At 64.7% G+C, this 57,501-nt stretch carries 53 protein-coding genes and 3 pseudogenes (2 of these 56 only partly in view); 16 read left to right on the forward strand and 40 right to left on the reverse strand.

Annotation, left to right across the window (positions count from 1 at the left end; all coding sequences use genetic code 11):
- From serA to QM797_RS11110, 4 genes are all read right to left on the reverse strand, one after another.
- A protein-coding gene (gene serA / locus QM797_RS11095; RefSeq protein WP_283275603.1) for a phosphoglycerate dehydrogenase crosses the window boundary here: on the reverse strand, nt 1-236 show its 5' portion. It extends 1,360 nt beyond the left edge of the window; only the first 236 of its 1,596 coding nucleotides appear in the window; it begins with the start codon at nt 234-236; its stop codon lies beyond the left edge, outside the window.
- Between the two features lie 186 nt (nt 237-422).
- Nucleotides 423-1,424, reverse strand: a complete 1,002-nt coding sequence (gene ilvC, locus QM797_RS11100) for a ketol-acid reductoisomerase (RefSeq protein ID WP_283275813.1) — start codon at nt 1,422-1,424, stop codon at nt 423-425.
- 62 nt (nt 1,425-1,486) lie between these two features.
- The gene (gene ilvN, locus QM797_RS11105; RefSeq protein ID WP_283275604.1) at nt 1,487-1,990 is read right to left on the reverse strand and encodes an acetolactate synthase small subunit; all 504 of its coding nucleotides are present in this window, start codon (nt 1,988-1,990) and stop codon (nt 1,487-1,489) included.
- Nucleotides 1,987-3,945: an acetolactate synthase large subunit gene (locus tag QM797_RS11110; RefSeq protein ID WP_283275605.1), complete on the reverse strand. Its 1,959-nt coding sequence runs from the start codon at nt 3,943-3,945 to the stop codon at nt 1,987-1,989. Before QM797_RS11110 ends, ilvN begins: the two co-directional genes overlap by 4 nt.
- A 365-nt stretch (nt 3,946-4,310) precedes the next feature.
- On the opposite strand from QM797_RS11110, the gene QM797_RS11115 reads away from it, so the two are divergent.
- Both QM797_RS11115 and ilvD read left to right on the forward strand, forming a co-directional pair.
- Nucleotides 4,311-4,736, forward strand: coding sequence for a PH domain-containing protein (locus QM797_RS11115; RefSeq protein WP_283275607.1), 426 nt, complete (start codon nt 4,311-4,313; stop codon nt 4,734-4,736).
- 59 nt (nt 4,737-4,795) lie between these two features.
- Nucleotides 4,796-6,637: a dihydroxy-acid dehydratase gene (ilvD, locus tag QM797_RS11120; RefSeq protein ID WP_283275608.1), complete on the forward strand. Its 1,842-nt coding sequence runs from the start codon at nt 4,796-4,798 to the stop codon at nt 6,635-6,637.
- Between the two features lie 74 nt (nt 6,638-6,711).
- On the opposite strand, the gene QM797_RS11125 is transcribed toward ilvD, so the two are convergent.
- Nucleotides 6,712-7,668, reverse strand: a complete 957-nt coding sequence (locus QM797_RS11125) for a DoxX family protein (protein WP_283275610.1) — start codon at nt 7,666-7,668, stop codon at nt 6,712-6,714.
- A gap of 84 nt (nt 7,669-7,752) precedes the next feature.
- On the opposite strand from QM797_RS11125, the gene QM797_RS11130 reads away from it, so the two are divergent.
- Entirely contained in the window at nt 7,753-8,901 is a 1,149-nt protein-coding gene (locus tag QM797_RS11130; RefSeq protein WP_283275612.1) for a PQQ-dependent sugar dehydrogenase, read from the forward strand.
- A 57-nt stretch (nt 8,902-8,958) separates the two neighbouring features.
- Here QM797_RS11130 and gatB read toward each other — a convergent pair whose 3' ends face one another.
- Nucleotides 8,959-10,470 (reverse strand): Asp-tRNA(Asn)/Glu-tRNA(Gln) amidotransferase subunit GatB, encoded by a 1,512-nt coding sequence (gene gatB / locus QM797_RS11135; RefSeq protein ID WP_283275613.1) that lies wholly within the window; start codon nt 10,468-10,470, stop codon nt 8,959-8,961.
- Between the two features lie 94 nt (nt 10,471-10,564).
- On the opposite strand from gatB, the gene QM797_RS11140 reads away from it, so the two are divergent.
- Nucleotides 10,565-11,029 carry an acyl-CoA thioesterase gene (locus QM797_RS11140; protein ID WP_283275814.1) on the forward strand — a complete coding sequence of 155 codons (465 nt, stop codon included), beginning with the start codon at nt 10,565-10,567 and terminating at the stop codon, nt 11,027-11,029.
- 19 nt (nt 11,030-11,048) lie between these two features.
- On the opposite strand, the gene QM797_RS11145 is transcribed toward QM797_RS11140, so the two are convergent.
- The 3 genes from QM797_RS11145 to QM797_RS11155 all read right to left on the reverse strand — a co-directional run bounded on the left by QM797_RS11145 (nt 11,049) and on the right by QM797_RS11155 (nt 14,091).
- Complete coding sequence (locus QM797_RS11145) at nt 11,049-12,080, reverse strand: ATP-dependent 6-phosphofructokinase (RefSeq protein WP_032376991.1); 1,032 nt, start codon at nt 12,078-12,080, stop codon at nt 11,049-11,051.
- A gap of 100 nt (nt 12,081-12,180) precedes the next feature.
- Nucleotides 12,181-12,843, reverse strand: coding sequence for a response regulator (locus tag QM797_RS11150; RefSeq protein ID WP_283275615.1), 663 nt, complete (start codon nt 12,841-12,843; stop codon nt 12,181-12,183).
- A 9-nt stretch (nt 12,844-12,852) separates the two neighbouring features.
- Nucleotides 12,853-14,091 (reverse strand): sensor histidine kinase, encoded by a 1,239-nt coding sequence (locus QM797_RS11155; protein ID WP_502942314.1) that lies wholly within the window; start codon nt 14,089-14,091, stop codon nt 12,853-12,855.
- A 165-nt stretch (nt 14,092-14,256) separates the two neighbouring features.
- Between QM797_RS11155 and QM797_RS11160 the strand changes: the two genes are divergently transcribed.
- The 3 genes and pseudogenes from QM797_RS11160 (at nt 14,257) to QM797_RS11165 (ending at nt 16,300) form a co-directional block, all read left to right on the forward strand.
- A complete protein-coding gene (locus tag QM797_RS11160) occupies nt 14,257-14,904 on the forward strand; it encodes a hypothetical protein (protein WP_283275616.1) in 648 nt (215 codons plus the stop codon).
- 191 nt (nt 14,905-15,095) lie between these two features.
- Nucleotides 15,096-15,533, forward strand: a pseudogene (locus QM797_RS26335) (alpha/beta-hydrolase N-terminal domain-containing protein); the annotation flags it as partial.
- A gap of 80 nt (nt 15,534-15,613) precedes the next feature.
- Nucleotides 15,614-16,300 (forward strand): alpha/beta-hydrolase family protein, encoded by a 687-nt coding sequence (locus tag QM797_RS11165; protein WP_283275617.1) that lies wholly within the window; start codon nt 15,614-15,616, stop codon nt 16,298-16,300.
- Nucleotide 16,301: 1 nt separating this feature from the next.
- Here the strand turns inward: QM797_RS11165 and QM797_RS11170 are convergent, their stop codons facing one another.
- The 3 genes from QM797_RS11170 to gatC are packed head-to-tail and all read right to left on the reverse strand — an operon-like array spanning nt 16,302 to nt 19,159.
- Nucleotides 16,302-17,384 carry an alpha/beta hydrolase gene (locus tag QM797_RS11170; protein WP_283275618.1) on the reverse strand — a complete coding sequence of 361 codons (1,083 nt, stop codon included), beginning with the start codon at nt 17,382-17,384 and terminating at the stop codon, nt 16,302-16,304.
- A gap of 6 nt (nt 17,385-17,390) precedes the next feature.
- Complete coding sequence (gene gatA / locus QM797_RS11175; RefSeq protein WP_283275619.1) at nt 17,391-18,863, reverse strand: Asp-tRNA(Asn)/Glu-tRNA(Gln) amidotransferase subunit GatA; 1,473 nt, start codon at nt 18,861-18,863, stop codon at nt 17,391-17,393.
- Nucleotides 18,860-19,159 carry an Asp-tRNA(Asn)/Glu-tRNA(Gln) amidotransferase subunit GatC gene (gatC, locus tag QM797_RS11180; protein WP_032378172.1) on the reverse strand — a complete coding sequence of 100 codons (300 nt, stop codon included), beginning with the start codon at nt 19,157-19,159 and terminating at the stop codon, nt 18,860-18,862. Before gatC ends, gatA begins: the two co-directional genes overlap by 4 nt.
- 303 nt (nt 19,160-19,462) lie before the next feature.
- On the opposite strand from gatC, the gene QM797_RS11185 reads away from it, so the two are divergent.
- A complete protein-coding gene (locus QM797_RS11185) occupies nt 19,463-20,113 on the forward strand; it encodes an ACT domain-containing protein (RefSeq protein ID WP_283275621.1) in 651 nt (216 codons plus the stop codon).
- Nucleotides 20,114-20,128: 15 nt separating this feature from the next.
- Here the strand turns inward: QM797_RS11185 and ligA are convergent, their stop codons facing one another.
- From ligA to QM797_RS11235, 10 genes are all read right to left on the reverse strand, one after another.
- Complete coding sequence (gene ligA / locus QM797_RS11190) at nt 20,129-22,222, reverse strand: NAD-dependent DNA ligase LigA (protein WP_283275816.1); 2,094 nt, start codon at nt 22,220-22,222, stop codon at nt 20,129-20,131.
- A 112-nt stretch (nt 22,223-22,334) separates the two neighbouring features.
- Nucleotides 22,335-22,517, reverse strand: a complete 183-nt coding sequence (locus tag QM797_RS11195) for a hypothetical protein (RefSeq protein WP_032378171.1) — start codon at nt 22,515-22,517, stop codon at nt 22,335-22,337.
- Between the two features lie 66 nt (nt 22,518-22,583).
- Nucleotides 22,584-23,246, reverse strand: coding sequence for a GGDEF domain-containing protein (locus QM797_RS11200; RefSeq protein ID WP_283275818.1), 663 nt, complete (start codon nt 23,244-23,246; stop codon nt 22,584-22,586).
- A 678-nt stretch (nt 23,247-23,924) separates the two neighbouring features.
- Nucleotides 23,925-24,944, reverse strand: coding sequence for a methionine synthase (locus QM797_RS11205; protein WP_283275623.1), 1,020 nt, complete (start codon nt 24,942-24,944; stop codon nt 23,925-23,927).
- Nucleotides 24,941-26,029 carry a tRNA 2-thiouridine(34) synthase MnmA gene (mnmA, locus tag QM797_RS11210; RefSeq protein WP_283275625.1) on the reverse strand — a complete coding sequence of 363 codons (1,089 nt, stop codon included), beginning with the start codon at nt 26,027-26,029 and terminating at the stop codon, nt 24,941-24,943. Before mnmA ends, QM797_RS11205 begins: the two co-directional genes overlap by 4 nt.
- Nucleotides 26,029-27,267, reverse strand: coding sequence for a cysteine desulfurase family protein (locus QM797_RS11215; protein ID WP_502942315.1), 1,239 nt, complete (start codon nt 27,265-27,267; stop codon nt 26,029-26,031). The genes mnmA and QM797_RS11215 overlap by 1 nt, the downstream gene beginning before the upstream one ends.
- A gap of 71 nt (nt 27,268-27,338) precedes the next feature.
- Nucleotides 27,339-28,151: a lysophospholipid acyltransferase family protein gene (locus QM797_RS11220; RefSeq protein ID WP_283275627.1), complete on the reverse strand. Its 813-nt coding sequence runs from the start codon at nt 28,149-28,151 to the stop codon at nt 27,339-27,341.
- A gap of 80 nt (nt 28,152-28,231) precedes the next feature.
- Complete coding sequence (locus QM797_RS11225) at nt 28,232-29,050, reverse strand: GNAT family N-acetyltransferase (protein WP_283275629.1); 819 nt, start codon at nt 29,048-29,050, stop codon at nt 28,232-28,234.
- Between the two features lie 148 nt (nt 29,051-29,198).
- Nucleotides 29,199-30,155: an electron transfer flavoprotein subunit alpha/FixB family protein gene (locus QM797_RS11230; protein ID WP_283275630.1), complete on the reverse strand. Its 957-nt coding sequence runs from the start codon at nt 30,153-30,155 to the stop codon at nt 29,199-29,201.
- A 42-nt stretch (nt 30,156-30,197) separates the two neighbouring features.
- Nucleotides 30,198-30,998 (reverse strand): electron transfer flavoprotein subunit beta/FixA family protein, encoded by an 801-nt coding sequence (locus QM797_RS11235; RefSeq protein ID WP_283275632.1) that lies wholly within the window; start codon nt 30,996-30,998, stop codon nt 30,198-30,200.
- A 220-nt stretch (nt 30,999-31,218) separates the two neighbouring features.
- On the opposite strand from QM797_RS11235, the gene QM797_RS11240 reads away from it, so the two are divergent.
- The 3 genes from QM797_RS11240 to QM797_RS11250 are packed head-to-tail and all read left to right on the forward strand — an operon-like array spanning nt 31,219 to nt 34,807.
- Entirely contained in the window at nt 31,219-32,007 is a 789-nt protein-coding gene (locus QM797_RS11240) for a class I SAM-dependent methyltransferase (protein WP_283275633.1), read from the forward strand.
- 23 nt (nt 32,008-32,030) lie between these two features.
- Complete coding sequence (locus QM797_RS11245; protein WP_283275820.1) at nt 32,031-33,563, forward strand: 1,4-alpha-glucan branching protein domain-containing protein; 1,533 nt, start codon at nt 32,031-32,033, stop codon at nt 33,561-33,563.
- The gene (locus QM797_RS11250) at nt 33,560-34,807 is read left to right on the forward strand and encodes a glycosyltransferase family 4 protein (protein WP_283275634.1); all 1,248 of its coding nucleotides are present in this window, start codon (nt 33,560-33,562) and stop codon (nt 34,805-34,807) included. Before QM797_RS11245 ends, QM797_RS11250 begins: the two co-directional genes overlap by 4 nt.
- 57 nt (nt 34,808-34,864) lie before the next feature.
- On the opposite strand, the gene QM797_RS11255 is transcribed toward QM797_RS11250, so the two are convergent.
- Nucleotides 34,865-35,626, reverse strand: a complete 762-nt coding sequence (locus tag QM797_RS11255) for an acyltransferase (protein ID WP_283275636.1) — start codon at nt 35,624-35,626, stop codon at nt 34,865-34,867.
- Between the two features lie 148 nt (nt 35,627-35,774).
- On the opposite strand from QM797_RS11255, the gene QM797_RS11260 reads away from it, so the two are divergent.
- A complete protein-coding gene (locus QM797_RS11260; RefSeq protein WP_283275637.1) occupies nt 35,775-37,097 on the forward strand; it encodes an outer membrane protein assembly factor BamB family protein in 1,323 nt (440 codons plus the stop codon).
- Here the strand turns inward: QM797_RS11260 and QM797_RS11265 are convergent.
- The 5 genes from QM797_RS11265 to QM797_RS11285 all read right to left on the reverse strand — a co-directional run bounded on the left by QM797_RS11265 (nt 37,085) and on the right by QM797_RS11285 (nt 41,923).
- The gene (locus QM797_RS11265) at nt 37,085-38,257 is read right to left on the reverse strand and encodes a THUMP-like domain-containing protein (RefSeq protein ID WP_283275640.1); all 1,173 of its coding nucleotides are present in this window, start codon (nt 38,255-38,257) and stop codon (nt 37,085-37,087) included. The genes QM797_RS11260 and QM797_RS11265 overlap by 13 nt on opposite strands.
- A 40-nt stretch (nt 38,258-38,297) precedes the next feature.
- The gene (locus QM797_RS11270) at nt 38,298-39,275 is read right to left on the reverse strand and encodes a class I SAM-dependent methyltransferase (protein ID WP_283275821.1); all 978 of its coding nucleotides are present in this window, start codon (nt 39,273-39,275) and stop codon (nt 38,298-38,300) included.
- Between the two features lie 133 nt (nt 39,276-39,408).
- Nucleotides 39,409-40,188 (reverse strand): enoyl-CoA hydratase/isomerase family protein, encoded by a 780-nt coding sequence (locus QM797_RS11275; RefSeq protein ID WP_283275641.1) that lies wholly within the window; start codon nt 40,186-40,188, stop codon nt 39,409-39,411.
- A gap of 27 nt (nt 40,189-40,215) precedes the next feature.
- Complete coding sequence (locus QM797_RS11280) at nt 40,216-41,031, reverse strand: NUDIX hydrolase (RefSeq protein WP_283275643.1); 816 nt, start codon at nt 41,029-41,031, stop codon at nt 40,216-40,218.
- Between the two features lie 49 nt (nt 41,032-41,080).
- Nucleotides 41,081-41,923 (reverse strand): ABC transporter ATP-binding protein, encoded by an 843-nt coding sequence (locus QM797_RS11285; RefSeq protein WP_094618822.1) that lies wholly within the window; start codon nt 41,921-41,923, stop codon nt 41,081-41,083.
- A 49-nt stretch (nt 41,924-41,972) separates the two neighbouring features.
- Between QM797_RS11285 and glgX the strand changes: the two genes are divergently transcribed.
- Complete coding sequence (gene glgX / locus QM797_RS11290) at nt 41,973-44,120, forward strand: glycogen debranching protein GlgX (RefSeq protein WP_283275822.1); 2,148 nt, start codon at nt 41,973-41,975, stop codon at nt 44,118-44,120.
- On the opposite strand, the pseudogene yczE reads toward glgX, so the two are convergent.
- The 4 genes and pseudogenes from yczE to ctaD all read right to left on the reverse strand — a co-directional run.
- Nucleotides 44,111-44,713: pseudogene (yczE, locus tag QM797_RS26340) on the reverse strand (membrane protein YczE); the annotation flags it as partial. The gene glgX and the pseudogene yczE overlap by 10 nt on opposite strands.
- A gap of 80 nt (nt 44,714-44,793) precedes the next feature.
- Nucleotides 44,794-45,630 (reverse strand): peptidyl-tRNA hydrolase, encoded by an 837-nt coding sequence (locus QM797_RS11295; RefSeq protein ID WP_283275646.1) that lies wholly within the window; start codon nt 45,628-45,630, stop codon nt 44,794-44,796.
- Nucleotides 45,627-46,853 carry a phosphoserine phosphatase SerB gene (gene serB, locus QM797_RS11300; RefSeq protein ID WP_283275648.1) on the reverse strand — a complete coding sequence of 409 codons (1,227 nt, stop codon included), beginning with the start codon at nt 46,851-46,853 and terminating at the stop codon, nt 45,627-45,629. Before serB ends, QM797_RS11295 begins: the two co-directional genes overlap by 4 nt.
- 143 nt (nt 46,854-46,996) lie before the next feature.
- On the reverse strand, nt 46,997-48,787 hold the full coding sequence (ctaD, locus tag QM797_RS11305) for an aa3-type cytochrome oxidase subunit I (RefSeq protein WP_283275650.1): 1,791 nt from the start codon (nt 48,785-48,787) through the stop codon (nt 46,997-46,999).
- A gap of 301 nt (nt 48,788-49,088) precedes the next feature.
- Between ctaD and QM797_RS11310 the strand changes: the two genes are divergently transcribed.
- The gene (locus QM797_RS11310; RefSeq protein ID WP_283275653.1) at nt 49,089-50,174 is read left to right on the forward strand and encodes an ABC transporter substrate-binding protein; all 1,086 of its coding nucleotides are present in this window, start codon (nt 49,089-49,091) and stop codon (nt 50,172-50,174) included.
- Nucleotides 50,175-50,178: 4 nt separating this feature from the next.
- Complete coding sequence (locus tag QM797_RS11315) at nt 50,179-50,652, forward strand: NUDIX hydrolase (RefSeq protein WP_283275656.1); 474 nt, start codon at nt 50,179-50,181, stop codon at nt 50,650-50,652.
- 215 nt (nt 50,653-50,867) lie between these two features.
- On the opposite strand, the gene nrdF is transcribed toward QM797_RS11315, so the two are convergent.
- The 7 genes and pseudogenes from nrdF to QM797_RS11350 all read right to left on the reverse strand — a co-directional run bounded on the left by nrdF (nt 50,868) and on the right by QM797_RS11350 (nt 56,709).
- On the reverse strand, nt 50,868-51,833 hold the full coding sequence (gene nrdF, locus QM797_RS11320; RefSeq protein ID WP_027496604.1) for a class 1b ribonucleoside-diphosphate reductase subunit beta: 966 nt from the start codon (nt 51,831-51,833) through the stop codon (nt 50,868-50,870).
- Nucleotides 51,834-52,133: 300 nt separating this feature from the next.
- Nucleotides 52,134-52,529: pseudogene (locus QM797_RS11325) on the reverse strand (DUF2252 family protein); the annotation flags it as partial.
- A 114-nt stretch (nt 52,530-52,643) separates the two neighbouring features.
- Nucleotides 52,644-54,809 (reverse strand): class 1b ribonucleoside-diphosphate reductase subunit alpha, encoded by a 2,166-nt coding sequence (gene nrdE / locus QM797_RS11330; protein WP_371833838.1) that lies wholly within the window; start codon nt 54,807-54,809, stop codon nt 52,644-52,646.
- A 35-nt stretch (nt 54,810-54,844) separates the two neighbouring features.
- On the reverse strand, nt 54,845-55,306 hold the full coding sequence (nrdI, locus tag QM797_RS11335) for a class Ib ribonucleoside-diphosphate reductase assembly flavoprotein NrdI (protein WP_032376963.1): 462 nt from the start codon (nt 55,304-55,306) through the stop codon (nt 54,845-54,847).
- A gap of 24 nt (nt 55,307-55,330) precedes the next feature.
- The gene (locus QM797_RS11340) at nt 55,331-55,564 is read right to left on the reverse strand and encodes a redoxin NrdH (RefSeq protein WP_032376962.1); all 234 of its coding nucleotides are present in this window, start codon (nt 55,562-55,564) and stop codon (nt 55,331-55,333) included.
- Between the two features lie 412 nt (nt 55,565-55,976).
- Complete coding sequence (ykgO, locus tag QM797_RS11345) at nt 55,977-56,099, reverse strand: type B 50S ribosomal protein L36 (RefSeq protein WP_283275657.1); 123 nt, start codon at nt 56,097-56,099, stop codon at nt 55,977-55,979.
- 43 nt (nt 56,100-56,142) lie between these two features.
- Nucleotides 56,143-56,709 carry an NAD(P)H-dependent oxidoreductase gene (locus QM797_RS11350; protein ID WP_283275658.1) on the reverse strand — a complete coding sequence of 189 codons (567 nt, stop codon included), beginning with the start codon at nt 56,707-56,709 and terminating at the stop codon, nt 56,143-56,145.
- 105 nt (nt 56,710-56,814) lie between these two features.
- On the opposite strand from QM797_RS11350, the gene QM797_RS11355 reads away from it, so the two are divergent.
- Nucleotides 56,815-57,414 carry a TetR/AcrR family transcriptional regulator gene (locus QM797_RS11355; RefSeq protein ID WP_502942316.1) on the forward strand — a complete coding sequence of 200 codons (600 nt, stop codon included), beginning with the start codon at nt 56,815-56,817 and terminating at the stop codon, nt 57,412-57,414.
- A gap of 10 nt (nt 57,415-57,424) precedes the next feature.
- Here the strand turns inward: QM797_RS11355 and QM797_RS11360 are convergent, their stop codons facing one another.
- Nucleotides 57,425-57,501, reverse strand: partial view of a fructosamine kinase family protein gene (locus QM797_RS11360; RefSeq protein WP_283275826.1) — the 3' end only. 712 nt of this gene lie beyond the right edge of the window; 77 of the gene's 789 nt are visible here — the last part of the coding sequence; its start codon lies beyond the right edge, outside the window; its stop codon occupies nt 57,425-57,427.

Raw genomic sequence — 57,501 nt, forward strand, 5'->3', positions numbered from 1 at the left:
AGGCCGACGCCGGCGCGGGCGACGATCTTGAGATTGGTCCCGGCAGCGAGTACCTCGGCGTCGACCGTGGTCGCGGAGCGCACGAGGATTGCGTCGGCCTCAGGAACCGCAGCGAGCAGCGCGGGACGATCCGGGCCGTCGACCCAACGGACCTCGACGCCGTCACCCAGTGCCTCGACGGTGGACTGCGCAAGTTTGTCGGCGATCAGAACGACAGGACGGCCTGGCTGGCTCACGTGAAGAACTCCCTAAGTCGGTTCGAGACTGTTGACGGTAAAAATTCGGAGCTGGTGCAGCAGAAACAGTTTAGTGGCCGGCAACGTCGAGCTGCGACGCCACCGTCGGGCACGCACCGAAGGGCACCGCCACCTACGTAGCGGTGCCCTTCGATCAGTGTTCGTGCAAACGCGATTCGACGAGAATCATGCCGTTTCGGTGATCGGACGATCGACCCAGCTCATCAGGTCGCGCAGCTTCTTGCCGGTGACCTCGATGGGGTGCTCGGCGTTCGCCTTGCGCAGGCCCTCGAGCTCGGTGTTGCCGTTCTCGACGTTGGCCACCAGGCGACGAGTGAACTCACCCGACTGGATGTCGGCCAGAATTGCCTTCATGCGCTCCTTGGTGCCTGCGTCGATGACGCGAGGTCCCGAGAGGTAGCCGCCGAACTCCGCGGTGTCGGACACCGAGTAGTTCATGCGAGCGATGCCGCCCTCGTACATGAGGTCGACGATGAGCTTGAGCTCGTGCAGAACCTCGAAGTACGCCATCTCGGGCGCGTAGCCGGCCTCGACCATGACCTCGAAGCCGATCTTGACGAGCTCCTCGGTGCCACCGCACAGAACGGCTTGCTCGCCGAAGAGGTCGGTCTCGGTCTCTTCCTTGAACGTGGTCTTGATGACGCCTGCGCGGGTTCCGCCGATGCCCTTGGCCCACGACAGTGCCAATGCCTGGCCCTCGCCCTTCGGGTCCTGGTCGATGGCGATGAGCGCGGGAACGCCCTTGCCGTCGACGAACTGGCGACGCACGAGGTGGCCGGGACCCTTGGGGGCGACCATGCCGACGGTGACGAACTCCGGAGCCTTGATCAGGTCGAAGTGGATGTTGAGGCCGTGGCCGAAGAACAGCGCGTCGCCGTCCTTCAGGTTGGGCTCGATCTCTTCGGAGAAGATCTTGGCCTGAGCGGTATCGGGTGCGAGCACCATGATCACGTCGGCCCACTCGGACACCTCGGCGGGCGTGCCGACCTTCAGGCCCTGCTCCTCCGCCTTGGCGCGGGACTTCGAGCCCGCTGCCAGGCCGATGCGAACATCGACGCCGGAATCGCGCAGGCTCAGCGAGTGCGCGTGGCCCTGGCTTCCGTATCCGATCACAGCGACCTTGCGGCCCTGGATGATCGACAGATCAGCATCGTCGTCGTAGAACATCTCGACTGCCACTGGTTGTTACCTTTCCTCTTGGGTTTAACGCTCGTTCGTCACTTCGGTCGCTAGCGCGACGCAGTGATCGATTTCGGTCCACGTCCGACGGCAACGACTCCCGACTGGACTATTTCTCGAATTCCATAGGGGTCCAACATCTTCAGCAACGCATCGAGCTTCGAGCGGGTGCCCGTCGCCTCGACCGTGACGGCCTCGGGGGATACGTCGATCACCTTGGCGCGGAACAGGTTCACCGTTTCGATGACCTCGCTACGGACGCTGGCGTCGGCACGCACCTTGATCAGCAGCAGTTCGCGCGCCACCGAGGAATCGTCGTCCTGCTCGACGATCTTGATGACGTTGATGAGCTTGTTGAGCTGCTTGGTGACCTGCTCGAGCGGAAACTCGTCGACGGTCACCACGATCGTCATGCGCGAGATCTCGGGGATCTCGGTGCCGCCGACGGCGAGTGACGAGATGTTGAAGCCGCGCCGCGAGAACAGTGCAGCGACGCGAGCCAGCACACCTGGCTTGTCCTCGACGAGGACGCTGAGGGTATGACTGGTGCTCACTGGTCGGTGCCTTTCACGTCGTTGTTCTGCGGGTGTGGTGCCTGCTCGCGTTCCATGGCCTCGTCGATTCCTGGCTCGCTACCCACGGTCTCGTCCTCGTCGAACAGCGGACGAATGCCGCGGGCGGCCATGATCTCGTCGTTACCGGTTCCGGCTGCCACCATCGGCCACACCTGAGCGTCTGCTCCCACGATGAAGTCGATGACGACCGGACGATCGTTGATCGCGCGGGCCTGGGCGATCACCGCGTCCACGTCCTCTTCCCGCTCGCACCGCAGGCCGACGCAACCCAATGCCTCGGCGAGCTTCAAGAAATCGGGGATACGGACGGCACCGTGGGTACCGAGGTTGGTGTTGGAATAACGCTCCTCGTAGAACAGGGTCTGCCACTGGCGGACCATGCCGAGGTTGCCGTTGTTGATGAGCGCGACCTTGATCGGGATGCCCTCGACCGCGCACGTCGCGAGTTCCTGGTTGGTCATCTGGAAGCAGCCGTCACCGTCGATGGCCCACACCTCGGCGTCGGGGAGGCCCATCTTGGCCCCCATGGCGGCCGGAACCGCGTATCCCATCGTGCCGAGGCCGCCCGAGTTGAGCCACGTACGCGGCTTCTCGTAGCTGATGAACTGTGCGGCCCACATCTGGTGCTGGCCGACTCCAGCGCAGTAGATCGCGTCGGGTCCGGCGAACTTGCCGACCGAGGAGATGACGAACTCGGGCGACATGGATCCGTCGGACGGGCGGTCATAGCTCAGCGGATAGGTCTTGCGGATGCCGTCGAGGTAGACCCACCACTGTTCGAGGTCGAGCGTGGTTCCGGTAGCGCGATCTGCGCGAAGCGCTTCGATGAGCTCGGTGATGACCTCGCGGCAGTCACCGACGATCGGCACGTCCGCGTACCGGTTCTTGCCGATCTCGGCCGGGTCGATATCGGCGTGGATGACCTTGGCGTTCGGCGCGAACGACGAGAGCTGGCCGGTGACGCGGTCGTCGAACCGGGCCCCGAGCGTGATCAGCAGGTCGCTGCGCTGCAGCGCGGCGACTGCGGCGACGGTGCCGTGCATACCCGGCATCCCCAGATTGAGCTGATGAGAGTCGGGGAACACACCGCGAGCCATCAGAGTGGTGACGACAGGGATTCCGGTCAATTCGGCGAGCTCGAGCAGCTCTGCCGAGGCGTTGGCCTTGATGACGCCACCACCCACGTAGAGCACCGGCTGCGCGGCGTCGGCGATGTAGCGCGCCGCCTCACGAACCTGCTTGCCGTGCGGCTTGGTCACCGGGCGATAGCCGGGCAGACGCATCTCCGGCGGCCACGAGAACGTGGTCTGCGCTTGCAGCACATCCTTGGGGATGTCGACGAGCACGGCACCGGGGCGACCGGAGGACGCGATGTAGAACGCCTCGGCCATGATGCGCGGGATGTCGGCACCGTCGGTGATGAGGAAGTTGTGCTTGGTGACGGGCATCGTGATTCCCGAGATGTCGGCTTCCTGGAAGCCGTCGGTACCGATGAGACTGCGGGCGACCTGACCGGTGATGGCAACGATCGGCACCGAGTCCATCTGCGCATCGGCGAGCGGGGTGACGAGGTTCGTCGCGCCTGGGCCCGACGTTGCCATGCAGACGCCGACGCGTCCGGTGGCCTGGGCGTATCCGGTCGCGGCGTGGCCTGCGCCCTGCTCGTGACGAACGAGGACGTGCCTGACCTTCTTCGAGTCGAAGAGCGGATCGTAGATCGGAAGAACCGCGCCACCGGGAATGCCGAATACGGTGTCGACGTCGAGTTCTTCGAGGGCACGTACGACCGACTGCGCACCGGAGACCTTTTCCGGGGCGACGTGACGTCGCGATCCGTTGGTCGCCGCTTCTGCGGACGGGCTGCTGGTCGACGGGCTTGCGGCCGGCCCCGACTTACGAGTCGTGGGCCCCGGGCGTGCGGTTGGTGCGCTCACTGATTGCTTCCTCAGGAATGTGAAATTGCTGGGCGATCTCTGGGCAAGAAAAAACCCCCGTCAGCGAGTGCTGTACGAGGGTGGCGCGTCGATGCGAGTTTGAACAACCGGCTCAGGCGTTGACGCGCCGGCCGATTACGAGTATCCAATTCCGCTTCACGCGCTCGACGGTAGGCGCGCGCACAGGGAAGAGTCAAACTCGTCACGACGCAATCCCATTATGTGAGATCGCGTAGATGCAATGCGAAGATGAATGGGTGTCGTCTCCGCAGCAGTCCGAACCACCTCTTTCATCATCCCACACTGCCTCCGAGGCACCGAACGGTGCCGAGGGTCAGCAACCGTCGACCACGCAGGTCATTCGCATGCCGCGCCTTGCACTGCTCGGCGTGGCGCTTCTGCTCTTCGGCACAGCGCTGCCGGCGTTCAGCTGGCCCGCGGCTCTGGGCTGGCTGCTGATCCTGCCGGTCGTTGCGTTCGTCTGGGTGCTTCGGGTGCGCACCGTCGTCACTCCGGACGCGATCACCGCTCGAAGGTTCGTGGGTTCGGACGTGATCGAGTGGAATTCGGTGACGGGTCTGCATTTCCCGGATCGCCGCTGGGCGCGCGTCGTGCTGAGCGACAAGAGCGAGAAGTCGCTGCCGCTGGTGCGGTTCGATCTCCTCCCCCAACTCGCGGCTGCCAGCGGCGGCCGCATCACCGATCCGTACGCCGCTGCCGCTGCCGCAGAAGACAAGGCCCGAGCGGAAGGCGACGACGCCGAGGGCGAGCAGGCACCGACCGACCGGTAGCCGACGGCGAGTAGCCTCGCCCGTGCGAGAAACCGCTGCAACGAACGAGGACTACGCACATGCCGCCGCTACGCTCACGGGTCACCACAGTCGGACGCAACGCCGCGGGCGCACGCTCGCTGTGGCGCGCCACCGGAATGACGGATTCGGATTTCGGTAAACCCATCGTCGCCATCGCGAACTCGTACACCCAGTTCGTCCCGGGCCACGTGCACCTGAAAAACGTGGGCGAGATCGTCGCCGACGCCGTCCGCGCGGCCGGCGGCGTTCCCCGAGAATTCCACACGATCGCCGTCGACGACGGCATCGCCATGGGCCACGGCGGCATGCTGTACTCGCTGCCCAGCCGCGAGATCATCGCCGATTCCGTCGAGTACATGGCCAACGCCCACACCGCCGACGCGCTGGTGTGCATCTCCAACTGCGACAAGATCACTCCCGGCATGCTCAATGCCGCGATGCGCCTGAACATCCCGGCCGTCTTCGTCTCGGGCGGACCGATGGAGGCGGGCAAGGCCGTCGTCGTCGGCGGCGTCGCACAGGGACCGACCGACCTGATCACCGCGATCTCCGCCAGCGCGAACGACGCTGTGTCCGAGGAAGGCCTCGACGAGGTCGAGCGCAGTGCGTGCCCCACCTGCGGATCCTGCTCGGGAATGTTCACTGCGAACTCGATGAACTGTCTCACCGAGGCTCTCGGACTCGCACTGCCCGGAAACGGTTCGACCCTGGCTACTCACCAGGCCCGCCGCGCCCTGTTCACGCGGGCCGGCACCACGATCGTCGATGCCGCGTTGAAGTACTACCGCGACGAGGACGAGTCCGTTCTCCCTCGCAACATCGCCACGCCGGCCGCGTTTCGCAATGCCATGGCACTGGATGTGGCGATGGGCGGATCGACCAACACGGTGCTGCACACCCTCGCTGCCGCGCAGGAAGGTGAGGTCGACTTCGACCTCGAGACCATCGACGCCATCAGCCGCAAGGTCCCGTGCCTGGCGAAGGTCTCCCCCAATTCCGATTACCACATGGAAGACGTGCACCGCGCCGGCGGAATTCCGGCTCTCCTCGGCGAACTGCGTCGCGCGAACCTGCTCGAAACCGACGTCTCGACCGTGCACACGAAGAGCTTCGACGAGTGGCTCGACACCTGGGACATCCGATCCGGAAAGGCGTCCGACGAAGCGATCGAGCTGTTCCACGCCGCTCCCGGCGGAGTCCGAACCGTCGAACCGTTCTCCACGAGTAATCGCTGGTCGACTCTCGACACCGACGCCGCCGGCGGCTGCATCCGCGATCTCGAGCATGCGTACACGGTCGAAGGTGGCCTGGTGGTGCTCCGCGGCAACATCGCGGTCGACGGTGCCATCCTCAAGACCGCAGGCATCGACGAGGACCTGTTCGCGTTCCAGGGCCCGGCCCTGGTCGTCGAATCACAGGAAGAGGCCGTCTCGGCCATCCTGCAGAAGAAGATCCAACCCGGCGACGTGCTGGTCGTTCGCTACGAGGGACCCAAAGGCGGCCCCGGCATGCAGGAGATGCTGCACCCGACGGCGTTTCTGAAGGGTGCCGGTCTGGGCAAGGTCTGCGCGCTGATCACCGATGGCCGCTTCTCCGGCGGAACCTCGGGCCTGTCCATCGGGCACATCTCGCCCGAGGCCGCAGCAGGCGGAGTCATCGGGCTCGTCGAGAACGGTGACCAGGTTCGGATCGACGTCGCCTCACGCACCCTCGAAATCCTCGTCGACGACGAGACCCTCGAGACCCGCCGAGCGAAGATGACGGCGTCCGAGCGCCCGTGGCAGCCGGTGGACCGCCAGCGCACGGTCACTACTGCCTTGCGCGCATATGCGGCCCTGGCGACGTCGGCCGACAAGGGTGCCGTCCGCTACGTGCCCTGAGGGAAAAACATGTGCGTGGTACTTCGTAGCGGACTACGAAGTACCACGCACATTGGTTCGATAGGTGTCGGAGATCAGCGAACGACGGGGTTGGCTCCGTTGAGGAAGATCCAGATGCAGACTCCGGCGGCGATGCCGACGACGAGTGCAAGCAGCGATCCGATTCGCGGTCGAGTGGCCCACCCGCGGCGACCGTCGAAGGCGATCTTTCCCGGGCCCGTGAGAATGATTGCGGCCGCGGCGAAACCGAGAACTGTCTCGTATTCGACGCCGCTGCTACCGGAGAACTGCAATCCGGGCTCTGCGGCCTGCTTGAAGCACCACGCATTGATGATCGTCGCCAGCACGGCTGCGCCCGCAAGGGGTGTCGCCAGACCCAGGATCAACAACGCGCCGCCCAGCGTCTCGCCCGCAGCAGCCGCGATCGCGAGAATCTCCGAGTAGCGAAAGCCCGAGGTCTCCAGCAAGTTCTGGAATCCGTCGAGTCCCGGCCCATCCCACAGGCCGACCAGTTTCTGCAGGCCGTGACCGAGGAATACCGCCCCTATCGCCACGCGCAGGACGAACAAGCCGAGATCGGTGCTACCACGACGAGCAGGAACCTCGACGGTCTCGGTGCGAACCTCGGGCTCCGAGGTGACTGCCGCCCTGGCCCCTGCGGCTCCCGCGCCCGCCGAGGTACCGAGGTACTCGGTGGAGTGATCGGCGTATGCGGTCGAGGACGTGCTGTCGGCCGACGCGCCGGTGGTGGACGAATCCGCGTAAGTCGACGGCCGATAGGCCTGGATCTTCTCGGTCGGTTGCGCATCGGTCGAACTGGTATCGGACGAACGCGCGTCGGAAGAACGCGCGTCGGACGTGGACGAGTACGGGAAGTCGAGCTCGTCGTCGGTTCGAGGCAATCGATCCGAGGCGGATGTACCGGACGCAGAGCGCGAGGGTGGGATCTGTTCGGTGGGATTGTCGTACGGGCTCTCGGCCGGTTCGTACGACTGGTCCGGCCGGTTGGGGTCGCGCGGTGTATCGGTCACCTCTCCACAGTAGAGCCGATATGCGCCGATTCCCCTCATGGCCGCGTGGCGAGTCCGCGTCACTGCTGACGTACCGTTCGAAGGATGAAGCCGGTCGGAGCGTCACCTCGAAGTGCCACTGCCGCTGTCGTCGCACTCACGATGACGGCCGCCATGCTCGCCGGGTGCGCCCGCTTCGACGACTCGAATTCGTCGCCGTTCACCCCTGCACCCGAGGTCGGTGCGGCCGAGTTGAAACCGACGACCCCCAGCGAGGCACCGCCTTCGTCGGATCCGAATGCTCCGCCCCCGCCGTCGGGTCCCTGCGTCGATCCCGACCCCTCGGTGATCGCGACGTGTCTGGACACCACCGGCGGCCTCGTCGCACTCCCCGACGGACAGAGCGCGCTGGTTGCCGAGCGCCGCACCGGTCGCATCATGGAGGTTGCGGCCGGTCGAACACCGCTCGAGGTGGCCAGGATTGCGGTCGATGGAACCGGTGACGGTGGCCTGCTCGACATTGCGCTCTCTCCGACGTACGCCGAGGACAGGCTGCTCTACGCCCTCGTCACCACACCCTCGGACACCAGGGTGGTTCGGCTCGCTCCCGGCGACGTTCCCAAGGACATCTTGACCGGCATTCCTCGCGGCGCGACGGGCAATCGTGGGTCCATCGATTTCTACACCCCGACCGAGCTGCTCGTCCTCACCGGCGACAACGGCGACCCGGCCGCAGCCGCGAGCCCGGATTCTTTGTCCGGCAAGCTGTTACGGGTGACGTCATTGTCCCCGACGTCCAATCCCCCGCGTCCGCAGATCGCACTGAGCGGAATCGGGACGGCAGGCGATGTGTGCACCGACGGTGCCGGGAACATCTACGTGACCGACCGCACCGCGATCGAAGACCGCTTGCAGCGCATCGACAAACTCGGCGCGGTGTTCTCTCCGGTATGGACGTGGCCGGACCGCCCCGGCGTAGCTGGATGCGCAGCAGGCGACGGCGGTGTGGCCGTAGCCCTCACGACGGCGAAAGCTGTTGCAGCACTGACCACCGATGCAAACACCGGAGCTGTGTCGGCCGAACCGACGCTGCTGATCCAGGACCGCTACGGGCAGCTGAACGGGGCAACGAGCTCGGCCGACGGTCAGATCTTGGTCGGAACTGTGAACAAGAGCGGTGCGGAGCCCGGCCCCACCGACGACCGCGTCGTCAAGGTGCCCTTCCCAGGTGGAGGCGCAGGCGGTGTCGACTGATCGAGAAACGGCTGCGGCCGAGCGCAAATTGCACTCGGCCACAGTCGATATCGACGATCAGGACTGGCCGCAGGCCTCGAGGACGAGCTCCTTGACGCGGGCCGCGTCGGCTTGACCGCGGGTCGCCTTCATCACCGCACCCACGATGGCACCGGCAGCTTGAACCTTGCCGCTGCGGATCTTCTCCACCACACCGGGATTCGCGGCAAGTGCCTCGTCGACGGCGGCTTGGAGCTTCGTGTCGTCTTTCTCCAATACGAGGTTACGGTCGGCCATCACCTGAGCCGGCTCGCCCTCGCCTGCCAGCACCCCGTCCACCACCTGACGGGCACCATTGTTGTTGAGCTTGCCGTCGGAGACCAACGCGGCGACTTCCGCCACCTGGGCCGGTGTGATCGACAGATCGTCCAGCTCCACTCCGGCCACATTGGCTTGCTGCGACAGGTACGACACCCACCAGGACCTCGCTGCCTGTGGCGACGCACCTGCGTCCACCGTTGCCGCGACGAGCTCGAGTGCACCGGAGTTCACCAGGTCGCGCATTTCCTCGTCGGAGACGCCCCAATCCTTCTGGATCCGGCCGCGTCGCAACCACGGAAGCTCGGGCAGGGTCCCGCGGAGCTCCTCGATCCAGTCCGCGTTCGGAGCGACCGGCGCAAGATCAGGCTCGGGAAAGTACCGGTAGTCCTCTGCGGTCTCCTTCTTGCGGCCTTTGGTGGTAGTGCCGTCGGATTCCTGGAAGTGCCGAGTCTCCTGCGTCACTTCTCCGCCGGATTCGAGAACCGCTGCCTGACGGCGCATCTCGTACCGAACGGCAACCTCGACACTCTTGAGCGAGTTGACGTTCTTCGTCTCGGTGCGGGTGCCGAGTTCGGTGGCGGTCTTCTTCATCAGCGATACGTTGGCATCACAGCGCAGCGAACCCTGATCCATCCGTACGTCGGAGACGTTCAGCGACTTCAACAAATCTCGGAGTGCGGTGACGTAGGCACGTGCCACTTCGGGCGCGCGGGCTCCGGTTCCCGTGATCGTCTTCGTCACGATCTCCACCAGCGGCACACCGGCACGGTTGTAATCGAGCAGCGAATGCGACGCTCCCTCGATGCGGCCGGTCGCTCCGCCGACGTGCGTCGATTTGCCGGTGTCCTCTTCCATGTGCGCGCGCTCGATCTCGACGCGGAACGTGCTGCCGTCGTCGAGCAGAACATCGAGGTAGCCCTCGGTGGCGATGGGCTCGTCGTACTGCGAAATCTGATAGTTCTTCGGCTGATCCGGGTAGAAGTAGTTCTTACGAGCGAACCGACCCCACGGAGTGATCGAGCAATTGAGCGCCAATCCGATACGGATCGCAGACTCCACGGCAGCGGCGTTGACCACCGGTAGCGCGCCGGGAAGGCTCAGGCACACCGGGCACACCTGCGTGTTGGGTTCGGCACCGAACGCGGTGGGGCAACCGCAGAACATCTTGGTCTCCGTACCCAACTCCACGTGCACCTCCATGCCCAACACGGGGTCGAACGTGGCGAGCACATCGTCGTAATCGATCAGATCGACGGTTGCAGCAGTCATGGTCCGTAGTTTATGCATTGCGTACGACGCGCGAGTAACCACGTGCACTCGCTACCGTGCACGGGTGACGCACACCGAGAAGCAGACGCTGTCGATGACCGTGCTGATGACCCCGGACATGGCGAATTTTTCCGGCAACGTCCACGGCGGCACCATTCTGAAATTCCTGGACCAAGTGGCGTATGCCTGTGCCAGCCGCTACGCCGGGGCGTACGTGGTCACTCTGTCGGTCGATCGAGTGGTCTTTCGCGAGCCCATCCACGTCGGTGAACTCGTCACCTTCTCGGCGTCGGTCAATTACACCGGCCGCACCTCGATGGAAGTCGGGATTCGAGTGGAGACCGAGAACATTCAGCGCGGTGAGCTACGACACACCAACAGTTGCTACTTCACCATGGTCGCTATCGGCGACGACGGAAAGCCCACGACCCTGCCCCAGTTGCTGCCGACGACCGATGTCGGCGCTCAGCGCTTCGAGGCCGCGCGGCGACGACGCCAACTGCGCCGCGAGACCGAAGCACGCGAGGCCGAGATCCAAGAGGCCGCCGGTCGCATGTGACCTCGCGCGAGGCACCGGTTCAGCCGAAGAACGCGGCGGCGTCGTCGTACCGGGTCTGCGGTACCCGCTTGAGCTGCTTGGTCGCCTCGGCCAAGGACACCAAGCCGATCTCGGTGCCCCGCAACGAGACCATCTTGCCGAAGTCACCGGCGTGCGCCGCGTCTGTCGCGTTGACGCCGAATCGCGTCGCGAGCACGCGGTCGTAGGGCGTGGGGGTTCCACCGCGCTGAACGTGCCCGAGCACAGTGGTGCGAACTTCCTTGTTGATGCGTCGTTCGATCTCGACACCGAGCTGGTGCGCGACTCCGGTGAACCGAACGTGACCGAACTCGTCGATGCCACCGTCGAGTAGCTTCATCGAGCCCTCCATCGGCTTGGCTCCCTCGGCGACGACGCAGATGAAGTGTGAATCTCCACGCTGAAAACGCTTGCGCACCAACGTGCATACTTCCTCGACGTCGAACGGCTGCTCCGGGATGAGCGTCATGTGCGAGCCCGACGCCAATCCGGCGTGCAGCGCAATCCACCCCGCGTGCCGACCCATCACCTCGACGAGCATCACCCGCTGATGGGATTCGGCAGTGCTGTGCAAACGGTCGATCGCGTCGGTGGCGATCGTCAGGGCCGTGTCGAAGCCGAACGTGACGTCGGTGCAATCGATGTCGTTGTCGATGGTCTTGGGCACCCCCACCACCGGCACTCCCTCTTCCGACAACCAGGCGGCAGCAGTGAGGGTGCCTTCGCCACCGATCGGAATCAACACGTCGATGCCGTTGTCTTCGAGGGTCTGCTTGACTCGATCGAGCCCGGCGCGCAACACATCCGGGTTGGTGCGCGCGGTGCCGAGCATCGTGCCACCTTTGGTGAGCAACCGGTCGTTGCGGTCGTCGTTGCGCAGTTGCACGCGACGATCCTCGAGAAGGCCGCGCCATCCGTCCTGGAAGCCGACGACGGTGGAGCCGTACCGCGCGTCGGCGGTACGTACCACTGCGCGGATCACCGCATTGAGCCCTGGGCAATCGCCGCCTCCGGTCAGAACTCCGATGCGCATCGATTTTCGCCTCTCTGCTTACAGATCCGTGAGTGGACCCAACAACGGTCGTCAGCCTAATGGGGCGTGGAGCGCTGCGCGCGTCGGTACCACCCGCCGCTCACTTCGGCGTCACAACGCCGGTCTCGTAGGCCAGCACCACAGCCTGGGCACGATCGCGTAGGCCGAGCTTGGCCAGGACCTTGCCCACATGGGTTTTGACGGTCTGTTCGGCCAGGAACAGCGAGCCCGCGATCTCGGAATTGGACATGCCGGTGGCAATGAGTTCGAGCACCTCGCGTTCGCGCGGAGTCAGATCGCTCAGACGCGGCGACGTGTGGCGTCGCGCCCCGCGGCGGGCGGTGACGTCCGCGATGAGCCGTCTGGTCACCGACGGCGCCAGCAGGGCCTCGCCGCCGGCGACGACGCGCACACCTCGAATCAATTCCTCGGCCGGCGCATCCTTGAGCAGAAAGCCGCTCGCGCCGAGCGCCAGCGCCTCGTAGACATAGTCGTCGATGTCGAATGTCGTCAGCATCAGGATGCGCACCGGCGACGGGAGGGAGGCAGAGAGGATTGCTCGCGCGGCATCGAGACCGTTCATCTCCGGCATCCGAACGTCCATCAGCACCACGTCGGGCAGCAGTCGAGCAACCTCGCTGACCGCCGTCCTGCCGTTGTCGGCGTCCCCGATCACCGAGATATCGGCCTGAGCGCCGAGAAGCGCACCGAACCCCTGCCGCACCATCGCTTGGTCGTCGGCGATGAAGACCGTTGTCACCACGTCGTCAGCCTAGGCGAGTTCGTCCGTGACCAACGGTGCCGCCGAAGTCGGTAGCCCGTGGGGCACATGCACCGCGACCTCGAATCCGCCGTCCGGTAGGGCGGAAGCGTGCAGCCACCCGTGTGCTGCCCGTGCTCGGTCTCGCATGCCCGCTATCCCGTGCCCGCCGGTATCAGCCCCAGCGACACGTCCGACACCGATGTTCGGCGACGGCGCGTTGACCACGGTCATGGCAACGTTGCTCGGCGTGACCGTGATGTCGACGGTCACCGGAGCCTCGGAGGCATGGCGCGCAGCATTGGACAACGACTCCTGGAGGATTCTGTAGAGCGCCAGTCCTGTTGTCTCGGAGATCGATTCGATTGGTCCGGTAATGTTCCAGCGCACGTCCATCCCGGCCTTGCGGCTCGCGTGGAGGGCGCGTTCGAGATCGAGTGCATTCGGTGCCGGTGCGTCCTGCCACTGCTGACCATCACTGCGGAGTACACCGAGCATTCCTCGAATCTCGTTGAGTGCCTCGCGCGCCGTGGCACCGATCGACGCGAATTCCAGCGCGGCGGCCTCGGATACGTCGTCGAGTCGATACGGCGCACTCTGCGCCTGCACGACCACCATGGACATGTGATGCGCGACGACGTCGTGCAGATCTCGAGCGATCTTCGCCTTCTCCTCGAGAACCGTGCGCCTGGTGCGCTCGAGTTCGCTGACCTCCTCCTGCCGGGCAAGTTGCCTGCGGGAGAGGACGAGCCAGCGGATCAACAGTCCGAACACGACGACTGCCGTGAGACCGACCGACCAACCGACTCCGTCCGAGCCCGGCATGTACGCGAAGAACACCAGCATGCTGGTCAACCAGGCCAGCAGCAGCACCGCCGGCGGAGATCGCAGCGCGACGGCGAACAACAGCGCCAACAGAACGAGTATGTGCACTACCTGCCACGGATAGTCGTAGCCCGGAGTGCGGTCGAACGCTACCGGAATGACCAGGGCGGACAGCGCCGACACCGCCCACCCCAACGCGGGATTGACTCGAATCAGCACGAACGGGAAGGCCGCGAGTGCGCCGACGATAGGCATCAACGGCCCCGAGACATGATGGGTGACCGACAGTGTCGGCCATGCGATCGAATACAGCACCGCACCGACGACGACGATCAGCGCGTCGACCGAACGGACACCGGCAATTCGAGTCGGTACCCGACGCCTCGCCGCTCCTGGCTTCGATTCTCGTGATCTGTTCTTGCGCACGGACCGAGCCTAGGGAGTGTGGACCGACGAGGACGTCATACCTGAGTATCAGTTCCGCACACACCTGCGGTATCGAACCGGTCGCAGACCGAGACCGACAGTCACTGCAGAACGAGACCTCGGCGCGATGTGCGTCGGGCAACTCGCTTCGTAGCGTCGAAAGCCATGAACAGGAACACTTCTCGCATCCTGATGTGCATCGCCGCGGGCACGGTAGCGATGATTGCGACCACCGGTGCCGCGTCGTCCCCGTTGTCCGCACCCGACAAAACATCGCCCGTCGCCGTAGCGATGCGCGCGCTCGTCACCGACTCGGCAGACGCGGCGACCCGAGCGATCCCCGCCGACTTCGCATCGGTGATGGGCTACCGACCGATAGTGCTCGACGCCATGGCAGGCAATCCTCACGGGGACTGTTCTTCACCCGTGCCGCTGCCGACGGAGTTCGAATCCGCCTGCAAAGCACACGATCTGGGCTACGACCTCATACGGTATGCCGCCGCGACGGGCAAGACCGTGGACCCGCACTGGCGCCGAGCCATCGATGGTCGGTTGGAAAGCCGTCTGCACGCCGCCTGCATCGAGCGAACCGATGACGGATCCCGCCGGGCCTGCGACGCCGCCGCCTCGGTGGCCGCTGCGGCCGTGGACATGAATTCGTGGCGGCAGTCGTTCGGCACACCGGTGGCCGAACCCGCACTGCCGATCGCGCTGGGCGGCGCAGCCTTTGCCCTGATGACACTGTCGGTTCTTCTGACGGGCCGATACGTGCGCACGCGAATATCAGTACCCGAGATCGGCGAACACGCATGATCGCCACGATCACCGGATCCTCCGGGCGAATCGGCTCTGCTGGGACTTCTGTTGCACCGACACTCTCGACGGGCTTACGGCTGCCGCGAATCGGGACCTCGATTGCGCTCACAGCTGCAGTGGCGATGTCGTCGGCTCCTGCGCTGCTCCCCCGTCCAGCCGTCACCCAAGCACTGTTGATCGGTGTATCGATGGCGATCGCGCTCGCCCTCGCGTGGTCGGCCAGGCACGCTCTCGGCACGCGGGGACCCGCTGGATTCGGCGCGCGGGCGTGGACAGCGGGCGCTGGAACAGTGATCTCTATCGGCGCGCTGTACTCGAACATTCTGTGGCAGAACGAATTACGAGCCGCGATGGCCACCCGAGCAGTGGACTGGCACTACGCCGTCGAAATCATCGGTGGAGCGGCATGCGTCGCTCTCGCTCTGTGGGGTATCGGTCTCGGCACCCGGAGAGTGGGCACTGCGCTCGGCGGTGTGCGAACGGTCGTTCTGATCGCGGTCGTCGGCGTGCTGTCGTACGTCGTCGCCGCGCCCGCGCTCTGGTCGGCCATGTCCAGTTCTTTCTCGGCCTCGAACTCGGAAGTGCACGATACGGTGACCGCACCGATTGCGACGACGAGATCAGGTGGTCCCGACTCGCTCGTTCCGTGGAGCACGTTGGGTAGAGAAGGCAGAAAGTTCGCGTCCGCGGCTTCGTCCCCGGTACCGTGCGCACCTACGTCGGCCTCGACTCGGCGCCCACGCTCGATCGACGGGTCGCGTTGGCCGTCGCGGACATGGAACGCGCGGGCGCTTTCGATCGCAGTGTGGTGGTCGTCGCGATACCGACCGGATCGGGATGGGTGGACGAGAATGCGGTCACAGGTGCCGAACGCAGATTCGGCGGGGATGTCGCGACCGTGGCGGTGCAGTACTCGAACAAGCCGAGCTGGGCGACGTTCATGTTCGCCGAGGACGACGCACGCAGCTCGGCCGAGGCAGTTGCACATGCGGTCGCAGCGCGGGCAGCCACGAAATCGACACCGCCACAGATCGTCGTGTACGGCCAGAGTCTGGGGGCGGTGGCGGGCAGCGGCGCCTATCTGTCTTTTCGTCGAACCGATCCACTCGTCTGCGGAGCAGTATGGGCAGGTCCACCTGCCGGAGCCGTGAACACCGACGGCGCAACGGTGCTCGCCAATTCATCGGACCCCGTCGTCCGATGGTCTGCAGATCTGCTGTGGTCGGCGCCCGATCCGACGGCAACCCGTCACGATGCGCCGACGCCGATGTGGCTACCGCTCGTCAGCTTCGTCCAGACGTCCGTCGATCTGGCCGCGGCGCTCGACGTGGAGGCCGGCCACGGCCATCGATACGGAATCGACCAGGGCACCAGCATGCCGCTGTGCCGGTGAGTCAGTCGAGCAGCCCCAATCGTTTTCCGAGCCAGTCCATCTCGTCCTCCAAGGCCGGAGCCCATACCCGCATCGAGTGTCCGCCGGGCAACTCGCTGTAATGAACGTCGAGACCGGCAGCCACAGCAGCCTCGAAGGCACGCTCGGTCTGCGGCCTGAATTCTTCGTCTTCGGAACCGGCGACAAAGGCACCAGCCGAATCAGGAAAGCTGTTGTGCAACAGTATGTTCAGTGGTGTAGTTCGCTCGAATCGAGCCTCGCTCGCCGGAGTGTCAACTCCGAATGCTGCGGCAACCGATTCGCTTCTCGTACCGCGACGTTGCTCGTCCTCACCGGAGATATCCAGAAACGTCGGGTACACGGACGGTGCAGTCACCGCAAGCTGCAGGGCGCAGGTTCCTCCGTAGGAATACCCGCCGACCGCCCATGCCCGCGGATCCGGGGACGCCCGGAAGTTCGACCGAACCCATTGCGGCACATCGACGGTGAGGTAGGTCGCCGCATTTCCGAGGTTCGAGTCCATGCACATCGGATTGGCCTCGGTGTCACCGAGACCATCGGCAACGACGACGATCGGGGCAACACCCTCGTGACGGGCCGCGAAAGCGTCCATCGTCTGCATCAAGCGGCCACCCTCGATCCAGTCGACGACGTGACCGGGTTGTCCGGTGAGCAGCACCAGCACCGGCAGGTCGTCGGCACCGGCGTCGTACGAGGCCGGAAGGTAGATCGTCGCGGGCCGCGCGTCGAAGTGCGACACCGTGCCGGGCACCTCGAGATCGACCAGTCTGCCGTGGCCCTCGACCGGGACGACAGGTTGACGCCCAAGAGCGAGCGCCACCGTCGGATACCGTGTGACGGCCAGATTGGTGAGTACAGCCGCTGCAACCAGTACCGCTGCCAGCAGACCCAGGGCGCTCAGCGAACCGAACACCCGCCCCAGCCCTGAGCCTCGCCGAACCCGCACGGCGACGGCACCGATCGTGGCCAGCGACAGTACCGCCGCCACCGTCAATGCGACTGTCGGCACCGCACCGGAGAGCAGAGGTAGATGAGCGAGGTCTGCAGCCCACCGATGCAGCAACTCGAACTACCTCAGATCGCCGCGAGCGGCCTCGTACGCGGCACCGACACGATAAAGACGCTCGTCCGCAAACGCCGGAGCCATGATCTGAAGTCCCACGGGCAGACCGTCTTCGGAGGCAAGACCTGACGGTACCGACATCGCGCAATGGCCCGCGAGGTTCGTCGGCAGCGTGCACAGGTCGTTGAGATACATCGCCATCGGATCGTCCACCTTCTCCCCCAACGGGAATGCCGTTGTCGGGGTCGTCGGCGACACCAGCACGTCGACCTTCTCGTAGGCGGCATCGAAGTCGCGTGCAATGAGCGTGCGCACCTTCAGAGCTGAACCGTAGTAAGCGTCGTAGTACCCGGCCGAGAGCGCGTACGTCCCGATCATGATGCGGCGCTTGACTTCCGGCCCGAACCCTTCGGCACGCGTGATGGCCATGACCTGCTCGGCGCTGTGCTTGCCGTCGTCACCGGCCCGCAAGCCGTATCGCATACCGTCGAATCGAGCCAGGTTGGACGACACCTCGGACGGCAGAATCAGGTAGTACGCGGCCAACGCGTGTACGAAATTGGGGCAGGAGACCTCGACGACCTCGGCACCGAGTTCGGTGAGTGTGGTCACCGCGGCATCGAAGGACGAGATCACACCGGGCTGGTAACTGTCGGAATGCAATTCCTTGACAACCCCGACACGAACGCCGGACAGGTCGCCGCGAGCGCCCTCCCGTGCCGCTGCGACGACCGGCCGAACTGCCGTATCGACGGATGTGGAGTCCCGCGGATCGTATCCGGCGATCACCTCGTGCAGCAGCGCGGTATCGAGCACCGTGCGACCGCACGGACCGCCCTGGTCGAGAGAGGATGCACAGGCGATCAAACCGTAGCGCGAGACACTGCCGTAGGTCGGCTTGGTTCCCACGGTGCCGGTCAGCGCGGCCGGCTGGCGAATCGATCCGCCGGTGTCGGTGCCGATGGCCAACGGTGCCTGGTACGAGGCGAGCGCCGCCGCGCTGCCGCCCCCCGAGCCGCCGGGGATCCGGGTCGTGTCCCACGGGTTCTTGGTCGGCCCGTACGCGGAGTTCTCGGTCGACGAGCCCATCGCGAACTCGTCCATGTTGGTCTTGCCCAGCACCGGGATACCCGCTGCTCGTAGCTTCGAGGTCAGCGTCGCGTCGTACGGCGAAACCCAGCCGTCGAGAATCTTCGAGCCGGCTGTCGTCGGCATGTCGGTCGTGGTGAACACGTCCTTGAGGGCCAGAGGGACCCCGGCCAGAGCGGACGCGGGCGCACGACCTACAGACAGTCCCGCATCGACGTCGGTCGCCGCGGAGAGCGCCTCGACTGCTGCGACGTGCAGGAATGCGTGCAGGTCTCCATCGACCTCCGAGATCCGGTCGAGATGCGCCTGGGTCACCTCGACTGCGCTGATCTCGCGCGCGTGAATTCGGGTGGCGAGCTCGGATGCATCGAGCTTCGTCAGGTCGGTCATTCGCTCTCCCCCAGGATCTGCGGCACCGCGAAACGGCCCTCTTCCGCGTTCGGTGCGCCGGCGAGCGACTGCTCCGGCGTCAGTCCGGGAACAGTCGTGTCGGGGCGCGTCACGTTGACGATCTCGCTGGGGTTGGCCGTCGGCGGAACATCGTCCGTAGCCACCTCCGCCACGGCTTTGACGTGGTGAAGAATCGAATCCAGCTGACCGGCGAACTCGTCGAGTTCGGCGTCGCTGAGAGCCAAGCGCGACAGCCGGGCGAGGTGAGCGACCTCGTCGCGGGAGATGTCAGGCACCGCGTAGACCCCTTTCACACTGTAGGAGTGGAGCCGAACGAAACGACCCCGTGTTTGCAGGGCGAACCGAACGGGTCCGCGAATGCCGTCCAGCCTAGTGTGGAACGTCGCGCACGCTTCACGCACTCCTCGTGGGCACTCCGGGTGTCAGAATTGTCACTGCCCGCGTTGCGGGACGTGCCGAACAGGTCGAAGATGCAAGGATTGCTCGCGCCGGGGTGCAGATGTTCCCTTTCCGCCCGTCAGCAACGATTCGTTGCGCTGGGTGGCCGAAGTACGCCAGAAGTCGAAAGGGAGCGTGACATGTCCTACTTGCTCCGCGTTCAACTGCCGGACCGGCCGGGCAGTCTCGGATCGTTGGCCGTCGCGCTCGGTTCGGTCGGCGCAGACATCCTCTCCCTCGACGTCATCGAACGCGGTGACGGATACGCAGTCGACGATCTGGTGGTCGACGTCGCGCCCGGTTCGCTTCCCGACACGCTGATCACGGCCGCCGAGAACCTCGACGATGTTCGGGTCGATTCCATCCGGCCGTACACCGGAGTCCTCGACACCCACCGCGAATTGGAATTGATCGATCGCGTCGCCGCTGCGTCCGACGACCGACTGCAGGTACTGGTCGACGGTGCCCCTCGGGTTCTGCGAGTGGGGTGGAGCACCATTGTCGCCACCAACGCGCACGGCCCGTTCCGCCTGGTGGGTAGCTCCGGAGCACCCGAGACCCATGCCGCCGAGCTGCCCTGGTTCCCCCTTGCGGCTCCCGCTGCGCTGGACGCAGATGCAGAATGGGTTCCGCAGGTGTGGCGAGACATGGATACTCAGATCGCCGCCGCTCCGCTCGGAAACACCGGCACCGTCCTCATGCTGGGAAGGCCGGGTGGGCCGGAGTTTCGACCGTCGGAGGTTGCCCGGCTCGGTTACCTCGCCGGCATCGTGGCCACCGTACTGACCTGACGCTGTCGCATCAGGTCAGTCGTCCGATCCAGGTTCGATATCGGCGGGTGCCACCGCCTGAGGTCCTTCGGTCAACAACCGAGTGAACCCCGACTCGTCCAGTACGGGTACGCCGAGCTCGATCGCCTTGTCGTGCTTGGATCCCGGGGACTCGCCGACGACGACGAACGCAGTTTTCTTCGACACCGAACCCGCCGCCTTCCCGCCTCGGAGCAGGATCGCCTCCTTGGCCTCGTCACGTGAGTACGAGGTCAGCGATCCGGTGACGACGATCGACAGCCCTTCGAGATTTCGCTCGATGGACGCATCGCGCTCGTCTTCCATCCGTACGCCGGCGGCCCGCCATTTGTCGACGATGGCTCGATGCCAGTCGACGCCGAACCATTCCGAGACAGCGGCCGCGATGGTGCCACCCACCCCGTCGACCGCAGACAGTTCCTCGACCGACGCCGCCTCGATACGTTCGAGACTGCCGAACTCTCCGGCCAACGCGCGGGCCGCCGATGGCCCCACGTGCCGGATGGACAGGCTGACCAGGACGCGCCAGAGCGGCTGGTTCCTCGCCACCGCCAAGTTGTCGAGCAGCTTGCGACCGGTGGCCGAGAGGGCCCTCGATTTGGTACGAAAGATCGCCGTCTTCATCAAGTCCGTTTCGGTGAGCGAGAACAGATCGCCCTCGTCCTCGATGGCACCGGTGGTCAACAGGTCGGATGCAGCCTCGTACCCGAGTCCTTCGATATCGAACCGCTGCCGCTCGGCCACGAAGAACACCCGTTCGCGCCGTTGCGCCGGGCAGAACTGCGAGTTGGGGCAGCGCAGGTCTGCATCACCCTCCTTGGCCGGAGCCAATGGCGTCGAGCACTCCGGGCACTCGGTAGGCATGACGAACTCGGTCTCGTCACCGGTCCTGGCGTCGACGACAGGTCCGAGAACCTCCGGAATGACCTCACCCGCCTTGCGGATGGTCACCGTGTCGCCGATCAACACGCCCTTACGCTTGACCTCGGAGGCGTTGTGCAGAGTTGCCAACGACACCGTCGAACCAGCTACGAGAACCGGAGTCATGTACGCGAACGGGGTCACTCGGCCCGTCCTGCCCACGCTGACACGGATGTCGAGCAGAGTCGTCGTGACCTCCTCGGGTGGGTACTTGTAGGCGATCGCCCACCTCGGTGCTCGAGACGTCGTTCCCAAACGCCGATGCAGCGACATCTCGTCGATCTTGACCACCAGACCGTCGATCTCGTGTTCGACGTCGTGTCGGTGCTGGTCCCAGTAGACGACCTTCTCGACGACCTCGTCGATCCCCCGCACCCGTGTGGTGTGCGTGGAGATCGGCAAGCCCCACGCTCGGAGTGCCTCGTAGGCGTGCCACTGCGAATCGGGGGTGAAGCCCACCATGCGCCCGAACCCGTGGCAGATCATTCCCAGGCGTCGCTTGGAGGTGAAGGCAGGATTCTTCTGTCGCAGCGACCCTGCCGCGGAGTTTCGCGGATTGGCGAACGGCGGCTTGCCCTCCTCCACGAGTGAGGCGTTGAGGGCCTGGAAATCCGCGAGGCGGAAGAAAACCTCCCCACGCACTTCCAGCACCTCCGGCACCGGGTACTCCGCACTGCCCGTCAGGGTGTCCGGGATGTCGTCGATAGTGCGTGCGTTGAGGGTCACGTCCTCGCCCGTGCGTCCGTCGCCGCGGGTGGCACCACGAACGAGAGTGCCGTTCTCGTACACCAGATTCAGCGCGACGCCGTCGATCTTGACCTCGCACAGGTAGTGCAGATCCGGTCCGGCCTCGGTCTCGACTCGTTTTGCCCAGGCGCGAAGCTCGTCGTGGTCGAACACGTTGTCCAGGCTCAGCATTCGTTCCAGATGGTCCACGGCGGTGAATTCCGTCGCGAAGCCGCCTCCGACGAGTTGGGTCGGCGAGTCCGCGGTCCGTAGATCCGGGTGTGCATCTTCGAGATCGTTGAGCTCACGCAGCAGAGCATCGAATTCGCCGTCGGACACGATGGGCGAATCGCGAACGTAGTAGCGGAACTGGTGGCCGCGCACTTCCTCGGCCAGCGTCTGCCATCGCTCGCGATCGGCAGAGGACGCGGCATCGAGTTCCACACCGACTGACCCTGCGCTGTCGTCGGTTCCTGCGGGTAGTTCGGTCGGCTCTGGCACGTCTCGAAGATTATCCGACCCCACCGACAGTGACCCATCGGCCGACACCGTGCGACTAGCGACCCATGAGTCCCAGCAACAGCGTCGCAGCCACGAGCGCCACCGCGCAGATACCGGCGGTCAATGCGAAACCCGTCACGAAGGAGTCGGAGTAGATGCCGCCGAGCACCGAGGCCATCACAGACAACAGCACTCCGGCAGGCAGTCCCCGTCGTTGGGCATCCGATAGCCGATACATCGGACGATCATCGCAGAGGTCTCGGGCGAGCACACCGGCGCACCGAGCTACGGGAAGATTGCGGACTCAGATCTCGTCGATCACCAAACTGTTGCCGCCGGACTGCTTGGACCGGTACATCGCGGCGTCCGCCGTGCGTGCCGCTCTACCGACCACCGACGTTCCCACGTCCCACAGGGCCGAGTCCTCGCGCAGCAAACCCATTCCAACACTGACGGTGACGGGGATATCGTCCCGGCCGTCGCAGAGCACCCGGACGATGTCGAAGCCGAGATCGACCATTCCCCGCGCGTCGCCGACCACGGCTACGGCTACGGCTACGGCTACGGCTACGGCTACGAGGAATTCTTCGCCACCGGTTCGGGCGAGGACTCCACCCTGGTGCCGAACCAGGCGGCGCAGTCGGTCGGCGACTCGCACGATCACGTCGTCGCCGCGGCTGTGCCCGAATCGGTCGTTGACGGACTTGAACTTGTCGATGTCGACGACCATGAACGCCATCGACATGTCCCGAGAGTGGGCGTGCTGCCACAGGTCGAGCAGTTCGCTGTCGATGCCTCGCCGGTTGTACACCCCGGTCAGTGGATCGAGGACCGAACGCTTGGCGTCGTTGGACAGCGTCGTCCACGCAACCTGAGCGAACACCGGCACTCCCACGGTCGCCAGCAACAACACCACCGTGGCGGTCGCGACAGCGGGCCCGTCGATGTAGTCGACGTCGTCGTTCATCACCGTCACGAATGCCGAAGCCGACGATGAACGTGGCGGTCCACACCAAGTGCGTCACCAGCAAGCGTGGGCTCAAGAAGTAGGTGCACAGTGCGCCCGTGATGGCGAACAGCACAGTTACGATGAGTGAGGCGATGGGGTCGTACAGAATCAACACCGAGGTCGTGAGGATGTCGCCGAAGGCGAGAAAGTCGACGAACCACTTCTTTCCCGGGATCGGCCCGAACACACACCGGGCGGCGACGGCAACCTGAATCGCGAGCACCAGCACAACCCAGACGATCGCAGTCGTTCCGCGAGGCCCCAGGTCACTGAAGAGCATCAGAATCGACGTCAGCGTATACATCAGAGTTGCCGTGCCGAAGACGGCGCGAATGATTCCGGTCAGCGGGCGGGTCGATCTGTGGTTCAGAATCCACCCGAAATCGTGCGGCGCTCGGTACCAGTCGGAGGTTGCGACAGCGAGTTTGGCCAACACAGCTCGACGGTGTCGGCCAGAACGTCGGAGGGAGGCAACCTCATCGAAGTCGCGACCGCCTGATGCCACGTTCCGAACTCCCACAGATTCGATAGACCCCCGACGGCCATGTGAATAGTGTCACACCTGTTCGACGTCCCAGTACTCGTGGGCGCGAGGCCGCGCAGTCGGAGCCGGTCACTCGATCCGACTGTGCGACCTCACAACGAATCGGGCGAGTCGGCGAATGCAGTGACCACGTCGCGGGCGAGTCCTGTTGCGCGACGGGCCCACTCCGGCGTGCTGCCGGCCAGACCGCAACTGGGCGTCACCGAAATCTGTGAAGCGAGCACAGAACGATCGAACCCGAGGCGGTCGATCAAGATCACACCCGGCTCCGCGAGTTCCCGCCAACCCGTGGGCCGCTCGGGGGCGTGCGGTGGAATCAAGCCGAGCATCAGCGTCTTTCCAGTCTGCAGCAGCTCGCCGATTCCGTCGAAGTCGGTGCGGCGCAGCCCGGTCGCGTCCACGGCAACCGCGGCCGCCCCCGAGCGGCGAAGCAGATCGAAAGGGACATCCGAGTCGCAGCAATGCACCACGACCGGGAGCGCAATGGTCTCGATGAGCGAGTCGAGCAGTTCGAGTGCGTCCGGTTCGGGAACCGGACGCACGGTATCGAGCCCGGTGATCCCCGACAGGCTCCCGGCCAGAACGGCTGCGAGACTGGGCTCGTCGAGCTGAACCACGACGTCGACGCCGAGCCGACGCGCCACTTCCGCGCAGTGCTGGCGAAGCCCCTCACCGAGGGCTTCGGTGAAATGCCGGACGGCACCGCGGTCGGTCAATGCCCGATGCCCGTGCCGAAGTTCGACCTGAGCTGCCATCGTGAACGGTCCAGCGGCCTGAACCTTGATGGTGCGGCCGCTGCCGCGAAGCCCCGAGACCTCCCACAACTCCTCGAGCACATCGAGGTCCTCGGCGAGAAAATCGCTGGCCCGACGACCGGCAAGCATCGGACGGGGCACGACACGGTATCCGGACGTGCGCACGTCGAGTTCGACGTCGACCATGATGGCTCCGGTTCGCCCGATCGTGTCCGCACCCAGTCCGCGTGCCGGGAGCTCGACGATGTGCGGTAGCTCGTCGAACTCGCCGAGGACGATTGCGGCAGCCTCACGGATGTCGGTGCCCGGCCAGGAACCGATACCGGTTGCAAGTCCTGCGAAATCGCTCGGGGTCACTCGCGCTCGGATCGAGTGCCCGAGATGGTCGAGCTACCGATGACGATGTCTCCGTGAATGTCCTTGCGGTACAACACCGCTGCCTGCCCCTTGGCAACTCCGGTGAGTGGAGCGCGCAACTGGATCTCCACGCCGTCGCCCACTGCCTCGGCGACGGCGTCGGTCAGCCCGCCGTGCGCGCGAACCTGGACTATGCACTCGATAGGACCGGTCGGGGCAACGCCTTCGGTCCACACCGCACGGTCTCCGCTGATGGCCCAGACATCGAGCTTGTGAGCGGAACCGACCATGACGGTACCGCTGTCGGGCTCGATCGACGTGACATAGCGCGGACGGCCGTCGGCGGCCGGACCTTCGACTCCGAGTCCCTTGCGTTGTCCGATGGTGAAACCGTGCACACCGTCGTGGTCGGCCAGTTCGACTCCGGTGTCGGAGTCGACAACCTTGCCCGGTCGCACTCCGATGTGTGCTCCGAGGAAGGCGCGCGTGTCCCCCGAAGGGATGAAACAGATGTCGTGACTGTCCGGCTTGTCCGCAACGGCCAGCCCGCGCTCGGCTGCCTCTTCGCGAATCTCGGACTTCGGAGTGTCGCCGATGGGGAACATCGCACGCGAGAGTTGGCCCTGGTTGAGCACGGCCAAGACGTAGGACTGGTCCTTGTCCGCGTCCACGGCCCGGCGTAGCACTCCGTCGTGCAGCTGGGCGTAGTGTCCGGTGGCCACGGCGTCGAAGCCGAGTGCAAGAGCGCGGTCCGACAACGCGGAGAACTTGATCTTCTCGTTGCACCGCAGGCAGGGGTTGGGAGTTTCGCCCGCTGCGTACGACGCCACGAAGTCGTCGATGACGTCCTCTTTGAACCGATCAGCGAAATCCCAGACGTAGAAGGGTATTCCGAGCACGTCGGCGGCCCGGCGAGCGTCACCGGCGTCCTCTTTCGAGCAGCAGCCGCGCGAACCCGTGCGGAGCGCACCGGGAGCACTCGACAGTGCCAGGTGAACGCCGACGACATCGTGGCCTTCGTCCACGGCACGAGCCGCGGCCACCGCCGAGTCGACTCCCCCGCTCATAGCAGCCAGAACACGCATCAGCGATTTCCTCCTCGAGCTCCGACGCCGGCCAGTCCGGCGGCACGAGCACGTTCGACGACCTGCGGCAGCGCCGCAAGCACAGTGGTGATGTCTGCATCGGACGATCCGGCCCCCAGGGAGAACCGCAACGATCCACGGGCGACGCCAGGATCGAGGCCGAGCGCGATCAGTACATGACTGGCACTGGCCACGCCCGCAGTACACGCGGAGCCCGTCGAGCATTCTATGCCCGCGGCGTCGAGCAGCATCAACAGCGAATCGCCCTCACAGCCGGGGAACGTGAAATGGACGTTTCCCGCCAACCGGTCGTCGCCCTCGGGACCATTGAGGATGACGTCGGGAACAGTGTCTCGAATTCCTGCGATCAACCGATCGCGCAATGCACTCAGTTCGGCACGATGCCGTGACGCATTCTGGGTGGTCGACCGTAGCGCAGCTGCCATAGCGACGACACCTGCGGTGTCCGGAGTGCCCGAACGCACGTCTCGCTCGTGGCCACCGCCGTGGAACAACGGAACACACGGAACCTGACGACCCAGCAGCAGTGCGCCGACGCCCTGGGGTCCACCGAACTTGTGCGCAGCGATGCTCAGCGCAGACAGACCACTGTCCGCGAAACTCACGGGCAGATGCGGGACAGCTTGGATCGCGTCACTGTGCATCGGGACGCCGTATTCGGCGGCGACGGCTGCCAGCTCGACGATCGGCATGACGGTACCGATCTCGTTGTTCGCCCACATCACGGTGACGAGGGCGGTCTCGTCTGCGTGCAGGGCCAGTTCGGCCCTCAGTACCTCAGGAGTCACCCGGCCGTCGGTGTCGACCGGGAGCCAGGTGACAACAGCACCGTCGTGGGCAACCAGCCATTCCACGGCGTCGAGTACGGCATGGTGTTCGACCGAGCTCGCGATGATTCTGGTCAGCGTGGGGTCGGAGTCACGGCGCGCGGCAAAAATGCCCTTCACGGCGAGGTTGTCGCTTTCGGTGCCACCGGAGGTGAAGATCACCTCGGACGGGCGTGCGCCGAGGTCTGCGGCTATCGACTCGCGAGATTCCTCCACTCGACGCCGGGCGGACCGACCGGAGGTGTGCAGCGAGGACGCGTTTCCGACGGTGGTGAACACAGAGTTCATCGCCTCGATGGCGCTCGGCAACATCGGGGTCGTTGCTGCGTGATCGAGGTACACCGGTGGCCGAGACGGGACGGTAGCAGTCGTACTGCGCACGGAAGGCATAACAGGCTAGACGATACCCGCTGCCCGGAGCGCGGACCTACCTGCGCGAGGTGGGTCCGCGCTCACATCGGTCAGGCTGCCGCAACCGTCGGGGCACTCGGGCGGCGCTCGGCTTCGGCCACGACCTCGTGCACTGTGGGGTCGTACACGTCGTCGCGACGGATCGCCACCTCACAGCGGCGAGCAAGGTCACGCCGATCGCTGCCGGGTGCCTCCGGTGCCGTGAACTCCACTTCCGCGCGCAGTCCTCGAAGTCGGAAGATCCGGCCGATGGACGCGCCGATTGTTTCGTCTCCGACGAAGCAGGTCGACGTGGTCTGCTCTCCGGTTCGGTCGAGGTACCGCAGCCGGATCGGCTGCACCCAGGTCTCGGAATCGATGGCCGCCTGCAACAACGCCGGGCGCAGCGAGCCGTAGGCGCGCCCACACCAGGTGGTGGCCTCGGGGAATACGACGACGGATCCACCTGCTCGGACTCGTTCGGCCACCTGCTCGACGACACCGGGCAGCTGATGCAGGCGGGCTCGATCGATGGGGACCACCTTCATGGCCCGCGCCAGCCGTCCGAGCACCGGCCAGTCGACCAAGTCCGCGCGTGCGACGAAGGTCGAGGGCCGGACAGCGGTTAGCACGACGACATCGGTCCAGGAGATGTGCCCGGCGACATGCAGAGCTCCCCCGGATGTTCGAGATCGTTCCCGTTCCGAGCGGGCATCGAGGACTGTGAGGTCGATGCCGATGGCCAGCAACAGCATCCGAGCGCCGAGACGTGTCAGCGAACGACGAACCCGAGGAAAGGGCACGCCGAGTACGACCAACACCGGCAGCAATCCGAACGCAGTCAGCGCCAGTACGATGCGCAGGACGAGAACGATCCGTCTCACCGTCGGCGGGTTCTTCGGTAGACAACCGTCGCTGCACGGCGAAGACGGCATCCACGCATGAGCATGCACGATCGGCTGCGTCACCGGGTACCCGACTCGAATGTCGTTGCAGCCGAACGTAACCGATCGAGATAGCGGGTGTTGGCCTCGTGCAGCCCGAGCAACGCTACGAAATCCGCCACACCGAAGTCGGGGTCGTGTGCAGGCTCACCGCAGATGGAGGCCCCGAGTCGGAGGTATCCGTTCATCAACGGCGGCATGGACGTTCGCTTCGCGGGTGCGATGTCGGCCAGGTCGACTCCGTCGACGACGACCGGAGCGTAGGGCCGGACCCGTCGATCCGGCGTCGTTGCATGCTTGTCCAACAAGCGGTCTCTAACGCTTCGGACATTGGCTCCGAGAGGTTCACCCGATGCCGATTGCATGGGAACCGACACGCAGCCCATCACCCACTCGTACCCCGTCACGTCGAGGTAGTGCAGTATTCCCGCCCACATCAGGCCGAGGACCGATCCGGATCGATGGTCGGGATGTACTGCGGCTCTGCCCATTTCGACGATGTTCATGCCGACGGGATCGAGCGCGGAGATATCGAATTCGGTTGCCGTGTAGTAGCCGCCTGCCGCCACCGCGGCCGGTGGCGGCAACATGCGGTAGCAGCCGACGAACGCGTCGGTCCACTGGTCACGGACGAGAAGGTGATCACAGAATTCGTCGAACCGATCGGCGTCGAGGCCGTCGGGGTCGGTGGGAACAGCAAATCCCGGCTCGGACGCGAACACCTCGTAGCGCAAACGCTGCGCCGCGAGTCGGTGCTCCGGGTCGGTGGACAACACGAGTGAGTAGCGGTCGGTGGCCGGGACGATCGATGCAGTCGAGCTCATGACGGAAGTGGTCATGAGGTGTGTCTAACGAGCCAGGAAGACTACCGGGCGTCGACGGGGGAACGTGTCGGAAGAGTTTGCATGAACAAGGTTGCCCCGCCTCACGGGAGAAGGCCCCCACCGTCGACGCGGTGAGGGCCTTCTCGCAGAACAGCGACTGTGGCTATCCCTTGTGCTTCTTGACTGCGTCGGTCAGCTGCGGCGCGACGTTGAACAGGTCACCGACGATGCCGTAGTCGGCGATCTCGAAGATGGGAGCCTCTTCGTCCTTGTTCACTGCGACGATGGTCTTCGAGGTCTGCATTCCGGCGCGGTGCTGGATGGCTCCGGAAATGCCGAGTGCAACGTACAGCTGCGGGGAGACGGTCTTACCCGTCTGGCCCACCTGGAACTGGCCCGGGTAGTAACCGGAGTCGACGGCAGCGCGCGAGGCACCGACTGCGGCACCGAGCGAATCGGCGAGCTCCTCGACGACCGAGAACTTGTCGGCGCTGCCGACGCCACGTCCGCCGGAGACGACGACTGTCGCCTCGGTGAGCTCCGGACGGTCGCCGCCCACGATCGGGTCACGCGAGGTGACCTTGACGGTGCCGTCTTCCTGCGCCGGCACCTCGACGGTTTCGCGAGTTCCTGCTCCGGCCTTCGGCTCGGCCTCGACTGCGCCGGGACGCAGCGAGATGACCGGAACGTCGCCGTTCGCCTTCGCCTCGACGGTGAACGCGCCGCCGAAGATCGAGTAGACGGCACTGCCGTCGTCGTTCAGCGAGACGACGTCGTTGTGGTAGCCCGAGCCCAAGCGCGCAGCGAGCCGTCCCGCAACTTCCTTGCCCTCGATCGTGGCCGCGGTGATGATCGCCGCAGGCGAGACCGACTCCGCGAGTGCCGACAGGACGTCGACCTTCGGGGTGACCAGGAATCCGTCGATGTCGTCGGACTCGGCGGCATAGATCTTCTCGGCACCGGCTTCGGTCAGCGCGTCGGCCACCTTGTCGGTGGTGCCGACCGGGCCGGTGACGACCGCGGACGGCTCACCCAGTGCGCGAGCGGCGGTGATCAGCTCGGAGCTGACCTTCTTCAGTGTTCCCTCGACGTGCTCCACGAGCACGAGTACTTCTGCCATGACTTGCTCCTCGTTTGTCTTCGATTGCTCGGTGGGGCGGGATCAGATGATCTTCTGGCCTACGAGGTAGGCGGAGATCTTGTCGCCGCCGTCGCCCTCGTCGGTCAGCCGCTCGCCGGCAGTCTTGGGAGGCTTGGGGGTCGACGAGGTAACCGTCGTGCCCGCATTGTCGACACCGACGATGCCGTCCTCGACACCGATGTCGGCCAACGTGATGGTCTGCACCGTCTTCTTCTTGGCGGCCATGATGCCCTTGAACGACGGAAACCGGGGCTCGTTGATCTTCTCGGTGACGCTCACGATGGCGGGCAGCGTGGCCTCGAGGCCGAAGATGCCCTCGTCGGTCTCGCGCTCGCCGGTGACCTTGCCGTCGGCGACGATGAGCTTGCGCATCTGCGTCAGCGCCGGAATCTGCAGGTATTCGGCAATGATCGCGGGGACTGCACCGGTCCGTCCATCGGTGGCCTCGTTGCCGGCGATGATGAGATCGGCCGGCTCGTCGTTCTCGAATGCGACGTTGCCCAACGCTGCAGCCAGGGCGTACCCGGTCTGGATGGCATCGGAGCCGTGCAGGCTCGGATCGTTGAGGTGCACTGCGCTGTCCGCACCCATCGACAGAGCCTTGCGAATCGCGTCGGTGGCGCGATCGGGGCCTGCGGACAGAACCTTCACCTCACCGCCCTGAGCTTCCTTGATGAGCAATGCCTCTTCGACGGCCCGCTCGTTGATCTCGTCGAGGACGGCGTCGGCAGCCTCGCGATCGAGGGTGTAGTCACCGTCGGTGAGCTTGCGCTCGGACCACGTGTCTGGAACCTGTTTGATCAAAACAACGATGTTCGTCATGGGTCTGCGTCGACCTCCTGGTCATGTTCTGCTGATCGTGAGTGTTCTAACGGTTCGTGCAGTTCTGGTGGTGCAGTTCTACGGCCTGAGACGAGGTTACCTCACCGTAGTTACTCATGGGTAACTTACCTCCCCGTCCGTCCGACCATACATCTGCGCCCCGACTGTTACGGAGACCACGTTGGCTTACCTCTCCCACGCCTCCACTAACCTTCCGTCGGTGAACGATTCTTCGGCTCAGGCACCGGTACCGGAACCACTCCCCCTCACCGGCGAGAGAACAGTGCCGGGTATCGCCGAGGAGAACTACTGGTTCCGCCGACACGAGGTGGTCTACCGAGACCTGGTCGAGCGGTGCCGAGACCGCACCGTACTCGAGGCCGGATCGGGAGAAGGCTACGGGGCCAACATGATTGCCGATGTTGCAACGCAAGTCATCGGTCTCGACTACGACGCCTCTGCAGCCTCGCACGTGCGTGCGCGCTACCCCCGGGTGACGATGCTGCGCGGCAACCTCGACCGCCTTCCGTTCGCCGATTCCACCGTCGACGTCGTCGTCAACTTCCAGGTGATCGAGCACCTCTGGGACCAGGGCGCGTTCCTCGCCGAAGTGCATCGGATTCTCAAACCCGGCGGCACGCTCTTGATCAGCACACCCAACCGGATCACGTTCTCGCCGGGCCGCGACACACCGCTCAATCCGTTCCACACCCGCGAGCTCGACGCCGCCGAGCTGACCGAACTTCTCGTCGACGCTCGCCTCGAGGTCACCCAACTCGTCGGGGTCCGACACGGCAGCACGTTGGCCGCCCTCGATGCCAAACACGGCGGTTCCTTCATCGACGCGCAGATCGAACGGGCTCTGGCGGGCGAGCCGTGGCCGACCGAGCTTGCCGAGGACGTCGCGGCGATCACGATCGACGACTTCGAGATCGCCGCCGACCGCATCGACGAGAGCCTCGACCTGGTTGCAATCGCCCACAAGAGCTCGACTTCGGTGATCGGGTGACATCCGGCACCACCGTGCCGGGCATGTTCTCTCTGGTGCTGCACTCCCACCTCCCGTGGTTGGCCAATCACGGCAGATGGCCCGTAGGCGAGGAATGGCTCTACCAGTCCTGGGCCGACTGCTACCTGCCGCTCATCGCGGCCCTGGAGCGACTGGCCGACGACGGCCACACCGATGTGCTGTCACTCGGTGTCACCCCGGTTCTGGCCGCCCAACTCGACGATCCGCACTGCCTGTCGGGTATGCATCACTGGCTTGGCAATTGGCAATTGCGCGCCCACGAAGCCGCCGATCGCGAACTGTCCGTTCGCGAACACCGAGGTGCGGCCGCTGCCCTGCAACAATTCGAGACACGCTGGCGGCACGGCGGATCCGCAGTGCTTCGGCCGCTGCTCGATGCCGGGACGGTCGAGTTGTTGGGCGGACCGCTCGCGCACCCGTTCCAGCCCCTGCTCCATCCGCGTCTGCGTGAATTTTCTCTCCGAGAAGGTCTGCTGGACGCCCAGGCACGCTGGGGCACCGCCCCGTCGGGCATCTGGGCACCGGAATGCGGCTTCACCCCCGGGATGGAATCCGAGTACGCGGCGACCGGCGTCTCGCACTTCATGGTCGACGGCCCCGCGATGCGCGGTGACACCTCCCTCGGCAGGACCGTGTGGGATTCGGACGTTGTCGCGTTCGGCCGAGATCTTCCGGTCAGCTATCGCGTCTGGTCACCCAGATCGGGTTATCCGGGACACGGTGCCTATCGGGATTTCCACACCTACGATCACGACACGGGTCTCAAACCCGCCCGAGTCACCGGCCGCACGGTCGCCTCGAACGACAAGGCCCCCTACGATCCCGAGCGGGCTGCGGCCACGGTGGATCGCCACGTCGCAGACTTCGTGGACGTGGTTCGTCGACGCCTGGTCTCGGAATCCGATCGGATCGGCCGCGACGCTCTGGTCGTGGCCGCATTCGACACCGAGCTGTTCGGACACTGGTGGCACGAGGGCCCCCAGTGGCTCGAAAAGCTCATGCGCGCACTCCCGGCGGCCGGAATCACCGTCGGCACGCTGAACGACGCACGCGAGCAGGGGTACGTCGGTGCACCGCTCGAACTGCAGGATTCGTCGTGGGGATCGGGCAAGGACTGGCGAGTGTGGGCAGGAGACGATGTCGCCGACCTGGTGGCGCTCAATTCCGAGGTCTCCGGTACCGCGCTCGACGCCGTCGACGCCGCTCGGGCGGACCGACGCCGCATCGGTGGGCCCGAACTACGCAATCGGGTCAGCGATCAGATACTGCGTGAGACACTGATGGCAGTGGCCAGCGACTGGGCATTCATGGTCAGCAAGGACTCCGCCGCCGGTTATGCGCGGGAACGCGCGCACGTCCACGCGCACGCGCTGCGCGAGATCGCTGCTGCGGCCAGCGACGGTTCGACAACCCGGGCGGCCGAACTGGCTAGGCAGTGGAACCGCGCGGACGGATTGTTCCCCGCGTTGGACGCGCGCCGCCTGCCCGGCGCGCACCGTGGCAGCGAGCCTGAACCAGCAGGGGGACGTCGATGAAGATCCTGATGGTGTCGTGGGAATACCCTCCCGTGGTGGTCGGCGGACTCGGTCGGCACGTTCATCACCTGGCGACCGAACTGGTCCGCTGCGGACACGAGGTCGTGGTTCTGTCGCGTCGACCCACCGGTACCGACGCCGCCACACACCCGACCTCGCATCACATCGAGGACGGCGTGCTCGTCGTTGCCGTCGCGGAAGACCCGGCTCACTTCGTCTTCGGGGAAGACATGCTCGCGTGGACCCTCGCGATGGGCCACGCGATGGTCCGGGCCGGTGTCGCGCTGGGCAAGCCGGGCCTGGGCGAGGGCTGGCAGCCCGACGTCGTCCATGCCCACGACTGGCTCGTTGCGCACCCCGCCATCGCTCTGGCCGAGTTCTACGACGTACCTCTCGTCTCGACCATCCACGCCACCGAGGCCGGACGTCACAGTGGCTGGATCTCCGGTCCCGTCAACCGTCAGGTGCATTCCGTCGAATGGTGGCTGGCCAACGACTCGGATGCGGTCATCACCTGCTCGGCGTCGATGCGAGACGAGGTGACCACGTTGTTCGGTGTGTCCGAGTCGACGGTGAAGGTCATTCGCAACGGAATCGACGGATCCACCTGGAGCTTCCGGCGACGAGAGCCCAGATCCGAGCCCGCCAAGCTGCTCTACGTCGGCCGGCTCGAATACGAGAAGGGCATCCAGGACGCAATCGCCGCCCTACCTCGTATTCGGCGGAGCCACCCGGGTACCACTCTGCACATCGCCGGTGAGGGAACGCAGTTCGGGTGGTTGGCCGGGCTGGCGCGCACTCACCGGGTGAGCCGGGCAGTGTCCTTCCTGGGCAACCTGGACCACACCGAGTTGCTCGGTTGGCTGCACGGAGCCGACGCCATCGTCCTGCCGAGCCGATACGAACCGTTCGGCATCATCGCCCTCGAGGCCGCGGCCGCAGGCACTCCGTTGGTCGCGTCCACGGCAGGTGGACTCGGCGAAGCAATCGTCGACGGTGTCACCGGACTGTCCTTCGCGCCCGCGGACGTCGCCGGGCTGGCCGCGGCCGTGCGGAGGGTGCTCGACAACACCGACGCCGCGCAGGAACGCGCGGTAGCGGCCCGAGAACGCCTCACTGTCGACTTCGACTGGAAACACGTCGCCGAATCGACGGCCCGGGTCTACCTGGAAGCCAAGCGTAAAGTTCGACATCCTCTGGGCCGTCCGCACATCGTCGAACGCGCCCTTCCTGGCCGTACCTGAGCCGCCTGACGCGCACGGAACTTCGTGGTGGGCGACCAAATTCCGTGCACCTCGCTGTCAGCTCTCCCGCGCCGCCTCGGCCTGACCGAGGGCCTTCTTGCGCGCAATGTCCTCCAGCGCCGCAATGTATTTCGCGCGCTCTGCGGCACCGGCTTCCCAGGCGTCCTTGCGGTTGCGGACGACTTTGGCAGGGGCACCGACGGCGATGCTGTAATCGGGGATCTCGCCCTTGACCACGGCATGGGCACCGAGAACGCAGCCGCGCCCGATCCTGGTCTCGCGCAGAATCGTCACCTTGGCGGCGATCCAGGTGTCCGGCCCTATTCTCACGGGCCCCTTCACGATTCCCTGATCCTTGATGGGCATGTTCACATCGTCCATCCGGTGGTCGAAATCGCAGATGTAGCACCAATCGGCCACCAGTGTCGACGCGCCGATCTCGATATCGAGGTAGGTATTGACGACATTGTCCTTGCCGAACACCACCTTGTCGCCGATCCGCAGCGAACCCTCGTGGCAACGAATGGCATTGCCGTCGCCGATGTGTACCCAGCGCCCGATCTCGAGACGCGAAAGCTCGGGGGTGGAGTGGATCTCGACGTTCTTGCCGAGAAACACCATCCCCTTGAGGATCACGTGCGGATTGGCCAGCTTGAACTTCGCCAGTCGGTAGTACCGCACGAGATACCAGGGTGTGTACGCCTTGTTCGCGAGCACCCAATCGAGGGACGCACGCGTGAGGAAACGCGCCTGCTCGGTATCGCGTCGTCTCGACCCGCGCCAGCGTGTCCGCAGCGGCGCGTTCCACATACTCGTCATGGTCGTTCACCCTAGTTTCTCGTTCGCCCGCACTCTGCCTGCACCCGTCGGCGGGCTAGGGTTGCCTGTCGACTGTTGCCAGTCGGCGCAGGAGAGCAGGACGCCCCGGCACCGCGTCGGGCACGGAAGACCTTATGGGGAGCGATCGATGCACGGCGTCAGGGCCCACGGCAGGACCGGCAGAAAGGTCACTGCGTTCGCCGCTGCGTTTGTGCTGGTGACCCTGAGCGGTTGCAGTTCCGACACCACCGCAATCGAACCGCTCTCACCCGATTCGTGGCCCGCCTCCCACGCGAACGCGAACAACAGTGGATCGACCGCAGTGTCTGTCGACTCTCCCCTCACGTTGGACTGGACCCGGCCCACCGGCGGCACCGTGAGCTCTCCGGTGTCCATCGGCTCGACGGGTCAGATGTTCGTCACCGCCGCCACCGAATCCGGGTGCAACCTCTTTTCCTTCGAGATCGACTCCGCTCGCAAGCGTTGGTGCAATCGCGTCGGGCCATCGGTCGTGACCTCAACGCCCACCGTCGACTCCGCGATCAACGTGTACATCGGTGACGACGGCGGCATGAACTCGTACAACGATCACGGGCAACTTCGTTGGCGGACACCGGCGTACGGGGTGCCGAAGTCCGCTCAGTTCCTCGGGGACGGGAGCGTGCTCTCGGTGACCCAGATGGGTCAGGTCAGCGTTCTGGACACCCAGAACGGGCAGCTTCGAGTGCCCATCCTCGATCTCGTTCCGACGCCGAACTTCCTCACCGATCCGAACTCGGATTTTCAGCCGGTCGACACCGGGCTCGCCGAATGCAGTGTGGGAGGGTCGGAATGCCTCGTCCCCGCCGCACCAGCGGTCGACACCGCAACCGGAGCAATCTATCTCACACTGTGGCGTCCGGGTTCGATTGCGCCGCAACTTGTTTCATTGCAATACAACCGCGACGGATCCCCCGGACTCACCGAACGCTGGTCCTCGGACCTCCTGCCCGCAGGAGTCGCGTCGTCTCCGGTGTTGTCCGAGGACGGGTCGACGGTCTACGTGGCGGACGTCGACGGCCGGTTGACCGCGTTCGACACCGCAGACGGGCTACAGAAGTGGACCGAGGGCACCGGACTGGGAGTCGGGGCATCCCCGTCGATCGCCGCGGACGGCACCATCGTTCCCGCCGGCGGTGACGGCACCCTGATGGGATTGCGCGACAACGGCGATTCCGTCGAGCGAGTCTGGGTGCGCGACGACATCGAACAAGCAGGAACAGCAGCACAATCCGCAGACGGCCGCGGCCACACCGTCGTCCGCGACGGCACCGGACTGGCGCTGCTCACCTTCGATTCGGCTACCGGCAACACAGTGGACTCACAGCCTGTTCCCGACGTCGTCGGTGCCACGGTCGGCACGTCCATCGGGCCGGACGGACAGGTCGTCACCGCGAGCTACCTGGGTGAGATCTTCACCTACACCGACTGATCCGTCGCCCCGGGCGAACAGACGAAGGACACCGCGGACCGATCGATGCGGGTGATCACCACCGAGTGCGCGACGGTTCCGCGAAGCTTGAGCTTGGGCCGCAGTGTAGCGGGATCCACGTCGACTCCGCGCACGAGAATCTCGACCGAGCCGCAATCCATCCGATTCAGTTGCTGCCGAAGCACTTTCTCGGAGAACTTGGACTGCTCCAGAATCCGAAAGCCGCGTACCCCCGCAGGTACCGTATCCCCGGTCAGGTATGCGATCCTCGGATCGAGTTGCCACAGACCGAATCTGGCGCCGTAGTGACGAACCAGACCAGCCCTGACCACAGCGCCGTCGGGGTCGACGATGTAGCGCCCTGGCGGCCGAACCGGAATGTCGTCGGATTCGGCATCGGTGATGTCCAGCGCGCTGCCATCGGATCGAAGAACTGCCGCACGACGCCGAACGCCCCTCTCGCTGAGCCCTTCCGACCAGAGGCACGCTTCGCGCACTCCCCCGTCGAGCGAGACCACCTCGATCTCGCCGGGCCAATCGACAGCGTCGAAGTCGAGACCGGGAGCACATTTGACAACCAGATCTCGGCCGCGATAGGCGTCGAACAGGTCCGGTAACGGAGGTTGCAGCGCTGCCGGATCATGGCGTCGCCGCCCGCCCGCTCGGCGACCAGGATCAGCGACGACGACGGTCCCCCGCGTCGTCGGTGTCAGTGCGTCGGCCCGCAGCAGCGTGGCAGCAGGCACGTTGTGCGCGGCCATCCGAAGCCGGATCGGGTCGAGATCGCTCCCCACCGCCAACTCGGCCGATCCGACCAGCACGGCCAGTTCACTGCCGATGGAGCACGTGACATCGTGTACTCGACGGCCGGCCAGTCGAGTCGCGCGCCTGCAGGCGACGAGCGTCGGAGTGGCTTGCTGGACGGCGTCGTCGGTCACCAGCCAATGATCGGAGTCGATCAGTTTCACTCGGGCCTTGCGGCGGACCGTGACAGTTTCGATCAGGGCGCTCGCGTGGTCGGGGAAGCGAGTGCGCACCGAGGCTGTGTCGCGCACCGACGTTCGAGCGTTCAGCTCGAGATCGTCGACCGCAGCAAGAGCTCCGGCACCGGCCTCGCTTCGTAGGAAGTCGAGGTCGGTGCCGGTGAATTCGTAGCCCATCAGCGGACTCGAGCGCAGAGTCTGCGGCGGTCCGAGCCGATCAAGCGCGAGGAGCGGGTTTGGTGCCGGTGATCATCACGTTGTAGAACAGCCCGCGCGGCACCACGTGCTGCAGCACGTTCTCGTCGACCCAGCTCAGTGTCTTCCAACCGCCGAAGGCGAATTTCGCCCAGTTCCAGCCCAGTTTCCCCGCGGGGACTGCCGCCTCGAACGTCCGCACCGGCCACCCGAGCAGAGCGGCGGCAAACTCTTCGGTGTTCGCCTGCACGCGCTCGGCACCGGCCGACAGCGCGATGCTCTCCAGGTCGGTGGGATCGAACGTGTGCAGGTCGACGACGGCCTCGAGCGTAGCGGCTCGCGAAGACTCGTCGAGCTCCTCCTGCGGCTTGCGCCAGCTCGCCAGGAACGGCAACTTGGTCACGCGAGTGGTCGTTTCCCAGGTGATGCGCCCCAGCCAGCGAGCGTAGAAGTTGCCGACGGTGGTGGGTTCGCCTGCGAAGACGAATCGCCCGCCGGGCTTGAGGACGCGCAACACCTCGCGCAGGGATTGTTCGACATCCGGGATGTGGTGGAGCACAGCGTGCCCGACCACCAGATCGAACGTGTTGTCGTCGTAGGGAATGGTCTCTGCATCGGCAACGCGACCGTCCACGTCGAGACCGAGATGCCCGGCATTGCGCAGAGCAACCTTCACCATTCCCGGAGACAGGTCGGTGACGGAGCCCTTATCGGCGATTCCCGCCTGCATCAGGTTGAGCAGGAAGAAACCGGTTCCACAGCCCAACTCCAAGGCGCGGCCGTACGGCAGAGCCGATTGCGCCGCGGCGTCACCGGAAACAGCCTGATCGAACCTGCCACGGGCGTATTCGATGCAACGCTCGTCGTAGGAAATCGACCATTTGTCGTCGTAGGTCTCGGCTTCCCAGTCGTGGTAGAGCACCTGCGCCAGTTTGGTGTCCGATCGCGCGGCCTCGACCTGCTCGGCAGTGGCGTGCGGGTTCGGTGCAGGATCGACCATCCGGTCATCGGCCCCGGCCGGGGCCGTCACACTGGAGATCGATCGATTCACACCGTCGTGGGGGCTTGCAGTCATCAGGCGAGCCTACTATCCGGTAGCTGTGAAACAACTCCGTCGGTCGTCGGGGACTGCGTCACCGGCCGGTGAAGGTCGCTTTGCCCGGGCCGTCGGCCACGAAGGACTTCATCCCGATCGTGCGATCGTCGGTAGCGAACAGAGCCGCGAACTGCTGGGCCTCGATACGAAGGCCGTTGGTGAGATCGACGTCGAGTCCCTGATCGATCGACGCTTTTGCGGCGGCGAGCGCCCGCGATGCTCCAGCAGTGAACTGCATCGCCCACGCCCGCGCAGCGTTGTATACCTCGTCGGGGGCCACCACCTCGTCCACCAGACCGATCCGCAGTGCCTCCTCCGCTCCGACGAATCGGCCGGTGAAGACCATGTCCTTCGCGCGACTCGGGCCGATCAGCCGCGCCAGTCGTTGAGTGCCGCCGCCGCCGGGAATGACACCGAGGAGCACTTCGGGAACACCGAACTTGGCGTTGTCTCCCGCAATTCGACGATCGGCGCCGAGAGCGACCTCGAGTCCCCCGCCGAGCGCGTATCCGGTCACGGCCGCGACTACCGGCTTGGGGATGGTGCTCAGTGAGCCCAGAGCGGACTGCAGGTCCCCGGCGATCTCCGCCATTTCCGCCGCCGACAGTGCCACCATCTCCTTGATGTCGGCACCGGCTGCGAACACTTTCTCGCCGCCGTAGACGACGACCGCCTTGACGTCAGCGTTCACGGTCGCTTCCCGAGCCGCCGAGCGAATCTCTTCCTGCATCTGACGATCGAGTGCATTCATCGGCGGTCGGTCCAGGCGAATGGTGCCGATACCGTCGGATACTTCGAGATTCACGAACTCAGCCATGGGCGGAAAGGCTACCCCGGCAACAGTTCAGCGATCGGCCCAGGGATGTCGGGCTCCGGCGTAGTACGCATCGTCCCCGTCGAAGACCACCCGGACCGCGCCGTCCTCACGGGTGAGAATCGGCAGGATCGGGGTGATGTCACGTTCGTGATCGGCAACGTCGGCGACGGTGTCGAACCGAGACAGTGCGTCCAACTGGCTCCATGTCGGTGGGAGCAGGATGGTGTTTCCCTTTCGCCAATCCGCCAATGCATCACCGGTCGAACGCCAACTCACCGACGCTGCTTCGCTGGTCTCCCCGTCCGCCTTCTGGCCTTCCGGGAGCACTGCGACGAAGAACCGAGTGTCGTACCGTCGCGCTTCGCCCACCGGCGTGAGCCAGTGAGACCACGGCCGAAGCAGATCCGAGCGCAGCACCAGGTCGTGTGCGGTGAGAAATTCTGCGAACGAGAGTTCGCGGCGCTCGAGTCGACCTCGCTCCGCAGCGAACGGGGCAGTGTCGACAACGATGGAATCCGGTGCCGACCCGGCCAGCAGGACCCCGCACTCCTCGAACGTCTCGCGCGCCGCGGCGCACACCAGCGCTTGTGCCTTGCCCTCGTCGGTTCCGAGGCGTTCGGCCCACCACGAAGGCGGTGGCCCTGCCCACCCGACGTCGGCCGCGGCGTCCGATGGGTCGACACCGCCTCCGGGAAATACCGTCATTCCACCCGCGAAGGCCATTCCGCCGACCCGTTCGAGAAGAAATACTTCGATCTCGGAACGCGAACCTCCGTCACGGATCAGGATGACCGTCGCGGCATCACGCGCCGGTACGTGATCGGCAGCACTGTTCGAGCTCATATCGGCAACGTACCGCTGAGCAGCTCAGCGAGATCGGGGCGGTCCAGCGCTAGCGTCGGTGCGCGCCGGCAGCCCGAGTGCGGCGGGCGAAGAAGCGGCCGTCGACACGGTCGAGCGCGATCGACTGGCTGAACGCCTCGGTGAGGTTCTCGGCGGTGATGACATCGTCCACCAGCCCCTGGGCCACCACACCGCCTTCTTTGAGCAGCAACGCGTGACTGAAACCCGGGGGGATTTCCTCGACGTGATGGGTGATCAGCACGGTGGCGGGAGAATCCGGGTCGGCGGCGATATCGGCAAGACGTGCCACCAGTTCTTCGCGACCGCCGAGGTCGAGACCCGCCGCAGGCTCGTCGAGCAGCAGCAGTTCGGGGTCGGTCATCAACGCACGCGCGATCAGGACCCGCTTGCGTTCGCCTTCCGAGAGGGTGCCGTAGGTGCGAGTGGCGAGATGCTCGGCACCGAGACTCTCCAGCATCTCCACCGCGCGTTCGGTGTCGACTGCGTCGTACTTCTCGCGCCAGCGTCCCAGCACGGAGTACCCGGCGGAGACCACGAGATCGGACACGAGCTCGTCGGCCGGAATGCGGTGGGCCAGCGAGGACGACGACAACCCGATCCGTGGCCGGAGTTCGGAGACGTCGGCTTTGCCCATGACCTCGCCGAGAACGTGGGCGACACCCGATGTCGGGTGGATCTCGGCCGCCGCGATGCGCAGCAACGACGTCTTTCCGGCACCGTTCGGCCCGAGGACGACCCACCGTTCGTCCAGTTCCACCTTCCAGGTGACGGGCCCCACCAAGGTCACACCACCACGGCGGACGACGACGTCGGTGAAATCTACGAGCAGGTCGGGATCCGGTTCAGACACGACGCCTATCTTCCCGCACATCGACCCTGCATTCACGGCAGGATGTGCACGCGTGTCGCCCAATCACGAACTGCCCACCAGTGCCCGTCGAACAGAGGACCAGGAAACTGGCTCCAATCCACCTGGATCGCCGTTCCCTCTCGGTGCCACGGCGATGGCGACTGGCACTCAATTTGCAGTCCACGCGCCCGAGGCCGATGGCGTCGAGGTGTGCCTGATCGATCCGGAGGGCGGCGAACGGCGAGTAGAACTGACGACCAGTACGTTCGGAGTTCGACACGGCTTCGTTCCGGGCGTTCGACCCGGTGACCGATACGGCTTCCGAGCACACGGCCGGTGGGATCCGCACGATGGACGTCGATTCAACGGTGCGAAAATTCTGCTCGACCCCTCCGCCCGTCAGGTCAGCGGAGAATTCGGAGACCCGTCGGCTCTGTTGGCGTACGAAGACGATCCGTTCGGGGTGCCGAGCACTCGCGATTCGCTCGGGCACCTCCCCCTCGCCGTGGTTCGCGCACCTCTCGCTCGCGCCGGTCGACCGGCGCGCCCGTCCGTGCCCTGGGACCGTACCGTTCTCTTCGAGCTGCACGTGGGATCGTTCACTGCCCGTAATCCTGCTGTCCCCCAACATCTTCGCGGCACCTACCTGGGACTGGCCCAACCCGCGGTGCTCGAACATCTCGCGCGCATCGGCATCACGTCGGTCGAATTGCTGCCGGTTCACACCACCTTCACCGAGCCGGGTGTGCGAGCCCGCGGAATGCGGAATCACTGGGGTTACTCGACGGGGGCGTACTTCGCACCGGATCCACGGTTCGCCGCGGTTCCCGGCGATGAGGTCGACGAGTTCCGCACCATGGTCGACGCATTGCACGGCGCGGGGATCGAGGTGATCCTCGACGTCGTCTACAACCACACGTGCGAGTCCGCGGTCGACGGTCCGTCGATCAGTTGGCGCGGCCTCGACGCTCCCGGCTACTACCTCCTCGACGGACGCGGATCGGACGTCGACCTGACCGGCTGCGGCAACACTCTCGACTCGGCGTCGCCCGCGGTCGTGCGCATGGTGTGCGACAGCCTGCGCTACTGGGTCGACGAAATGGGAGTCGACGGGTTCCGGTTCGACCTCGCGAGCACTCTCGGCCGGCCCGGTGGTTGGCGATTCGATCCTCGCGCACCGCTGCTGACCGCGATAGCCGTGGATCCCCTCCTGGCCCAGGTCAAGCTGATTGCCGAGCCGTGGGACGCCACCGGCGCCGGCTACCAGGTCGGAAATTTCGGAGTGGCGTGGTCGGAATGGAACGACCGCTACCGCGACACGGTTCGAGGCTTCTGGGCAGGCCAACACGGCGTCCGTGAACTGGCCTCCCGACTGGCCGGTTCCGAGGATCTGTTCGCGGGCAGCCGCCGACTGCCATGGGCGTCGATCAACTTCGTCACCGCACACGACGGATTCACCGCCCGCGATCTGGTGTCGTACGAACGAAAGCACAACGGAGCCAACGGAGAAGAGAACCGAGACGGAACCGACAACAACTCTTCGGTCAACCACGGCGTCGAGGGCGAAACCGACGATCCGTCCGTACTCGACGCCCGTGGTCGCCACATGCGCGCCCTACTCGCCACGTTGACCCTGTCCACCGGCACGCCGATGCTGCTGGCCGGCGACGAACTGGGCCACACGCAGTCCGGAAACAACAACGCGTACTGCGTTCCCCAGGATGCACCGATCGAGGACGCGTGGGCGATCGACTGGAACCGCGCCGATCAGAACATGATTCGATTCGTCGGCCGATTGCTCCGCGTCCGGGCGAGCGCTCCGACGCTGCGACAGCAGGAATTCTTCACCGGCCGCGCAACTCCGACCGGCAGACCGGACCTGGTGTGGTTCGACTCTGCCGGTAGGGAATTCGATACAGATCGGTGGAACGACGACTCGGTACGGACGATCACGGCGTGGGTCGACGGTTCCGACGTCCGGTCCTACGCCTCGGACGGCGGGCAGGTCGACGATGCGAGCTCGCTCTTGATCCTGCACTCGGGCGGACCCGCTGAGATCACCCTGGCCTGCCCGAGTTGGTCGACGTCCCGGTTCGTCCCGGTACTCGATTCGTCGTACCCGGACGGAGTGCCGCCCAATACTGCTGCACTGGAGGCAGGTTCGACTATTTCGGTGACCGGCTCCACGGTGCTGGTGTTCCGCAGCGCGGGCAGGTAGGTCATGAACAACTGCACGAGCGGACCGACTCCGAGGGCGTAGAGCACCGTTCCCAGCCCCAGCGTGCCGCCGAGCAGCCAACCGGTGAGCACAACGGTCAACTCGATTCCGGTACGGGTGAGCCGGATCGACCACCCGGTTCTGGCCACCAGACCGGTCATCAAACCGTCACGTGGGCCCGGGCCCATTCCGGCACCGATGTACAGGGCCGTAGCGAAGGCGTTCACAACGATCCCCGACACCATGGCCAGCGATCGAATCACGAGTCCGTCGAGATGCGGCAACAGTGCCGACGTCGCATCTACGGCCACGGCGATCACCACGACGTTGCTCACGGTCCCCAGACCCGGACGTTGCCGCAGCGGAATCCACATCAGCAAGACGGCCACTCCGGTGATCGCGGTGATGGTCCCGAAGCTGAGCGAGACGTGGCTTTCGAGGCCCTGATGAAACACGTCCCAGGGATTGACACCGAGACCACCGGCGATCATCAAGGACATGGACGCCCCGTACAGCCACAGCCCGACATAGAGGGCAGCCAACCTGGACGGGAGACGACGACCGCGGACTGCGCGAAGTGGTGAGGTGAACATGCTCCCAGTCTCCGGCAGTACTGGATACGTTATGCATAGCCAGTTCTGCAACAGTGGACCCCCACTTGGAACACGCCAACTCAGCGAACGGCGATCACCGTCGTCGAGCCCGGCGCCACTTCGGTGAAGCCCGCATCGCGCACCGCGACGGCACGTCCGCCGCGAACCTCGTCCAACGCGCGGGCCCACTGCTGTGGATCGGCCGGACGCACCGAGCACGGGTAGCCTGCCGACGCCCACTCTCGGCACTCCTTCACGCTCATCGCTCCGGCAAGCAACATCGAGGCATGCCCCACCTGCGCGGCCGCCTTGCCCACCGTCATGGACAAGGACGCGTCGACCCACAGCACCGGACCTGCCGCTGGTGCGGGTGCTTCGTCGGATGGAACATCGGTGCCACCGATCTGCAGGCGTTTTATCCTCGGATCGAGATCCCCGACACGACCGGGGACCAGTGCTCGCGCCGATGCACCGCCCACGTCGACCGTGACCCCCGGGACCTCCTGTGCGGCGGTCCATTGCGCACCCCGTGCCCGACGAGCAACTTTACGAATTCGAGCCGACGTCCATTCCGTGAAGGCATCGTGCCACGAGGCACCTGAACCCACACGCGGGTCGAGGCACAGCGCCACCGTTGCCCGCGCGGCTGCCTCGAGCAACTCGCTGCGCAACGGCGGATCCGTCTTCGGAATGTGCAGGACCAACGGCATGGCCAGTACGGCCGCAGGGTCCGATGGATCCTCGGCTCCCCCGTATCCACGGGCGAGTTCGGCGTGACGCGAGTCGAACGTGTTCTCGGCCCGAAACTCTTCTGCGTCGTTCTCGCCGGTCACCTCACGCGTCGCATCGCCGATCTCGGGATCGCCGACCTCGGGACTGCTGGCCTCGGGACTGCCGGCCGAGTACTCGCCGATCATGGGATCGGGACGCGACGGACTCCCCCGTCGACGGCATCCGCAGCTTCGATCTCGTGGCGAGTGACGCCGAGGATGAACAGCACCGCGTCGAGGTACGGATGCGAAATGGCGGTGTCGGCAATTTCGCGCAAGGCAGGCTTGGCGTTGAAGGCGACGCCGAGGCCGGCCGCAGTGAGCATGTCGATGTCGTTGGCTCCGTCGCCGACCGCCACCGTCTGCTCCATCGGCACTCCCGATTGTGCTGCGAACTCGCGTAGAGCGGTCGCCTTCGCCGCTCGGTCGATAACTTCACCGATCACCCGGCCGGTGAGTTTGCCGTCGACGATCTCGAGAGTGTTGGCTTTGACGTAGTCCAGTTCGAGTTCGTGGGCCAGACCTTCGATGACCTGCCTGAAACCTCCGGAGACGACTCCACACGCGAACCCGAGTCGCCGAAGGGTACGAATGGTGGTCCGTGCCCCCGCCGTGAGCTCCAGACTCTCTCCCACCTCGTCGATGACCGATTCATCGAGACCGGCCAGTACGGCGACCCGCTGTTCGAGCGACTCCGTGAAATCGATCTCGCCTCGCATCGCTGCTTCGGTGACAGCCCTCACCTCGTCTTCGCGGCCGGCACGTGCAGCCAACATCTCGATGACCTCGCCCTGTACCAGTGTGGAGTCGACGTCGAACACGATGAGACGCTTCGATCGACGCGCGATGCCGGCCCTCTCGACTGCGACGTCCACACCGATCCCTGCTGCGATCGCCGCGAGACCGGAACGGAGTGCAACATCGGCGTCCGGCGATGTGTCGGTTGCGGTCACCTGCAGTTCGAGCCCCGTCACGGGGTAGTCCGCAATTCCGCGAATGGAGTCGATATTCGCGCCCTGACGGGCCAACTCGCGCGAGATGGTGCTGAAGGCTCGCGCGGTCACGGGTCGCCCGAGAACAACGACGACATGGGTGCCCAAACTCCGACCACCACTCTGCGCAGCGCCGATCTCGACGTCGACATGGACCCCGACCGTCGCCATGGCGTCCTCGAGCTCCTCCTGCAGCGCTTCGGGATCGCGCGGACAGGTCAACAAGACACCGAGGGTCAGCCTGCCGCGAATGACCACCTGTTCCACGTCGAGAAGGCTCACTTCGTGCCGAGACAATGCCGCGAAGAGCACCGAGGTGACGCCCGGCTTGTCGGGTCCCGTCACCGTCACCAGCACTGCGGTGTCGTTCGACTTCACCGGATCTCCCCTTCACTCGGCCAGTGGCCGGATACGTCTTCGTGTCACCTCGCAATGAACGGGCGAACCCGAACGCGTCACGAGATTGTCGCAAGCGAAGAGCCCCACCCGGTGGCCGGGAGGGGCTCTCGCTGTGCTGCGGGCTACTTGGGGTCGGGGTCTCCGGACCCTTCGTGATCGCTGGTCGCGAGTGGAGCACGGCGGGCCTGCTCGAGTACGGCGGTGGTCTTACCACCGTGCGCACCCGGCCCCACGTGAGCTTCAGCGCGCATCCGCTCGACCATGTGCGGGTAGTGCAACTCGAATGCCGGACGCTCGGACCGGATACGAGGCAGCTCGGTGAAGTTGTGCCTCGGCGGCGGGCACGAGGTAGCCCATTCCAGCGAATTGCCGTAGCCCCATGGATCGTCGACCGTGACGACCTCGCCGTAGCGGTAGGACTTGAAGACGTTCCAGACGAACGGCAATGTCGAGGCACCGAGGATGAATGCACCGATGGTGGAGATGATGTTCAACTCGGTGAACCCGTCGGAAGGCAGGTAGTCGGCGTAGCGACGCGGCATTCCCTCGTTTCCGAGCCAGTGCTGGACGAGGAACGTGGCGTGGAAGCCGAAGAACGTCAGCCAGAAGTGCCACTTGCCGAGGGCCTCGTCCATCATCCGGCCCGTCATCTTGGGGAACCAGAAGTAGATGCCGGCGTACGTAGCGAACACCACTGTGCCGAACACCACGTAGTGGAAGTGAGCGACGACGAAGTAGGTGTCGGTGACCTGGAAGTCGATCGGCGGCGACGCCAGCAGAACGCCCGTCAATCCGCCGAAGACGAAGGTGATCAGGAACCCGATCGCGAACAGCATCGGTGTTTCGAGTGTCACTTGACCGCGCCACATGGTGCCGACCCAGTTGAAGATCTTCACACCTGTGGGCACGGCGATCAGGAACGTCATGAACGAGAAGAACGGCAGCAACACTGCACCGGTGGCGTACATGTGGTGCGCCCACACCGCAATGGAGAGGGCGGCGATCGCGATCGTCGCGTAGATCAGTCCCGAGTAGCCGAAGATCGGCTTGCGAGAGAAGACTGGGAAGATCTCGGAGACGATTCCGAAGAACGGCAGCGCGATGATGTAGACCTCGGGGTGCCCGAAGAACCAGAACAGGTGCTGCCACAACAGCACTCCACCGGTTGCCGGGTCGAACAGGTGCGCACCCAGGTGGCGGTCCGCCGCCAAGCCGAGGAGCGCCGCTGTCAGCAGCGGGAAGGCCAGCAGGATCAGGATCGACGTCACCAAGATGTTCCAGGTGAAAATCGGCATCCGGAACATCGTCATACCGGGGGCACGCAGGCAGATCACCGTGGTGATCATGTTGACGCCACCGAGGATGGTGCCGAGACCGGCGATGGCCAGACCCATGATCCACAGGTCTGCACCCACACCCGGTGAGTGCAGAGCCGACGTCAGCGGGGTGTACGCGGTCCATCCGAAGTCTGCTGCGCCACCGGGAGTGATGAACCCAGCTGTGGTGATCAAGGCACCGAAAAGATAAAGCCAGTACGAGAACGCGTTCAACCGCGGGAACGCGACGTCGGGTGCACCGATCTGCAGCGGGAGGATGTAGTTGGCGAACCCGAACACGATAGGCGTCGCGTACAGCAGCAGCATGATGGTGCCGTGCATGGTGAACAGCTGGTTGTACTGCTCGTTGGACAGGAACTGCATTCCCGGAACGGCCAACTCGGCGCGCATCAGCAGCGCCATCAGTCCACCGACGAGGAAGAACGCGAACGAGGTCGCGATGTACATGATCCCCAAGACCTTGGGATCGGTCGTCGTCACTGCTTTGTGCAGGAACGAACCCTTCGGTCCCATCCTCGGCGGGAACGGCCGAGCGGCATCCACCGCGGGAGCGGGCCTAGGCGCTAAGGCAGTCACAGATCCTCCTGATTGCGCGTCCGACCCCGAACCACGAGGCGACGTCATCTAGTCGTGCGCTACTCGAATCGTAGACCGTCGGACCGACACTTGCCGAACCGGTCCTACCGTGTGTCGTATTGGACTGATTCGACACCGCCCGGATCGGGCGATCTGCCTGCGCTGTGGGCCTTTCCGCCGCAGCGGGCACGGTGCGAGCGCGGTCGATTCCGTGGCCTCGCCGGTGCCCGTTCGAGTGTTCTGCGAGAACGGCCTTCCGATACTGTGTGAGACCACCCGACCCGTCGAAGGAAGTCCCGCGTTGCCACTCCACCTGCGAGTCCCCCGTTCGTGTGCACCGCGCCGGACCGGCGCTGTCGTTGCGGCGTGCCTTGCCGCGGCTGTGACGTTGGTCGGCTGTTCCGATTCCGAGGCGCAGGACGACGCGTCCACCATCGTTCGCAGTACGACGAACATCGCCGGAGCGGGTGTCGTAGGTAACAACCGCGACACCGAAGGACTGTGTCCCGCTCTGGCCCCACTGGACCGGACCGGAGCCGAAGGCGATACCCGTCCCGTAGGGCACGCCGAGGGAATCAGCGCCATCCCTGCCGATCCACAGCGCATCGTCGTTCTCGACGCTGCGGGCCTCGACGCCAGCTGCGCGGTCGGAATCTGGGAACGCGTTGTCGGCGCGGCGACGCTCGATCCCGATTTCCGTGGAGACGGAGACCAACCGTTGTACCTGGGTACGGGCTTGGCGTCCGTTCCGTCGGTCGGCCCGGTCGGAGCTCCCGACCTCGGGGCGATCGCTTCGCTCGACCCAGATCTGATCCTCGGTGCCGATTCTCTCGGCGCCGACACCTACGACTCCCTGAACGCCATCGCGCCGACCGTGTTCACCGGGACCGGACAGGGCTGGAAGAACACCTTTCTGCAGTCCGCGGCAGCATTGGGCCGCGGGCAAGCTGGTTTCGAACAGCTCGCCTCGTTCTCCGCGGATGCCGAGCGAGTCGGTCGCGAGATCGACGCCGCGCAGTCGCAGGCGTCGGTCATCCGGTTCGGTGCGGACACCATCGAGGTGGACGGCCCGAACTCCTTTGCCGGCCAGGTGCTCGCCGAAGTGGGTGTTGCGCGGCCGCAAAGCCAGCGCGATGCCGATTTCTCCGTAGCGTCGGACGCCCTCGATCCGGTCGAAGGCGACATCGTGTATGTGCGATTCGCCGGCACCGATGGCGAGACCTTCGGCCGCGAGGTGATGGACAGCGACGAATGGCACGCTCTCGGCTCGGTCACCGACGGGCGAGTGTTCGCGGTGAACGACACGGTCTGGTCCGGTAGTGGAGTCGTCGCGGCGCGCGCCGTCCTGGCCGATCTGTCCGCATCCCTGAACGCCTACGCGTCCTGACGCGATGCCCATCCCGGAATTCGTGCAAGCGCTCCGCAGCGTCGTCGGTACGTCACCGCTCTGGTTGTCCGGTGTCAGTGCGGTCGTTGTCGACGCCGACCGCCGAGTGCTGCTGACTCTGCGAGCAGACAACAGCACCTGGGCCGTGGTCTCCGGAATCCTGGAGCCCGGCGAAGAACCTGCACCGGCTGCGCTGCGGGAGATTCGCGAGGAGACCGGCGTGGAGGCCACGATCGTGCGGCTGACGAGCGTCGACGTAACGGAGCCGATCACGTACCCCAACGGCGACGTCGCGCAGTATTTGGACATCACATTCGTCGCCCGCTACGTCGCGGGCACCCCTCACGTCGCCGACGACGAGAATCTCGACGTAGCCTGGTTCGCGCTCGACGGACTACCCGAAAACCTCACGGCAACTTCACGACTGCGAATCGAGAAAGCCATCGCCGACGACCCGTCGGCGTGGTTCAGGCGCTGACTCCCCACCCAACGTGTACACAGTTCCCCCGAACTGTCCCCCGGTCGATCCATGATGTGCAAGCGGGATTTGCGCCATCTCGTACCAACGCACAGATCGAGTTCCTGCTCCGTCGAGCATCGAGCGGCCAGGGTCGAATACCCAAGGAGGCCAAGGATATTCGAGCGTCGGGCCGCCCACCGAAAGAGTGAGCGGCCCGACGCTCGAACGAGTCTCTAGAAGTCCCAGTCCTCGTCTTCGGTGTTGACGGCCTTTCCGATGACGTACGAGGATCCCGAGCCGGAGAAGAAGTCGTGGTTCTCGTCGGCGTTGGGTGACAGTGCCGACAGAATCGCCGGGTTCACATCCGTCTCGTCCTTGGGGAAAAGGCCCTCGTAGCCGAGGTTGTTCAGTGCCTTGTTGGCGTTGTAGCGCAGGAACTTCTTGACGTCCTCGGTCAGACCGATCTCGTCGTACAAATCCTGGGTGTACTCGACCTCGTTGTCGTACAACTCGAACAGCAACTCGAACGTGTAGTTCTTGAGTTCCTCGCGCCGCTCCTCGCTGACCTTCTCGAGACCCTTCTGGTACTTGTATCCGATGTAGTACCCGTGGACGGCCTCATCGCGAATGATCAGCCTGATCAGGTCCGCAGTGTTGGTCAGCTTGGCCCGTGAGGACCAGTACATCGGCAGGTAGAAGCCGGAGTAAAAGAGGAACGACTCGAGCAGAGTCGACGCCACCTTGCGCTTGAGCGGGTCATCACCGTGATAGAAGTTCAGCACGATCTCGGCTTTGCGCTGAAGGTTGACGTTCTCCTCGGACCAGCGGAACGCGTCGTCGATGTCACGCGTGGAGCTGAGGGTGGAGAAGATGGAGCTGTAGCTCTTCGCGTGCACCGACTCCATGAACGCGATGTTGGTGTACACCGCTTCTTCATGGGGAGTGATCGCGTCGGGAATGAGACTGACGGCACCGACGGTGCCCTGAATGGTGTCGAGCAGCGTCAGCCCGGTGAACACGCGCATCGTCAACTGCTTCTCGACGGCGGTCAATGTTGCCCACGACGGGATGTCGTTGGACACCGGCACCTTCTCCGGCAACCAGAAGTTACTGGTGAGGCGCTCCCACACTTCGGAGTCCTTGTCGTCCTGGACCCGATTCCAGTTGATCGCGGAGACGCGATCGATGAGCTTTACCATGGGTGCCTACCTACAGGTCGATGAGCGAGAAGTGGGGATGATGCTGCGTGAAAAGTCGCTGACACGAACACTACCCGTTGTGTCCGACAGTTCCGGGAGGCACTACAAAGTGTGCCCGGAGTGTTGCCGCCGAACGACCGTAATCTCACGAGTCAACGGTCACCGCCCACCGAGCACGGGACCGTTCCGGCCTCGATGGCACCGACCAGTTGCGCGTGATCGCGCTCGTTCTGATCGGCATAGGCACCTTCATGTCGCGGAATTGTCGAACGTAGAAGTTCAGGTCCCCCACCGGCGACCGCCCGATCGGAACGCGGCATGGCCACACCCGTTCTCGCGTCCGAGAACCACGAGGGAGGTGGCGAGTCGCTTCAGGTCCCACTCGAACGGGCCGGGCAGAGTTTCGTCGAAATCGCGGAGGTCGAAATACAAGTTTCGTCCCGGCGTCGACGCGAGGTCTGCGGCCATCACTGCGGCGGCACCAAGACAATATATCCATGGCGACGCGGACATCCGGGCGTACCGGATCGGCAGCAACTCCTGAACTCGTATCGCGTTCTGCGCAAGAACCGTCTGCAGCGCATCGTGGCCACGAGTGTTGGGATCCCATTCCGCCAATCGGCGGCGAGGTACCCGACGGCGAGCATATCGACCACGTGGCGATGGCTCGGAAGGAATCGAATCCTTCCGAGCCATTGTCACGTCGACGTCGGATTCGACCTCGTCGTCCGCTTCGGTGACCATGCCTGATCATGGTCCGCATCGGGCCCTGACATCACGGTATCGCCACAGGTCGATCGACCGAATCGGCTACAGCATGCAGGAGACGCAACCCTCGACCTCAGTGCCCTCGAGGGCCATCTGACGCAGACGGATGTAGTACAGCGTCTTGATGCCCTTGCGCCATGCATAGATCTGCGCGCGGTTGATGTCGCGAGTGGTGGCGGTGTCCTTGAAGAACAGCGTCAACGACAGGCCCTGATCGACGTGTTGTGTTGCGGCAGCGTAGGTGTCGATGATCTTCTCGTACCCGATCTCGTACGCGTCCTGGTAGTAGTCCAGGTTGTCGTTGTCGAGGTACGGTGCCGGGTAGTACACGCGGCCGATCTTGCCTTCTTTTCGAATCTCGATCTTCGACGCCACCGGGTGAATCGACGAGGTGGAGTTGTTGATGTACGAGATGGATCCGGTCGGCGGCACGGCCTGCAGGTTCTGGTTGTAGATTCCGTACTCCTGCACCGACGCCTTCAGCGCAGTCCAGTCGGCCTGCGTCGGAATGGAGACATCGGAGTCGGCGAACAACTTCGCGACCTTGGGCGTAGCGGGTTCCCAGACCTGGTCGGTGTACTTGTCGAAGAACTCGCCCGACGCATACTTGGAATCCGGGAAGCCCTTGAAGTATTGGCCGCGCGCCTTCGCCAGTTGGTTCGACGCTTGAATCGCATGGAACAGCACGGTGTAGAAGTAGATGTTGGTGAAATCGATTCCCTCGGTGGAACCGTAGTGAATACGCTCGCGAGCGAGGTAGCCGTGCAGATTCATCTGCCCGAGACCGATTGCGTGTGAATCGTTGTTGCCCTGCTCGATCGACGGCACGGAGAAGATGTGCGTCTGGTCCGAGACCGCGGTCAGACCGCGGATGGCGACGGCGATGGTCTTACCGAAGTCGGGTGAATCCATCGTCTTCGCGATGTTCAGCGAGCCCAGGTTGCACGAGATGTCCTTGCCGACATGACTGTACGAGAGGTCGTCGTTGAACGTCGACGGCGTCGAGACCTGGAGAATCTCCGAGCACAGGTTGGAGTGAGTGATCTTGCCCTTGACCGGGTTCGCGCGATTGACGGTGTCCTCATACATGATGTACGGGTAGCCGGACTCGAACTGCAGCTCGGCGAGAGTCTGGAAGAACTCGCGCGACTTGATCTTGGTCTTGCGAATCCTCTTGTCGTCGACCATCTCGTAATACTTCTCGGAGACGTCGATATCGGCAAACGGCACTCCGTAGATGCGCTCCACGTCGTACGGCGAGAACAGGTACATGTCCTCGTTCTTCTTCGCCAGCTCGAACGTGATGTCCGGGATGACGATTCCGAGGGACAGCGTCTTGATGCGGATCTTCTCGTCCGCGTTCTCACGCTTGGTGTCGAGGAACTTGTAGACGTCGGGGTGATGCGCGTGCAAGTACACCGCGCCCGCGCCCTGACGTGCCCCGAGCTGGTTGGCGTACGAGAACGAGTCCTCGAGGAGCTTCATGATCGGGATGACACCGGACGACTGATTCTCGATGCGCTTGATCGGCGCACCCGCTTCGCGAATGTTGCTCAGCAGCAATGCAACTCCGCCGCCGCGCTTGGACAGCTGCAACGCCGAATTGATGGATCGTCCGATGGACTCCATGTTGTCTTCGATGCGTAGCAGGAAGCACGAGACGGGCTCGCCGCGCTGTTTCTTGCCGGAGTTGAGGAAGGTGGGCGTCGCGGGCTGGAATCGGCCGGCGATGATCTCGTCCACGAGATCGGTGGCCAAAGCTTCGTCACCGGCTGCAAGCGTCAGCGCCACCATGCACACGCGGTCCTCGAAGCGTTCGAGGTAACGCTTGCCGTCGAACGTCTTGAGCGTGTACGAGGTGTAGTACTTGAACGCACCGAGGAACGTGGGGAATCGGAACTTCTTCGAGTACGCGTGATTGATCAGGAACTTGACGAACTCACGCGAATACTGATCGAGAACCTCGGGCTCGTAATAGTTCTCCTCGACCAGGTAGTCCAGCTTCTCGTCCAGGTCGTGGAAGAACACCGTGTTCTGGTTGACGTGCTGCAGGAAGTACTGATTAGCAGCCTCGCGGTCCTTCTCGAACTGGATCTCGCCGTTGGGGCCGTAAAGATTGAGCATCGCGTTGAGCGCGTGGTAGTCCATGTCGCCGTCGCCGCGAATGGTTGCGGGCGCGGGTGCTGCGTCGGTGATGGTCGGTGCCACGGCGATGCTCCTACTGGTATGTGGTGGGTAGTGCTCTAGTGCGTGTGGGCAGCGCGGCGGACTTCACGTTCCCAGAAGTCCTCCAGTCCCTCGCGGACTCGCACTACGTCCTCGGGGGTGCCCATCAATTCGAATCGGTACAGATACGGAACCGCACATTTCTGCGAAATGACGTCTCCGGCGAAGCAGAACGAATCTCCGAAATTTGTGTTTCCGGCAGCGATGACCGCTCGTATCAACGATCGGTTGTGCTCGTCGTTGAGAAACTTGATCACGCGCTTGGGGACATAGTTGGTGTCACGCCCGGCGTAGGTGGTTCCTCCCCCATACGTCGGAACGACGAGGACGTAGGGGGAATGGACTCGAAACGTCCCGTCGGGATCACGAAGCGGAATGCGCGTTGCGGGGATGTCCAGCTTCGAGACGAAGCGATGCGTGTTCTCGGATGCGCTGGAGAAATACACCAGTGAGTGGGACGACTGCGGTTGCGAACTCACCGCTCACTCACTTTCTTGTTCTGTTCAAGCAGCGTTCACTGCGAGGGTCTTGATGCGATCCGGACGGAAGCCGGACCAGTGATCGTCACCGGCGACGACGACAGGAGCCTGCAGGTAGCCGAGAGCCATGACGTAGTCACGCGCCTCGGGGTCCTGCGAGATGTCGACGACCGAGTACTCGATGCCCGCTTTGTCGAGAGCGCGGTAGGTGGCATTGCACTGGACGCAGGCAGGCTTGGTGTAAACGGTGATGCTCATGGTGTCCCTCTTTCCGTTGTCGCCATCGGGTGCACCGACGGCGACCGATGTGCTCTGCGTATGCACCGAGAACATCTCCCGCTCAGGGCGACTTCGACCTGCTCGAACCCGCTTTCGCTGGTTCTTCGAGTTGTGGCCTCTCGGTCGGTCAAACACTACACCTAGTGTCCGGCATCTGACTACAACACGAGATGTTGCGAACAACATGCTTGGTATTCGCTGGTCACGGCGTTGCCGGCGGAGGACCGACCCGCCACCCCGGCGTGTCGCACGTCACAATTCGATCGTGTCACTGGTCACTACTCACTGCGATACAGACAGTGATGTCCCCCTACGGCCACCGCTTCCCCTACGCACGAGAACGGCCCCCTCGGAAATAGCTCCGAGGGGGCCGTCGTCGTGTGCGCGACCGTCAGCGTTGACGCGCCTTGAACCGCGGCTCTTTCTTGTTGATCACGAACACCACCCCGTGGCGGCGGACCACCTGCGCACCGGGCTTTTTCTTGAGCGATTTCAGAGAGTTTCTCACCTTCATGAATTCACTCTACATGAAAACGATTACCGATACCACGAAGGGTTCAGGCACTCACGAGATCGTTCGAGGCTTTGACCAACTCGGCCACCACGTGTCCGATCTCTCCGGCAACCTCGGCGTTCTCGCTCGGGTGAGCCGAGCCGAACTTGTCGATGGTGCCGCCGATGGACAGCTGGACGTCCTCGAGCACCGACCCACCGGCGATACGAACGGCCTTGCTCGTGTCCTCGTGCGCCCACTTGGCTCCGTTGCCGCTGGGCGATGCACTGATGACGACGACCGGCTTGCCCACCATGGCACCCGCACCGTAGGGGCGCGAGAGCCAGTCGATGGCGTTCTTCAGCACGGCAGGAATCGTGCCGTTGTATTCGGGCGTCACCATCAGAAGGGCCGACGCCTTCTCGGCAGCAGCCCGCAGAGCGAGCGCGGCAACCGGTACGGATCCCTCGACGTCGATATCCTCGTTGTAGAAGGGGACATCTCCGAGTCCGTCGTAGACCACGATCTCGGCACCGGCGGGTGCCACAGTGACAGCAGTCTCGGCAATCTGCTTGTTCACCGATTCGGCGCGCAGGCTTCCGACGAGAACGAGTACGTGAGCGTCTGACATGAGATCTTCCTTCGAAAGTTCGGTTGACGTGATCGTCACGTCAATTCATACCATCCAAACGGACCATGGTCCACATATGTTCCCCGGCGGGGTAGGCTGAGTTCCGTGACCGGCCCCATGCTGCCCATTGCGGGTGAGGACTCCGAGCGGTGCGACGCAGCGCGCAACCGTCGGCTGTTGCTCGACGCAGCAGCGGATCTGGTGGCGACCATCGGAGCCGACGCCATCACCATGGATGCGGTGGCGACCAAGGCCGGAGTGGGCAAAGGCACCGTGTTCCGCCGTTTCGGCAACCGCGCTGGGCTGATGCGAGCGCTTCTCGATCACACCGAGCAGAATTTGCAACGCTCGTTCATGTTCGGCGAGCCACCACTCGGTCCCGGGGCCGATCCGATCGACCGTCTCGTCGCCTTCGGCCGGGCTCGTCTCGAGTTCGTCAACGTTCAGGGCGAGGTGTTGCGCGCTGCCGAGACGTCGGCAGACGCTCGTTACTCTGCCCCGGCACACAAGGTCAACTTCACTCACGTGCTCTCGCTGCTCCGCGCAGCCGGCGTGGACGGGGATCTCCCACTGCTGACGCACTGGCTCCTCACACCACTCGAAGCCACCCTGGTGCTACACCAGTATCGCGATCTCGGAATGCCGATGGACAGGCTGGCCGACGGCTGGGAAGACTTGGTACGCAGAGTAACTCGCGCTCCATAGCTCGCCCGGCTCAAATCCTCTCGAGTGCCATGGCCGCGGTGTGCAACGCCACACCGTAAGGGCGACCGTGCCCCGCTGCGTGGACCG

This window comes from Rhodococcus sp. IEGM 1381 (assembly GCF_030056795.1).
Classification (GTDB): Bacteria; Actinomycetota; Actinomycetes; order Mycobacteriales; family Mycobacteriaceae; genus Rhodococcoides.

Excerpts from the sequence above, each read along its gene's own strand:
- ilvC (WP_283275813.1), bottom strand. The coding sequence starts at position 1,424 with ATGTTCTACGACGACGATGCTGATCTGTCGATCATCCAGGGCCGCAAG.
- QM797_RS11115 (WP_283275607.1), top strand. The coding sequence starts at position 4,311 with ATGCCGCGCCTTGCACTGCTCGGCGTGGCGCTTCTGCTCTTCGGCACA.
- ilvD (WP_283275608.1), top strand. The coding sequence starts at position 4,796 with ATGCCGCCGCTACGCTCACGGGTCACCACAGTCGGACGCAACGCCGCG.
- QM797_RS11130 (WP_283275612.1), top strand. The coding sequence starts at position 7,753 with ATGAAGCCGGTCGGAGCGTCACCTCGAAGTGCCACTGCCGCTGTCGTC.
- gatB (WP_283275613.1), bottom strand. The coding sequence starts at position 10,470 with ATGACTGCTGCAACCGTCGATCTGATCGATTACGACGATGTGCTCGCC.
- QM797_RS11140 (WP_283275814.1), top strand. The coding sequence starts at position 10,565 with ATGACCGTGCTGATGACCCCGGACATGGCGAATTTTTCCGGCAACGTC.
- QM797_RS11145 (WP_032376991.1), bottom strand. The coding sequence starts at position 12,080 with ATGCGCATCGGAGTTCTGACCGGAGGCGGCGATTGCCCAGGGCTCAAT.
- QM797_RS11160 (WP_283275616.1), top strand. The coding sequence starts at position 14,257 with ATGAACAGGAACACTTCTCGCATCCTGATGTGCATCGCCGCGGGCACG.
- gatA (WP_283275619.1), bottom strand. The coding sequence starts at position 18,863 with ATGACCGACCTGACGAAGCTCGATGCATCCGAGCTCGCCACCCGAATT.
- QM797_RS11185 (WP_283275621.1), top strand. The coding sequence starts at position 19,463 with ATGTCCTACTTGCTCCGCGTTCAACTGCCGGACCGGCCGGGCAGTCTC.
- QM797_RS11195 (WP_032378171.1), bottom strand. The coding sequence starts at position 22,517 with ATGTATCGGCTATCGGATGCCCAACGACGGGGACTGCCTGCCGGAGTG.
- QM797_RS11200 (WP_283275818.1), bottom strand. The coding sequence starts at position 23,246 with ATGAACGACGACGTCGACTACATCGACGGGCCCGCTGTCGCGACCGCC.
- mnmA (WP_283275625.1), bottom strand. The coding sequence starts at position 26,029 with ATGCGTGTTCTGGCTGCTATGAGCGGGGGAGTCGACTCGGCGGTGGCC.
- QM797_RS11215 (WP_502942315.1), bottom strand. The coding sequence starts at position 27,267 with ATGCCTTCCGTGCGCAGTACGACTGCTACCGTCCCGTCTCGGCCACCG.
- QM797_RS11225 (WP_283275629.1), bottom strand. The coding sequence starts at position 29,050 with ATGACCACTTCCGTCATGAGCTCGACTGCATCGATCGTCCCGGCCACC.
- QM797_RS11230 (WP_283275630.1), bottom strand. The coding sequence starts at position 30,155 with ATGGCAGAAGTACTCGTGCTCGTGGAGCACGTCGAGGGAACACTGAAG.
- QM797_RS11235 (WP_283275632.1), bottom strand. The coding sequence starts at position 30,998 with ATGACGAACATCGTTGTTTTGATCAAACAGGTTCCAGACACGTGGTCC.
- QM797_RS11245 (WP_283275820.1), top strand. The coding sequence starts at position 32,031 with ATGTTCTCTCTGGTGCTGCACTCCCACCTCCCGTGGTTGGCCAATCAC.
- QM797_RS11250 (WP_283275634.1), top strand. The coding sequence starts at position 33,560 with ATGAAGATCCTGATGGTGTCGTGGGAATACCCTCCCGTGGTGGTCGGC.
- QM797_RS11255 (WP_283275636.1), bottom strand. The coding sequence starts at position 35,626 with ATGACGAGTATGTGGAACGCGCCGCTGCGGACACGCTGGCGCGGGTCG.
- QM797_RS11260 (WP_283275637.1), top strand. The coding sequence starts at position 35,775 with ATGCACGGCGTCAGGGCCCACGGCAGGACCGGCAGAAAGGTCACTGCG.
- QM797_RS11265 (WP_283275640.1), bottom strand. The coding sequence starts at position 38,257 with ATGGGCTACGAATTCACCGGCACCGACCTCGACTTCCTACGAAGCGAG.
- QM797_RS11270 (WP_283275821.1), bottom strand. The coding sequence starts at position 39,275 with ATGGTCGATCCTGCACCGAACCCGCACGCCACTGCCGAGCAGGTCGAG.
- QM797_RS11275 (WP_283275641.1), bottom strand. The coding sequence starts at position 40,188 with ATGGCTGAGTTCGTGAATCTCGAAGTATCCGACGGTATCGGCACCATT.
- QM797_RS11280 (WP_283275643.1), bottom strand. The coding sequence starts at position 41,031 with ATGAGCTCGAACAGTGCTGCCGATCACGTACCGGCGCGTGATGCCGCG.
- QM797_RS11285 (WP_094618822.1), bottom strand. The coding sequence starts at position 41,923 with ATGTGCGGGAAGATAGGCGTCGTGTCTGAACCGGATCCCGACCTGCTC.
- QM797_RS11295 (WP_283275646.1), bottom strand. The coding sequence starts at position 45,630 with ATGATCGGCGAGTACTCGGCCGGCAGTCCCGAGGCCAGCAGTCCCGAG.
- QM797_RS11315 (WP_283275656.1), top strand. The coding sequence starts at position 50,179 with ATGCCCATCCCGGAATTCGTGCAAGCGCTCCGCAGCGTCGTCGGTACG.
- nrdF (WP_027496604.1), bottom strand. The coding sequence starts at position 51,833 with ATGGTAAAGCTCATCGATCGCGTCTCCGCGATCAACTGGAATCGGGTC.
- QM797_RS11340 (WP_032376962.1), bottom strand. The coding sequence starts at position 55,564 with ATGAGCATCACCGTTTACACCAAGCCTGCCTGCGTCCAGTGCAATGCC.
- ykgO (WP_283275657.1), bottom strand. The coding sequence starts at position 56,099 with ATGAAGGTGAGAAACTCTCTGAAATCGCTCAAGAAAAAGCCCGGTGCG.
- QM797_RS11350 (WP_283275658.1), bottom strand. The coding sequence starts at position 56,709 with ATGTCAGACGCTCACGTACTCGTTCTCGTCGGAAGCCTGCGCGCCGAA.